The sequence below is a fragment of the Vibrio sp. E150_018 genome (assembly GCF_053544035.1).
In genome coordinates this window covers 1-57,671 of record NZ_JBHGNY010000016.1, presented here as the reverse complement: position 1 = coordinate 57,671, position 57,671 = coordinate 1, and the positions used below count along the sequence as shown (strand labels likewise).

Here is a 57,671-nt window from a genome sequence, read left to right as displayed (position 1 = left end):
CATTAAGCAAAAATTATGCCATTATTAAAAGTAAAGTTAGTTAAGGGAAGCTTGGTTTTATTGGTTAAAAAGTAATAACAATAACAAAATTAAACGCACCAATATTGATCTTTACGATCAATGTTGGTGCGATTGCTTTGTGGTGAGAGGAGTAAAATGGTGCAGAATTATGATAACGTTTTGTTTATGCGTTGGTAGTTGATTCGATCTTTTCTTCAGTATGTTTCGGAAGATCACCTTGTTGAAGCTTAGCCTTTTTCAAGGTTCTATGAAGTAATTGCGTATAGATCGGTTGTCCACCAAGTAGCTGAGCCATTATGGTTGCACCGAGTGTTGTAATGATTAAAGGTAAAATTAGATGGTAGTTATTAGTCATTTCTATTACCAATAAAATACCTGTAATAGGGGCTCGTACGGTTGCCGCAAAAAGTGCTCCCATTCCGGCGATAGCAAACATACCTGGGTCGATGTTTAAGCTTGGATCGAAATAAAGCGCAAATTGCCCAAAGAAAGTACCAAATAAAGTACCAAGAGCAAGCATGGGAGCGAAAATTCCCCCTGGCGCTCCAGAGCCAAAACAGATTAAGGTAGTTGCAACACGGGCAAAAAATAAAATGAGTAGTAAGTTGATGCTGTAATCGCCAGTGGTTGCTCCAGGAATAAGTTGAATACCACCACCAGTTAATTCAGGAAGGTAAAGTAATAGTAGCCCAAATGTTCCGCCGATGATTGTGCCAGTGATTAAGTAACGTTTTCTATCATTACGGTGAATCAGTACAAACATATCTTGTGACCACGTCACCAATCGGTTGAAGGTGACCCCAAAAATACCGAAGATTAACCCTAAGACGAGAAATAGCCACAACGTATTGAGATCGGGTGCAATATACTGCGGCATAATGATAACTGCCGCTTGCCCTCTAATCGAACGGAAAACGATAGTCGATATCACCGAAGAAATAATAACCGCTTTAATTGAGAGCAGGTTGTAGCGGAAGTGTGGGCGCATTTCTTCAACCACAAACATGATACCAGCCAGTGGTGCATTAAATGCCGCTGCCAAACCACCTGCCGCACCACAAGCGAGTAGAGAGTGGCGTCCATCTGGATCTTTTAAGCGAAAAATATCAGAAACCATACGACCAATATTACCACCCATTTGAACAGTAGGACCTTCTCGGCCCAACACCATACCAGAGCCTAAGGCCCCAAGCCCGCCAAAGAATTTAACCGGAAGCACTCTCCACCAACGTACAGGACGAATATCATCCATTGCGCCTTCAATTTCAGGGATCCCAGAACCTGCAGCTTCAGGCGCAAATCGACTGACAAGGTAATAACCGATAAATGCTAATCCAGCACTGACCAAGATGGCTGAAAGCCATAAAGGCAGCAGAGAATTCATTTCTTGCTTTAGCCAATCGGTACGAGTTTCAGAGATCCAATGAACGCCAATTTCAAAGAAAGAGCCAACTAAACCTGCTAACAGTCCCACAATCACAGAAAGTAATAAGATAGATATTGGTGTCTTATCTCTAGTTAGAATAACGCCAACAAATTTTTTAGATTTGTATTGTGATAGAGAGTTTCGAAATGATTTTGAGTTAGCCATTAGGTTTGATTTTTCCGCCATTGCTGAAAAAAGGTCTAGTATCTGTTTAGATGAAGAATAGATACATTGAAAAATAAAGTGCCATATCATTATAAGATGCAATCACAGTATTACATCAAATTGTTACTAAAAGTTATTTTACTCAGATCATTAAAAGTGTACATATCGAAAAATAATAATATTTTTATTCGCTTACGAGAGAGTGTCTTAAGGCTCTATAGAAGATGTTATTTAGTCACTTGTCATCTGGTGTTTTTGTGCCATTCTTATAATTAGATAGAAGAGAGTGACATTTCACCACGGAGGAAATCATCTTCTATCGACGTAGCCAGTTACAAAGGCGATGTATTTAGATAATGGCACAACAATATGGATGTAAAAATTAAGTATCAATTGAAATCCTCGAATATGATCATAGCGTAATAACACTATATGATTCGCATACTCACGATTGAGTCTCGAGGGGAGAAGCGCACTCAAATGGGTGCGCTTTTTGCGTTTATGTGACTAAATATTTATTGTAGCTGAAGTTATCTGTTGTGGTTATCTACTGCATCATTAAAATGAGTTGGCTATTAACACACGGTTCAGTGGAGCATAACATGATACAAAGAGTGCCAACCAACATCATTACAGGTTTTTTAGGCGCAGGGAAAACCACCACCATTTTGCATTTACTCAAAAATAAGCCAAAAGATGAAAATTGGGCGGTTTTAGTTAATGAATTTGGAGAAGTTGGTGTTGATGGTGCGTTGATGACAGATCAAGGTGCGATGATTAAAGAAATCCCTGGTGGATGTATGTGTTGTACTGCGGGCGTTCCTATGTCAGTAGGGATTAATGCACTCCTACGAACAAAACCGGATCGCTTGCTCATTGAGCCAACTGGTCTAGGTCATCCCAAAGAAGTGATTGCTAAGTTACTATCTGAACAATTTATGCCTTACGTTGATTTAAAAGCTACGATAGCATTAGTTGATCCAAGGCATTTGTCATTTGGTAAATATACCGAAAATCAAAATTTTAATGATCAGCTCGACTCCGCTCAAATTATCATGGCCAACAAAGTTGATCTAGTTGCGGAAAGTGATTTAGCGCAATTAGCAATTTGGTTTGAATCATTTAAGAAAAAGCATAGTGCTAACACTGAACAATTGCATTTGGTTACCGCTATCCAAGGAGAATTAGATCTTTCTCTACTCGATATAGAAAGAATAGTCAGTTACCAAGGTGAACCGGTAAATGGACACCATCATCACCATGATGCTCTGGACCTTCAGTTCGGTTTAAAACCTGGTGAAAAATTTGTTCGCAAAGAAAATAAAGGGCAAGGTTATCACAGTTGTGGTTGGTTATTTGGCGCTGAATTTACGTTTAATTTTGATCAACTTTTTTCAATGCTATCTGCACTCACAGCTGAACGAGTCAAAGCAGTAATGAATACCGACCAAGGTTGTTACGCCTTTAATGTTTCGAATAGTGTGGTGTCTGTAAATCAAGTCAGTTTGGATGGTTTTGAATCTCGCATTGAAGTGATTGATAGTCAATTAATGCCGTGGCAACAACTAGAAGATGTATTGCTTTCTATTGCTGAAGAAAAGTAAGAAATACCGGTGTAGGTTGGAACGATGCAAGATGATATTTTACAAGGTGCATTACGCACTGAAATGAAAACTGTGACGGCAATGGTGGAGATCTATTGTCGCGCGCACCATCATGCTGACGGCTCGCTATGCCAGCAATGCAACGATTTGGTGGATTATGCTCGAATGCGCTTAGATCGTTGTCCGTATGGCGAGAGCAAGCCAACATGCAATAAGTGCCCAATACACTGCTATAAACCGGAGCAAAAAGAGCAAATGCGTTTAGTGATGCGTTACTCTGGCCCGAGAATGTTACTACCGCATCCACTCTTGGCGATTCGACATTTATATAAAGAAAGAAAAAAGGCGGTAGGAAAACCTGCCGCCAATCAATCAAACCGCTCTAAGAGACTACAAAAGCAAGATTAACGTTTGTTACGCAGGTAGCGTTTACGACGTTCTTCTTTTTTCTTAATTTGCATTTCTTTTTTACGCTCAGCTTCAATCTCAACTTGAATTAATTCTTCCGTGATCATTTCCGGCAGCTCAAGAGTGATTTTGCCGAGTGTGCCATTACGAAGTTCATGTAGCAGAATTTCAGAGGCTTTATGTAGATCAATTCGTCCACCGGCACGCAAAGCACCACGCTTACGACCAATTGCTTCCATTAATTCAATTTCAGTTTCTGGCAATTCATCAATGTTGTAGCGTTCTTTAAGTAGTTCAGGGTATTGCTTAGCTAAATACTCAACCGTATAAAAAGCCACTTCATCGTATTCCATTGCCGTATCTTTAACCGCGCCGGTAGCCGCTAGACGAAAACCACTATGCGGGTTCTCTACTTTAGGCCACAAAATCCCCGGAGTGTCTGAAAGCACCATACCATTTTGTAAGTTAATGCGTTGCTGACGACGTGTTACCGCCGGTTGGTTACCAGTTTGTGCGATCATTCTACCGGCTAAGGTATTGATGATTGTCGACTTACCGACATTTGGAATGCCCATAATCATAGTGCGAATATCTTTACCAATCGCTTCACGGTTTGGTGCCAGCTTGCGACACAACTCCATGATCTTAAATACTTCTTGTGGGTTTTCTGTGGTAATTGCCATGGCTTTTACGCCTTGTTCTTTCTCAAAATGATCAATCCACATTTGAGTCAGTTCCGGATCAGATAAATCGCGCTTATTCAGTACTTTAACGCAAGGCTTATCACCACGCAGTTGCGAAATCAGAGGGTTTTCACTCGAGAATGGAATGCGCGCATCCAGCACTTCAATAATGACATCAATTTTAGGAATGACCTCTTCGATCTCTTTACGAGCTTTATGCATATGACCTGGAAACCACTGAATTGCGTTGTTAACCATTTGAATTTATTTACCTTGTGTTTTAAATTTTGCGCCTCAAGCCCTTTTGGGGTACTTCTTGGAGTATTAAAAATAAAAGTGAAACCACCAAAAGTGAGTGCAAATAACGAAATGCATTTTAATGGCGCAGAGTATAGCAGGTATGGATATGGGAGAGAAATTAAGTAATAACCATGGTTACCACATTAAGTGACTCCTAACCAATCTTTATCCGCACCGCATCGGGTCGCCAATATTCAAACTCACAATCGATCAACTCGCCATCTTGCTTATAATTGGTTCGTTGAATTTTGAGTACAGGCTGGCCTTCCGCTAGGTTCAACGCATTTGCCACATGGTAAGGAGCTGCAGTGGGGATCACTTCAAATTGAGAATGAGAAGTCTGGTAACCGTACTTGTTTTGATATAACAGTGTTAGCGATGAAGTCAGGCACTCTTCTAAAATCCCTTCAAATAACTTTTCTTTTAAGATGTTTTCAACGAACAAAACGGCACGTCCATCAATTAAACGCAAGCGCTCAATAATGATTATGGGCTCTGGTTGCTTTAAGGCTAATGCTTGTGCGTAATCAGCATTGGCAAGCTCTTTACGAACCTTTATCAAGTGAGTTTTCGCGGTTCGATTTTGTTCATTGACCATTTGATGAAAGTGACAACGGGAGAGAGGGTTATAGGTTAATCGTTCTGGTGAAACGTACCAACCACGACGCTTTTCTCGGTAAATAACCCCTTCAGTTTCTAGTGCAATCAGCGCATCTTTGATTGTAATGCGCGTAGTGTCAAACAAGGTACTCAGCTCCCTTTCTGATGGGATTTTTTGTCCTTGTTGTAACTGTCCAGAGTGAATTTTATTTTTTAGTTCCGATTTAATTTTGCTGAGCTGAGTTGTAAATAGGGGAGCATTGTTCACTTGTATTCTTGACCTAGTCCATGAGTAATTCCCATTAAATTTAATCATCAAAGGTAACAGAAATATGACAAGTTTCGGTGAGGTATCTTGAAATGATTCCGTCATATAAAGTCATTAAAACTGTCAAAAAAGTGGCATGGAACCGTCATTTTTCGTCCCTAGGATAGCTAGTGAACTCACTGACCTAGTCCAGAAGGATGGAAAAACATGAAAACCTTAACAAGTCGTTCAATTCAATTTCCGATAAAGCATGTTGTGACTGCATTGATAGCGGTAGGTGTCTCTTCATCAGTATTTGCAAAGGAAAGCGATATCGATTCATTAGTGACTGCAGCAAAAAAAGAAGGTGCGGTATATAGCGTTGGAATGCCCGATACTTGGGCAAACTGGAAAGACACTTGGCAAGATTTGAACGAAAAGTACGGTCTAAAACACCAAGATACCGATATGAGCTCAGCGCAAGAAATTGCTAAGTTTGAAGCGGAAAAGAAAAATGCCACGGCGGATATTGGTGATGTCGGATTTGCTTTTGCGCGCGTTGCGGTGAAAAAAGGAGTAACTCAACCGTATAAACCGACTACTTGGGATGAGATCCCAGATTGGGCAAAGGATAAAGACGGTCATTGGGCACTTGCTTATACCGGTACGATTTCTTTTATCTCGAATAATAACCTTGTGAAAAATGCACCAAAAACATGGGCTGACCTACTAAAGGGTAACTATAAAGTGACGGTAGGCGATGTGGGGGTAGCGGCGCAAGCTAACAATGCGGTATTGGCGGCAGCATTTGCGAATGGTGGTGATGAAGCGAACTTAAAACCGGCATTGAAGTTCTTTGGTGAACTGGCGAAACAAGGTCGACTTTCTTATACCGACCCAAGCATTGCAAACCTTGAGAAAGGGGAAGTCGAAGTAGCGATTTTATGGGATTTCAATGCATTAAACTATCGTGACAAAATCGACCGTGAGCGCTTCACCGTCAATATTCCACAAGATGGCTCTATCATTTCTGGTTACACTACTTTAATCAACAAATACGCGAAAAACCCAAACGCAGCCAAACTTGCTCGTGAATATATCTTTAGTGATCAAGGGCAAATCAACTTAGCGGAAGGGTATGCGCGTCCTATCCGCACCAACATTACTTTACCTAAATCGGTACAAGATAAGCTACTGCCTAATGAGCAATATAAAAATGTTCATCCAGTGACTGACTTTGCCGCATGGGAAAAATCAGCACGTAAACTGCCGCGTCAATGGCAAGAAAGCGTTTTGATTAACCAGAAGTAGGGCTATGAGTATGAACAATAAGGTTATCCTTGTTGTTTTAGATGGACTGAATAACCAGGTAGCCCGTGATTGTATGGGCTACTTAAATGGTCTACTAGAGCAACAGCGCGCGACGTTTTATACCGTACAAAGTGAGCTACCTTCCATGTCTCGCCCGTTGTATGAATGTATTTTAACTGGGGTTCGTCCGGTCGACAGTGGCATTGTCAGCAATCAAATTGTACGACGTTCACATCATGAATCGATATTTAGCCTAGCAACCTCACAAGGAAAAACCACCGCGGCTGCTGCCTATCATTGGGTGAGCGAGCTGTATAACCGTGCGCCATATGAGGCAGTGCGTGACCGATTTACCCACAATAAGGCTCTTAATATTCAGCATGGTTGTTTTTATCACTGGGATAGTTATCCAGACGAAGCTTTGTTTTTGGATGCCGAACATTTAAGACAAACGCATCAGCCTGATTTTTTGTTGATCCATCCGATGAATATTGACGATACCGGTCATAAGTTTGGTTTAGATTCTCGTCAATATCGAAACGCTGCTCGTCATGCCGATATTATTTTGTCGCACTATATCGATACTTGGTTACAAGAGGGCTATCAACTGATCATCACCAGTGATCACGGTATGAATAATGATCTATCCCATGGCGGTATTTTGCTAGAAGAAAGAGAAGTGCCATTTGTGGTGATTGGCGATGGGTTTTCTCATCAAGACTGCAAGATTAAACAAACAGATATTTGTGGCAACGTATGTCAATTATTGGGCATTCAACACCAAAAAGATGTGACTCAAGGATTATTAGCCGTATGAATTCTCCTATCTCATGTTCCGCTACTTCGACACAACAAAAGGCGACAAAGCAGCCTGTTTGTCTTTGGTTGAAGAAGAGCAAACCTGCCATTTGGCTTGTGCCTTTCGCTGTGGTGTTTTACCTATTTCAACTCGCGCCTATGTTGTGGGTGTTGGTCAATAGCTTTATTTATGATGAAGTGTTTGGTTTGGATAATTACTTAGAAGTGCTGGATTCTGCATTTATGATGCAAGCGTTCGGCAATAGCTTATGGCTGTCGATTTGGTCCAGCTTTATTGGGCTGGCGATTGCCACTTTATTGGTGTCGTCACTGCGAAAAGTCAGTGGCAGATTGCGCGATGCAGTGGTTGCTTTTACCAATATGAGCAGTAATTTTTCCGGTGTTCCGTTGTCATTTGCGTTCATTATTATATTAGGCACTAATGGCGCGGTGACTTTGTTGCTCAAACAATATGACCTGCTGGGAGATTTTGATCTTTATGGACAATGGGGTCTATTGGCGATTTATATCTACTTTCAAATCCCACTTGCGGTGTTGCTGCTTTATCCAGCGTTCGATGCGTTAAGCGATGATTGGCAATCGGCCGCTTCTTTGCTTGGCGCTAATACCTTTCAATACTGGTGTCGCGTGGCGCTTCCTGTGTTATCTCCGGCATTGCTCGGTACTTTTATTATTCTAGTGGCTAATGCGATGGGAGCTTATGCTAGCGTCTATGCATTAACTTCCGGTAACTACAACTTGATCACGATTCGTATTGCGAGTTTGGTGTCTGGCGATCTCTTCCTTGAGCCGAACTTAGCCGCCGCCATTTCCGTTATTTTGATGGGTATTTTAGCTTTCATCACAGTAATTAATCAGTGGCTTATTTCAAAAAGTTACGCAGCGAAAAAGGGAAGTAAATAGTCATGAAAGAACTGAATACTCGATTTCATAAAACGATGCTATTCCATCAAACCGTAGTGTTTAGCATTGTTAGCGTCATGATGATCCCGATTGTCGCCACATTAGTGTATTCCATCTCATCACGTTGGGGGGCGACCATTTTACCGGATGGTTTCACCTTAGATTGGTATGTGCAATTACTGACCGACCCGCGTTTTGTGCAAGCTTTTGGACGTTCGTTATTTATTTGTATCGCGGCGCTGTTACTCAGTGTAGTGTTGATTTTATCGGCAATTTTTGTGGTGTTTTACTACTTTCCAAAGCTGGATAAGGTCATGAATATTATGATCTTGTTACCGTTCGCCGTACCGCCAGTGGTGTCATCTGTGGGGTTGTTGCAATTGTATGCAGACAGCGATTGGTCGTTAGTGGGGACGCCGTGGATTCTAGTTGGAACCTACTTCACTATCGCGGTGCCATTTATGTATCGCGCTATTGCGAACAGTTTTGAATCGATCAATCTGCACGATTTGATGGATGCCGCGCATTTGTTAGGCGCGAGTACCAGCAAAGCGTTTTTACTGATCATCTTACCGAATTTGAAGAAAGGCTTAATGGCATCGTTGTTTTTGTCTTTCTCTTTCTTATTAGGTGAGTTTGTTTTTGCCAATATCCTGGTCGGAACACGTTATGAGACGCTACAAATTTATCTCTTCAACATGCGACAAACCAGTGGTCACTTTACTTCTGCACTGGTTATCACTTATTTCATCTTTATCTTTGTATTGACTTGGTTGGCAAGTCGTTTCAGCCGCGGAGTAACAGCATGAGTTATGTCACTGCAAAACAATTAACCAAATCATTTGGCGATAATACTGTTTTTGAGAATGTGGATTTTAGCATTGAACAAGGCGAATTTATTACGCTTTTAGGGCCAAGTGGCTGTGGTAAATCAACTTTATTGCGTAGCCTTGCAGGATTAAATCCGGTCGATCAAGGTGAGATTTGGGTCAATGATGAAAACATTACGCATCAATCACCACAAGAGCGTGGCATTGGCATGGTGTTTCAGTCGTATGCTTTGTTTCCGAATATGACCGTTGAGGGCAACATTGCTTTTGGGCTGAAAATGAAAAAAGTGGCTTCCGGTGAGGTCGCTAAGCTGGTGAGCCAAGTGATTGAGTTAGTGGATTTAAAAGGCAAAGAGAAACAGTATCCACATCAATTATCAGGTGGTCAGCGTCAGCGTGTGGCTTTAGCGCGTGCTTTGGTTGTAAAACCGAGAATTTTATTGTTGGATGAGCCGTTATCGGCATTGGATGCTAAAATTCGTAAGCATTTACGCCAACAAATTCGCGACATTCAAAAAGAGATGAACCTGACTACAATTTTTGTCACTCACGATCAGGAAGAGGCGATGATCATGTCTGACCGCATCTTCTTGATGAACCAAGGTGAGATAGTACAAGCGGGTTCACCAGAAGCGATTTATACCCAACCTGCCAATGAGTTTGTAGCCGGTTTTATGGGACACTATAACCTGATTGATGGCCGTTGTGCTAAAGCCTTGTTTGACCTTGATACGACAAGCAAAGTGGCGATCCGTCCAGAGTCGATTTATGTCAAAGAAGAAGGGCGTCAGTATGCGCAACATATCTCTTCACCAAGACAAGGGGTGATTAAAAGTCACCAATTATTAGGCAATATTATTCGTTATCAAGTAGCGGTGGATGAGTGTGAGTTAACGGTCGATTTATTAAACCGTTCATCTGAACGCTTGATGCCAGAAGGGAGTTCGCTTGAGCTACTCTTTAATCTCAATGAAATTCAACCTGTGGGTGCTTAACATGACACAACCTTTGTATGTCTTTGATATGGATGAGACGTTAATTGATGCTGATTGTGCGATGTTATGGAATGCTTTTTTAGTGCGTAAAGGCATCATCACTGACGCAAGTTTTCTTGAGCAAGATAAGCGTTTAATGAGCCTGTATGCACAAGGGAAAATGGATATGCAAGATTATCTTGAGTTCTCGATTGCCCCTTTAGTGAGCTTGCCGGTTGAAGAGGTTAATCAACTGGTGGAAGAATGCGTGGTGGAAGAGATCTTAGCTAAGCAATTTGCTCAATCGAAGGGCTTGATTGAGCAGCTTAAACAACAAGAAATAACTATGGTGATCATTTCCGCTAGCGTGTCATTTTTAGTGAGTGTCGTTGGACGTCACCTTGGAATACCCCATGCTTTAGGTATTGACTTGGTGACCAAGCAAGGTTGCTATACGCCAGAGATTTCGGGTATTCCAAGTTATCGCGAGGGCAAAGTATTACGCTTGAAAGAATGGATTAAGCGCCAGCCAGAAGGCTTTTCCGAAATCCATTTCTACACTGATTCAATCAATGATTTACCTTTGTGTGAGTTTGCCGATTATGCGTATTTAGTGAATCCATGCCCAGCTTTAAAAGCCCATTCTGATCAAGAAAACTGGCAAGTGTTGGAATGGAGAGTTTGAGAGTGGCTCGTATGATAATAGATCGCGTGATAGGTCGGTAGTCGCTTATTGCACCTTACTGTTAGCATGGCAGGGCGGCGTAACAAGCAAAGTACTTTACCTTATATATTACAAATAGTGCTTGGATTAATAACAATTTTATTCACTAAGGAATAAAGACTGTCATATCACTTGTAAGGTTAATTTGTATGAAGGTTTTGGACTATTACTCAAAGCAATGCATTTGCAAAATATCGCAATGCAGATCGGCGGATAAATCTTTTTCAATACCGCCAAAGAAGTGTGTGAGCTTGTTTTTATGACCGACGATGACAAGCTTTGCTTCAACTTCTTCAATTAAATCTTCTAAGTGTTTGATGACTTCCCCCGCAGCAAAATGAATATTCTTTACAGGATAAGGGCTTGATTGACTCAACTCATGCAATTGTTGAATGCGATCCAGTTCTTTTCCGGGATGAAAGTTGAATAACCCTTCATCTCGATATAGGTAGTGAGTATTAAAAATGCCTTTTTCGACATAAGCAAGGTGAAGTTCTGCTTGGTTTTGCATCGCAATGGTCGCGGCTTTAATAACAAGCTGTTTGGCATGTATGTCATTAGGATTAATGGCGACCAAAATAGTAGGGTATAGATACATAGGAACTCCGATAAACAAAAATGGTCAGCAACTAACTGACCATTTTAACAAGGTAAAGCCTAGTTCAACAACTCTTAGAGTTTGATAATTGTAGGCTTAAAGTTTCGCTTTAATCATGGCTTCTAGTTTGCCTTGATCGACAGCAAAAGCGCGGATGCCTTCAGCCAGTTTTTCTACCGCCATAGGATCTTGGTTGTGTTCCCACAAGAACTCAGCATGCGTCATTTTTTCTGGTTGAGCTTGAATGCTTTGCGCCGATTTTAGTTTTTGCACCACTTCACCTTGGCTGTCTTCCAGCTCTTGTAACAACTGAGGGCTGATGGTTAAGCGATCACAACCTGCAAGCTCTAAAATTTCACCAGTATTGCGGAAGCTTGCGCCCATGACTACCGTTTCGTAACCATGTTCTTTGTAGTAGTTGTAGATATTGGTAACAGATTTAACACCAGGATCTTCACTTGCTTCAAAATCACGACCTTCTTTCGCTTTGTGCCAGTCCATAATACGGCCAACAAACGGCGAGATTAAGTAAACGCCTGCTTCTGCACAGGCGCGAGCTTGAGCAAAAGAGAAAAGTAGGGTGAGGTTACAGTTGATGCCTTCACTTTCTAAAACTTCCGCTGCGCGAATGCCTTCCCAAGTCGAAGCCAGTTTGATCAAAATACGGTCGTTAGTAATACCAGCATCGTTGTACATTTTGATTAACTGGCGAGCCTTTTTCACACTGCCTTCAGTGTCATATGAAAGACGAGCGTCTACTTCGGTTGAAATGCGACCCGGAATCACTTTTAAGATCTCTTGACCAATCGTTACCGCTAACATGTCACAAGTATCTTGCACTTGTTGGTCTGCATCGTCGCTTTGTGCTTTGGCATAAGCGATAGATTGATCAATCAGGCGTGAATAGTCTTCAATTTGCGCAGCTTTTAAAATCAATGATGGGTTAGTGGTGGCATCTTGAGGTTGGTATTTCGCGATGGCATCAATATCACCAGTGTCTGCAACAACGGTAGTGAGTGCGCGAAGTTGTTCTAATTTACTACTCATGTATAACCCTATCTAATAATTGAAATGAAATAACAGAAGAAAAATAACTCAGCTAAGCGATATTAAGGTAGCAAGCTAAAGTCTGTAAGGTTTAATTAGGTACTCATAATTGAAATATAACGAACTCAAGTCAAACCAAGTGAGTGAAAAAAGATGCCTAGATCTCACTTTATTTTAAGGAAACGATTGCTAATTTTAGATCTTATCTATTTTTAAAATTGCTTCTTTTTAGCCAAACGGTTGCATTTAATGCCTTATGAATTTTGCGTGTTAATTTGAAAAAATATGCAACACACATGATGAAATACATTATTTTTCCTCAAAAAATAACCACAGGTCATAAATTGAACTTTTGGGTTTTACGAACTTCATAATTAAGATTAAGTTTACGCAATAGCATGATGAATTGAGAGAGCATAATCATATGCTTAGTGTGCATTTAGACTGCGTGTACTTTGATTGGTCGTGATTTATTGGGAGATAGAAATGAAAAGATTAATATTACCAACGTTGGTAAGTTCTATTTTGTGTGTAAGTTTCAGTGCTACAACTGTGTTTGCGGCGGAAAAGTCGGTGAACACACCCATCGTTGCTGGTTATTTTGCTGATTGGTTTTATAAAAGCGATATCAATCCATATTCTGTACACGATATTCCTGCGGACAAATTGACACATATTATTTATGCATTTCTATCCATGTGTGGGCCACATACTGGTGCGGGCGAAGCCGTTCAAGCTCAGGTTGCCCAGCAATGTGAAGGAAAAGATCCTTATACCGCCATTATTGTCGATAAAGAGGCGGCGCTTGAGCATGATTTCGGGGCTGTATCTGTTGATGTGGATTACAAAGGTCATTTTTCTCAATTAGCACAATTAAAAGCTAATCACCCAAATTTGAAAATTCTACCATCCTTTGGCGGTTGGACAATGTCTGAACCTTTCCATGAGATGGCTAAGGATAAAAAAGCCATAGATCAATTTGCACGTACAGCCGTAGAGCTTATTGCTCAATATGATTTTTTTGATGGTATTGATTTAGATTGGGAATACCCAGGAGGCGGTGGCTTAACAACTTCTCCATGGAATCCTGACACAAAATTAACCGATGAACAAAAAGCATTGGAAAAAGAAGCCTTTACTTATTTAGTAAAAACTATTCGAGCAGATCTCGATGCGTTAGAAGAGAAAACAAAACGTGAGTATGAATTATCTATGGCGGTTGGGGTTGGTCCTAAAACAACCCAAATAGATTTTCAGAACGCAGAGCAATACCTAACTAATATGTTTGCTATGACCTACGACTTTTTAGGCGGCTGGGGTCAACAAACGGGCCATTTAACTAATCTACATGCAACGGAGCGTAGTTGGTGGGGAATGGGCGCAGATGTGTTCATTAAGCAAATGATCGCTCAAGGTATCCCCCCAGAAAAATTGGTTATTGGCGCGACATTCTTTGGCCGTGGTTGGGAAGGTACGAAAGACTTTGATGGTAAGTTACCTAGCTCAACATTAACTTCAGAGAAAGGGGCAACGTTTGGTACAACGGAGCCTGGCTTCTTCATGTATTGGGATCTGATGAAGAACTACACCAGCAAACAGGGCTACGTACAAGGCTATGATAAAGTGGCCCAAGCGCCATATTTATGGAACCCTGAAAAACAAGTGTTCATTAGCTACGATAATCCTGAATCTATTAAAGCTAAAGCTGCATGGGCCAAAGCTAATAATTTGGCAGGAATATTTTCATGGGATTTATCAGGAGATACGAAAGATCATGCTTTAGTTAATGCGATGGCTGATGGTATGAATAAAGAGTAGCAAAACAGATAGCGCCACTTAGAAGAGATAATCAGGTGGCGCTAATTTTATTTATTCAGTTGCATTAATCGCACTAGGTTCATGTAATAGAACCCAATCGGCGGGTTGGCTTGAGTATAAAGGATTCAAGTTACGTTGAAGAACGAGAAATATTGCAGATGTTGATAAGATTCGCTTCTTAATATTGTGACACTGTCACTGTTGGTTTTACAGTGTAAATAGGTCGATAACATAAAAACGCCGATGTGATTGATACATCGGCGTTGTTCTCTTGCATATTGAAAATATTAGCTAATTTGGTTTAGCATCTCATCAAGTCGATTAAAGATGGTTTCACCGTCGACACCAATACCATTGTGTTCATATTCATTGGTCATCCAAGCGCGACTGTTCGGTATATTTGTTAGGGTTTCACGTGAATAATCGAACTCAACATACATATCTTCAACATAAACCGCGCAAGCAATGGGAACGGTATTCTTTTTTAACTGTTCTACGTCGTAAAGAGCAGACCAATCTTGCTTTTCAGCGAGTTTGTTTGCCGCCTCTTTTAATGGTTTTAAGCATTGCATTTGTTCAAACATCCACGGGTACACCATTTCTCCTGTAAATAAGAAAGGATTTCCAGTTTGGTAGTTGAACTCAGGGTAGGTTTGTCGAACACGGTGCGCCGACCAAGCCGATGCTGTTTGCTCTGAATCATTCTTAGCAAAAGGCTGACAATAAATCGATTCATGCAAAATGGCATAGATAGGATTAGTTTGGTAAGCCTGCTCCGCCAACATGGCATTCAAAAACGCGTAGCTTAATGTTTCTTTGCCATCTACGGTGACAAAAGCGCTTTCAAGCAGGTAGTACATAGGTAGCGCTGCATTACCACGACCTAGGTTAATACCGATCATTTGAAATTGTTCTACGGTAAATAGCTGGCCGTTAGGTAAATAGGTTTGGTGATTGAGCAAGTAGTCTGCAATGCGTTGACACAAGGTTTGCGCCTGTGGAAATTGGCGGAAGAAAGTGTCATTTTTTTGTTTTACCCGTAGGTAAGTTGCTTGGTAAACCTCATCGGCATGGCGAGTTAAAGAAGGAACGCCACCAGTGATATAAGATTTTAATAAACTATTAGGATAACGCGATAGATAGGTTAATGAACAAAAGCCACCAAAGCTTTGACCAAGTATAGCCCACTTTTCCACATTGAAATGTTTACGTATGGCTTCGGCATCTTTGACAATGCTGTCTGCTCTGAAATGGCAGAGATAGTCTGCTTGTTCATCACTACTCATGCCTTCAAGTGTTTGGTGAGTAATTGGTGAACTTAACCCTGTACCTCGTTGATCGAGTAACAATACGCGATATTGCTGGAGCGCTGCTTTTAACCAGCCCGATTGTCCATTTGCTCTAGGGGAAGGAAAGCCTGGGCCACCTTGGAAATAAACCAGCCATGGTAAATCTTGCGTTTGTTTCCCTAGACTGACTAACTCGCGAGCATAGACGGTAATGGTCTGGCTTTGCTTATCATCATGCTTAAGCGGAACTTGAAATTGGTGTGGTTGGTAAAGTATTCCATTATCAACAAATGATGAAGCAAGCTCATGAGAAATGGGCACTAGAATTCTCCTTAATTCAACAAACTACTTTTTATTGATGGAGCTTACCACCAAGCGTGAAATGAGTTAATGGAAAGCTGCTGGAAAAGCAAAATTTTACATCTTGGTTAAGGACAGATGCTTTTCATTCAGGTTAATATCTGGTTATCAATGCATTAACTACTGAGAGTTTTTATGTCATCACTTCGTTTGCTGTTTTCTACTTCAACCAATCCTCTATTTAACTTAGCGGTAGAAGATACCATTTTCCGTTCGATGAGTGCCAACCAAAAGGTGTTGTTTCTGTGGCGTAACGACAATACGGTGGTGATTGGTCGAGCGCAGAATCCTTGGAAAGAGTGTAATACTCAGCGTATGGAAAGAGATGGTATTACTCTCGCTCGTCGACAAAGCGGTGGTGGAGCGGTATTCCATGATCTTGGCAACAGCAACTTTACTTTCATGGCAGGCAAGCCGGGATACGATAAAACCGTGTCTACGCAAATTGTATTAGATGCATTGAAAGCATTAGGTATAGAAGGCAAAGCCACAGGGCGTAATGATCTTGTAGTGGAAACAGAAGAAGGAGAGCGTAAGTTCTCTGGCTCTGCTTATCGAGAAACAATGGACCGTGGCTTTCACCATGGCACGATTCTATTAAATGCGGACATGAGTCGTTTAGCGGACTATCTCAACCCAGATCCGAAAAAGCTACAAGCGAAAGGCATTACCTCGGTACGATCTCGCGTAATTAATCTCAATCAGTTAGATGATACTTTAACCCACGACAGTTTATGTGAAGCGATCAAACAGGCGTTCTTTGACTATTATGGCGAAACAGTCGAGCCAGAGTTTATCTCCGAAGAGGCGATGCCGGATTTACCAAACTTTGAAGCGACCTTTACTAAGCAACAAGATTGGCATTGGAACTTTGGTAACACGCCTGAGTTTAGCCACCACATTGACGAACGTTTCAAATGGGGTGGTGTGGAGCTACATTTTAACGTCAAGAAAGCGCACATCGAAGAAGTACAAGTGTTTACCGATAGCCTAGATCCTGCACCGCTTGAAGCATTGCAAGAGGCTTTGACCGGGCAGCTTTATAATGCTGAAGGGATAATGACCGCTTTAAATGAGGTTGCAATTCGATACCCACAGAATGCTGAAGAGTTAGCTCAAGTAAAGGAATGGTTGTTAGTTCAATTAGCTTAAGCAAAACAAGGCAAAGGGTAGGCTGAATTTTTGAGATAATTTTTACTAACTCAGCCTGCTAAATATGTGACGAAAAACCCAAACAAGATTTATTTTCAATAATATGTACGAAAAAGGTGTACATCTCTCTCAAACCCTGTACTATTTACCTCGCTCTGTTGATAAGAGTGATTAATGAAACAATTTAGTAAAAGTAGAATCCTCAAATACAGCTTCGTTTTTGTCTTTGTTCTTAGATTTTCCCTTCGCTTAATAAACCATTAAATCGTTCAACGCAGCACCCGTCGCATTTGGCGACATCATTTATGAACTGCATTTATTGCACACAAGATAAGGGACATAATATGTCTAAAACAACTGGTATCGTTAAATGGTTTAACGAAGAGAAAGGTTTCGGCTTCATTACTCAAGACAACGGTGGCGCTGACGTATTCGTACACTTCCGTGCGATCGCTTCTGAAGGTTTCAAAACTCTTGCAGAAGGCCAAAAAGTGTCTTTTGAAGTAGAGCAAGGCCAAAAAGGTCTTCAAGCTGCGAACGTTGTTCCTGCTTAATAATTGATTTTTTAGTGTAGAGTTTATCTCTAACACTGGAAGATATAATAAACGCTGGCTTTATTAGTCAGCGTTTGTTTTTATAAGAAGTAACACAAAAATAAAAAACCAGACTAAGCACACTGCTTAACAAGCTGGTAAAGGCAAGCCCAAATAACCCATTTATAAACTTCATTGTTTGAAGTGTGAAAAATTAATACTCGACCCTCTGCTTTAGCATCAAGTCCCGTTGTAATTCTGTTCACCGTACTTTCGATAAAAGAAAGTGTCTTCGAAGAGTCGTTATATCGATATTCCCTAAAAGCGAAACTCGAACTCAGCGTCAAAATAAATAGGTTAATACCGGCTTATATGCTCATTTTTGAGTATTCGATTAGCATCACAGTTTTTATCTAAATAATTGAGTAATTTCAGTGATGTATATCCCCAAGAAATCTAAAGATGAGAATGTTACATCTGAAGGTGACTTGGGATAAATAAGAAGGAAAATAACTATGATTCGTTCAAACGGTAGAAAACGTTTTTGGTTTCAAAACCAACGTGATCAATCTCAGTCTCAAATGAAAGATAAATAAGTTCTCTCAAAGAATTAACAATGATAACGCTGACTCAATAGTCAGCGTTTTGCGTTTTTACTTATCAATAATAAGATTAATTTTATTAATACCAATCGTACTAATTATTTGTTCATCCTTGTTTGTTAAAAAGCTCGATAACTTCGTTGAAAATTTTGGTTGTAGAATAACTACTTATTGAAAATTTTCACCTTGGTCTCAAGCTTTTTTCCTACGCAATTTCTGATCATTTAATGAGTGTGACTGGTATGATTTTGTGACAGAGCTAAGCACTTTTAACAAAAGCTTGTTTAGATTATTTTACTCACCTTCTCTTTTTGTAATACAATAAGATTAATTTAGTAGTTCAGATAAACTTAATCTTAAAATTTATATAAAGAGAGTGACTATGACAGACCAAAAATCTCTTGATGCGATCAGGAAAATCAAACTAGAAAACGACACATCAGCGGGTAACTTAGTTGATTTACTTCCTATTGAAGTCCAAAAGCGTGACTTTGATTTATCATTTTTAGATAACTTGAGTGCTGAGCGTCCACGTCTTTTAGTACAATCAAAAAATCTTGCTGAATTTAAAGCGAAAGTAAAAGCTGACGACTCATACTGCATGTTCAATGATTTTTATAATAATTCTACAGTTAAGTTCTTAGATGTAGAACCTTATGAAGAGCCACAAGCTTACCCTGAAGAAACGGTAGGTAAAGCATCACTATGGCGTCCTTATTGGCGTCAAATGTATGTCGATTGCCAAATGGCGATGAATGCAACTCGTAACCTTGCTATTGCAGGTATTGTGAAAGATGACGGAGATCTGATTGCCAAAGCAAAAGCTTGGACACTTAAGTTATCGACGTACGATCCAGATGGCGTAACCTCTCGTGGTTACAATGATGAAGCCGCTTTCCGTGTTATCGCGGCAATGGCTTGGGGTTATGACTGGCTACATGCATACTTTACCGATGAAGAACGTCAACAAGTTCAAGAAGCACTCGTTGTTCGTCTTGATGAGATCATGCACCACCTTAAAGTAACCGTTGATCTACTTAACAATCCATTGAACAGCCACGGTGTTCGTTCGATTTCTTCTGCGATTATTCCAACGTGTATTGCTTTATATCACGATCATCCTAAAGCGGGCGAGTACATTGCTTATGCTCTTGAGTACTACGCGGTTCACTATCCGCCATGGGGCGGTGAAGATGGCGGTTGGGCGGAAGGTCCTGACTACTGGAATACCCAAACAGCATTCCTAGGTGAAGCATTCGATCTATTGAAAGCTTACTGTGGCGTAGATATGTTTAATAAGACTTTCTACGAAAATACAGGTGATTTCCCACTGTATTGCATGCCAGTACACTCTAAACGTGCAAGCTTTTGTGACCAATCTTCTATTGGTGATTTCCCTGGTTTAAAATTGGCCTATAACATCAAGCATTATGCGGGTGTAAACCAAAAACCTGAGTATGTTTGGTACTACAACCAGCTTAAAGGTCGCGATACTGAAGCGCATACAAAATTCTACAACTTCGGTTGGTGGGATTTTGGTTATGATGATCTTCGTTTCAATATTCTTTGGGATGCACCAGAAGAAAAAGTACCGTCTAATGAGCCATTATTGAAAGTCTTTCCAATTACCGGTTGGGCAGCGTTCCATAACAAGATGACTGAGCGTGATAACCATATTCATATGGTATTCAAATGTTCTCCGTTTGGTTCAATCAGCCACTCACATGGCGACCAAAATGCCTTTACTCTGCATGCGTTCGGGGAAACTTTAGCATCAATTACAGGTTATTATGGTGGTTTTGGCGTTGATATGCATACTAAATGGCGTCGTCAGACATTCTCTAAAAACCTTCCACTGTTTGGTGGTAAAGGTCAATATGGCGAAAACAAAAATACTGGTTATGAAGCGCACCAAGATCGTTACTGTATTGAAGCGGGCGGTAACATTACCGATTACGATACAGAGTCTGATGTTAAGTTCGTGGAAGGTGATGCCACCGCATCTTATAAGTATTTTGTTCCTGAAATTGAATCTTATAAGCGCAAGATCTGGTTTGTGAAAGGTAAAGTATTTGTGATGCAAGACAAAGCAACGCTTTCTGAAGAGAAAGACATGACTTGGTTAATGCACACTACATTCACAAACGACGTTGCAGATAAGAGCTTCACTATTCGTGGCGAAATTGCGCATCTTGATGTGAATTTTATCAATGAAAGCGCTGATAACATTCTTTCTGTGAAAAATGTAGAAGGCTTCGGTGACGTTGACCCAACTGAATATGAAGATTTAGAAATTCACCGTCATGTTGAGGTAGAGTTTAAATCAGCAAAAGAGCACAATATTTTGACGCTTCTTGTTCCAAATAAGAATGAAGGTAAGCAAGTAGAAGTCTCGTATAAACTCAATGGTAATGCTTTAGAACTTACCGTTGATGGCGAAACGGTTGTCATTACGCTGCAAAAATAATCACCAAAGATCAACAGGCCCTATTAACTGAAAACCACCGATATCAAAATCAGATACGGTGGTTTTTTATTTGGCTAGAACAATTTGAACCTCAGTGGCTTCAAAAATGTATAAAATATGTCTTATATGGAAATTAATGATTGAAGTTCTGTTTTTGTAGGGATAAGTTAATTAGAAGGAACAGAAATTAACATATTTTAAGCATTAGAGAATTCGAACTGTTTATCGAATCAAAGCTTGAGATACACACAAAACAAGGACAATGTCGTTATGCAAAAAGTAGATGATGTAAGAATTAAACAAGTTAAAGAACTTTTACCGCCAATCGCTGTTTTAGAAAAGTTTCCTGCCACTGAAACTTCTAGTGATACGACATTTGAATCTCGCCAAAGTATTCACAATATTCTTGAAGATAAAGATGATCGCTTGTTAGTTGTTATTGGCCCATGTTCTATTCATGATACCGATGCGGCTCTTGAATATGCTAAACGACTAAAAGTATTACGTGATGAGTTAAAAGGTGACCTTGAGGTGGTAATGCGGGTCTACTTTGAAAAGCCACGCACAACTGTAGGTTGGAAAGGACTTATAAACGACCCATACTTAAATGATAGCTATCAAATCAATGATGGTGTTCGTATGGGACGTAAGCTGCTTCTTGATTTAACTGATAGCGGCGTGCCAACGGCGAGTGAGTTTTTAGACATGATCACACCTCAATATGTTGGTGATTTAATCAGTTGGGGCGCAATTGGTGCCCGTACAACCGAATCACAAGTTCACCGTGAGCTTGCATCTGGGTTATCTTGTCCTGTTGGTTTTAAAAATGGCACCGATGGCAACATTAAAATTGCAACAGACGCTTGTAGTTCTGCTGGTGCATCTCACCATTTCTTATCGGTCACTAAATACGGGCACTCTGCGATTGTCGAAACTGCAGGTAACCCAGATTGCCACATAATTTTACGTGGTGGTAAAGAACCAAACTATAGTGCTGAACATGTTGCTGCTGTGAAATCAGAATTAGCAGGAAAGGGACTACGTCAAAAAGTGATGATTGATTTCAGTCATGCAAACAGTTCTAAGCAATTTCAACGTCAAATGGTTGTTGCTGAAGATGTTGCCGCTCAAATCGCGAGTGGTGAAGATGCTATCTTTGGTGTAATGATCGAAAGCCACTTAAACGAAGGTCGCCAGGATTTGGTTGATGGCAAAGTTGAAAACTATGGTCAGAGTATTACCGATGCGTGTATTGGTTGGGATGATACAGAAACAGTATTGCGCCAACTTGCAAAAGCGGTAGCGGATCGTCGTAAAGCGAAATAATCCGAATAAGAGATACGATTAAATAGAATGCTCAGTGAATTTGCTGAGCATTTTTATGTGTGAAGTTATTGATTATATACCCAAATTAATTGGAGTTGCAGTTAACAAAGTTTCAACTTCAAGTACAAAGGAGATAGCTTAATTAAAAAATGACTTCTGCTCTAAATTCGTCAAAAAGCTCCATGCGACAAAACGGCTGATTTTTTGGCCTTGTGCCATTTCAACGACGCGAATATTGGTTGCGCCTAATTTCTTTAACTGTTGCTGTAGTAACGGCACATTTTCTTTCTTGGAGACTAGGCTAGTAAACCAACATACCTGCTTGGCAAAATCTTTACTTTCGATGGCCATTTGTTTCAAGAAAGCAATCTCACCACCTTCGTAACACAACTCACTTTCAGTTCCTGCAAAGTTTAAAACCGGTTGGTTATTTTTTGATAGCGGCACCGTTTTGCCTTTATTGAGGTTATTTATTTTACGTAAATTGCCTTCACGTGCTTTTTCTAATGACTCATGAAAGGGAGGATTACACATTGTCAAAATGAAATTGTCGTTCGGTTTGATGATGCCGTAAAAAATGCTGCTTGGTTTAGATTGTTGACGAACTTTCACTTTATTCGTCAGTCTCTTATTCGCCTGAATTAATAACTGTGCAGTTTTGACTGAAATCGGATCAATATCGCTAGCAACAAAATTCCAGTCATATAAGCTTGAGCCCAAAATAGGGTAGATGCAGTTTGCACCTGTGCCGATATCAAGGACCGTATGTTTATGATTGGCTGAACCAGCATTTGGATCTCGCTCATCATTTTCGACGATAAGCGCATCAGTTTTCTCTTTTGTTGCGCTTAATAGGTCGGCGAGATAATGAATGTAATCCGCTCTTCCCGGAATTGGCGGGCATAGATAACCCGGTGGGATTTGCCAAAATTCTAGACCATAATATGCTTTTAACAGTCCTTCGTTGAGTGCTAACACTGCTTTAGGATCGCTAAAGCTAATCGAACGTTCACCGCGAGGATTTAGGATCACGAATTCTGTTAGTGCAGGATTTGCACTTTCTAATTTATCAAAATCATAACGACCATGATGCAGATTACGTGGATGCAATCCGATAGGTTTTTTTTGTATCAATGACTTTGAACGGTATGATGCGGTCTTATTATTGGCTTGGGGTTTATTAGATTTTGGCTTTTGAGTACTGGACTTATTACTTCTATTAGTTGTTTGCGAATGACGATTATTTTTATTGTAAGGTCCAGTGGCCATGAGGGCTCCAAGAAATAGGTAGAATGAAAAACGGCGTGAATAATAACTCACTTCGGTATCATACCCAAGTAACTTCCCAGCTAATATGTTCGGATACTGCTTGATGTATATCTGCTATTTTATTGGGTATTTGGTTACGGAATGACGTTCTATTAATGTTGGCTCTAATTGAATCACTTGTTGAGGGGCATTTGGAGTTTCAAGGCGTGAGAGTAAAGTATCGACCGCGGCTTTGCCTAGTTGATATTTTGGCTGATGGATGGTGGTTAAAGAGGGAGTGATGTACTTAGTTAATTGGATATCATCATAACCAATAATGGAAAGATCTTGAGGGATCTTTACACCATCGTGGTTTGCAGCATTAATTAAACCTAGTGCCATCATGTCATTACAGATGAATAATGCGCTCGGTAAAGATCCATTGAGTTTCAGAGTTTGATAAGCATCATAGCCACCGTCACATTCAAAGTTGCCTGGCACAATCCAATTTTTATTTAAAGTTAGATTATGATCTTGTAAAGCTTGTTTAAAACCATCAAAACGTAATGATGCTTGACTACGATGTAGTGGACCAGTGATACAGCCTATGTCGGTATGACCATGATCGATTAAATACTGAGTTGCCAAGTACCCACCTTTGAAAGAGTTATCTTGAATTTTATCACTTGCATATTTCATTGGGCCCCAATCCATAACGACGACAGGCAGTTCCGGATAGCGTTCAAAAATTTCAATTTCTTCTCCCTCAAGGGTAGAGCACATTAACATTAAACCATCGACACGCTTTTGTAACAGAGTGTCGATAGAGGCTTTCATGCGTTCGCTGTCACCTTCAGTGTTACAAAGTATCAGGTTATAACCTTTTTCATAACAACGTCTTTCAACGCCCTTAAGTACTTCCCCAAAGAAAGGGTTGGTTGAGGTAGTCACTAGCATCCCAACGGTTTTAGTACACTTCATCTTTAAACTACGAGCTAATGCTGATGGCGCGTAGTTAAGATCTTTTGCTGCTTGTTTTACGCGTTTTTCAATATCTTCGCTAACAAATCGTGTCTTATTCAAAACATGGCTAACAGTGGACGTCGACACTTGAGCAAGTCGAGCTATGTCTTTCATTGTTGCCATGTGATGATTCCCTATTGATTGAAAGTAAATAAATTTAAATGCTAAATTAACATGCTTGCAGTGCTAAAAAATCATTCGTTTCTTGCCGTGTCGGGATGGAGGTTTGTGCTCCAAATCGAGTCACTGCAAGGGCTGCGGCAGCATGTGCAAATTGAATCGCAGGTATTGTTGCCATTCCTTCAAGTAGCGCAGTGACAAAAGCACCATTAAAGGTATCGCCGGCTGCGGTAGTATCCAGCGCTTTTACTTTAAAGCCTTGAATAATTTTACCTTTTCGGTTTTCACTTAACCATACACCTTTAGCACCTAGAGTAATAATTACGGTTGAGATACCTTTCTCATGAAGATTATTTGCTGCTTCTTGTGCTGAATTATCATCAGTGATAGTAATACCGGTTAAGACTTCTGCTTCAGTTTCATTTGGGGTAATAATATCAATGCTATTTAGGATAGAGTCCGGCAATGCTTTCGCTGGAGCTGGATTTAAAACGACTTTGATACCAGAATTAGAACTTGATTTAGCCAATTTGATAGCCGACTCAATACCATTTAAAGGGGTTTCAAGTTGCAGAAGTAAATAATCACAGTGCTGGATAGGATCTTTGAAAATAGACACTCGATCTTGGTCTAAAGCATTATTGGCTTCAGGTGAGAGGCAAATACTATTTTCGCCTTCATCTGAGACTTGGATTAACGCTACGCCGGTAGGTGTCGATGGAATGGTAGATATATAGTCAGTATTGATTCCATCTTGCGCAAAACTTTGAATGATATTTTGCCCAAAGGAATCACTTCCTACACAAGCTATAAACCCAATATCTGCACCTAAACGTGCGGCGGCTACCGCTTGATTCGCTCCTTTTCCACCAGAAATAACTTGGTAATTACGTCCCATTAGAGTTTCACCTGGGCGAGGGAAAGAGGGAACTTGAAGTACATGATCGGCATTAACACTACCTAAAACGATCAGCTTGTTCATATATCATCCTTATGGCGATAACGTTTAAATACGAATTGATATGACCTAGATACGTCATAGCAATGAGCATTAAAAATGAGGAAAGTGAGGGCGGTTCAGCCCTCACATTAAGTGATTATTTAGTAATCACTTTAAGTGGAACCGGAATATTTTTTTCTACCGACTCACCTTTTAGAACTTTGTCTGCAGTGGCAACACCCAACTCACCAATTAGAGAGGGTTGTTGTGCAATTGTTGCACCTAACATGCCTCGTTTAACTGCAGCAATACCATCATCGGTACCATCAAAGCCAACAATTAAAATATCTTTTCCTGACGCTTGTACCGCACGTAGAGCGCCAAGTGCCATTTCATCATTTTGCGCGAATACCGCTTGGGTATCACCATTAGCCGCAAGTAGGTTTTCCATTACATTCAAACCTTTGCTTCGGTCAAAATCAGCCGGCTGGCTTGCAAGAAGGTCTAGTTGTGAATTTTGGACGGCATTCATGAAACCTTTGCCACGTTCACGAGCAGCGGAAGTACCAGCTATGCCTTCAAGTTGAATAACTTTGGCTTTTTCACCGACTTTTTCAATAATGAATTTACCTGCCATTTCACCACCAGCAACGTTATCAGAAGCAATATGACTGACAACGTCACCACGGCTTGCGCCACGATCGAGTGTTAATACTGGAATATTTGCACGGTTCGCAATTCGAATCGCGTTAGATACAGCATCAGAATCGGTTGGGTTAATGAGTATTGCTTTTACACCTCTAACTGAAAGGTCTTCGACATTAGATAGTTCTTTACTTGGATCATTTTGAGAATCTAAAACAATTAGATCGTAACCGAGTTCTTTTGCTTTGGCTTCGGCTCCGTCTTTCATACTCACGAAGAATGGATTGTTTAGTGTTGATACCACAATAGCCATTGTATCTTGAGCGTGCGCGGCAACCGACATCGTACTGGTTAACATGGCAGCGGAAAGCAAAGTAGTTAGTTTTTTAAGTTTCATGTTGTTATTCCTTTATAGTAGGGGAGCTTATTGTTAGCTCTTAGTGTCGGTAATGACGGTTATTATCAATCAATTATTTATTTTTATTATCAACTAGTACGGCCAATAAAATAACCACTGCTTTAGCAATCATTTGGTAATAAGAAGAGACATCAAGCAGGTTTAACGCGTTATTTAAGAAACCGATAATCAATGCGCCAATTAAAGTGCCCATAATGCGGCCACGACCACCCATTAAGCTGGTACCACCTACGACAACGGCAGCAATCGCATCGAGTTCATATCCCATGCCAGCGGTTGGCTGAGCAGAAGATAAGCGTGATGTGACGATCAAACCCGCAAGAGCAGAAAGTAAGCCACAAATCGCGTAGACACCAATTTTTACTCGGTCGACATTAATACCAGATAAGCGAGTTGCCGATTCGTTGCCACCTAATGCGTAAACGTAGCGACCAAAACGAGTGTGGTTTAAGACATACCAAGCTGCAGCAAAAACAAATACCATGATCCACACAGGAACAGGAATACCTAGTGTGTAATCAGTACCAAACCAAGCAAAGTTGTCTGCGACATCCGTAAAGCCAGTTGAAATTGGGCGACCATCGGTATAAACCATGGTGACACCGCGCAAAAGCGTCATCGTGACTAAGGTTGCAATAAAGGCTTGAACTTTACCCTTAGCGATAATGACACCACTGATACCACCTAAAATAGCACCTGCTAATAGGGCAGTTGGAACCGCAATTAATACGGGGACTTCCATTGCAATTAAACTGGCGGCAAAAGCACCACATAAAGCCAGAACAGAACCGACACTTAAATCGATACCAGCCGTTAAAATAACCAAAGTCATACCCACTGCAATAATGGCGCTAACGGAGGTTTGGCGCAGAATATTGAGTATGTTGTCGACGGTGAAAAAGTTAGGGTTTAAAAAGGAAACCACCACGATTAAAAAGATTAAGGCAATGAGCGACTTTTGCTCAATCAACCATTCTTTGCTCAATAACGGTTTTTTTGGTTGTTCTGGTGTATTCGGTTTATTGATAGTGTTGCTGCTCATGCGACGTCCTTACTGATGTTTTTACCGACTGCACAAGCCAGTAGTAATTCTTGGTTAGCTTGTTTGGCGTCAAATTCGCCACTGATTTTGCCTTCATGCATAACTAAAATCCGGTCACTCATGCCAAGCACTTCCGGCATTTCTGAAGAAACAAGAATGATGCTCATCCCTTCAGCTTTAAATTTATTAATTAATTGGTAGATCTCTTTTTTGGCACCAACATCGACGCCCCGAGTAGGCTCATCCAAAATTAACACATTAGGTCGAGTCATTAATCCTTTGGCAATCGCTACTTTTTGTTGGTTACCACCGGATAGGTTTCCGATGATTTGTTCTCGGCTTGGGGTTTTTATATTGAAAAGATCAATAAAGTCATCCACTGCCATGACTTCACTTTTATGCTGAATTTGAACTCCAGAGCTAAAGTGTTGTAGGGCGGATAGTGTCATGTTGTCTTTGACAGAAAGCCCTAGTACTAAGCCATCACCTTTACGATCCTCTGAAATATAAGCGATACCACAAGCAAGTCCTTCTTGAGGTGAGGTAGGGTGAATTTTGTTGCCCTCTAATAAAATGTCTCCAGAGTGATAAGGTAGGGCACCGTAGAGCATTTTCATGAGCTCAGTACGACCTGCGCCCATTAAGCCAGAAACGCCTAATATTTCACCTCGTTTGAGATCGAAGCTAATGTTATCAATACCTTTGCCTGTTAATCCTTTGACGGAGAGACGAGTTTCATCAGATTGCACAGCAATACGTGGGTACTGCTCTTCAAGTTTTCGGCCAACCATCATTTCAATCAGTGAATCCTCATCGGTATCTTTTACTTCGCATTCCCCGATAAATTTTCCGTCTCGTAATACGGTAATATCATCACAAATTTCAAAAATCTCTTTTAAACGGTGTGAAATATAGACGATGCCACAGCCTTGAGCGCGTAGCTCATTAATCACTTTAAATAGAAATTCCGTTTCTTTGTCTGTCAATGCATCGGTTGGCTCATCCATGATGATAACTTTTGATTCAAACGATAGGGCTTTGGCGATTTCAACCATTTGCTGTTCACCTAAGCTTAGATCGCCCAATAAGGTTTTTGGGCTACGTTTTACGTTTAATCGTGCAAGAAGCTCTGCCGCTTTTTCATACATTTGGCTCCATAAAATACGACCAAACGCATTGGTCATCTCACGGCCAAGGAAAATATTTTCAGCAATGCTGATCTCAGGTATTAGATTCAACTCTTGGTGAATAATGCTAATTCCGGCTTGTTGTGAATCTCTTGGTCCTTTGAAGGAGACGGGGTGATCTTGATAATGAATACTGCCGTTATCTAAAGAATAGATACCTGTTAACACTTTCATCAGCGTCGATTTACCGGCTCCATTTTCTCCCATTAAAGCCATTACGCGTCCTGGATAAACGTTAAGGCTAGCTTTGTCGAGCGCCTTTACACCAGGGAACGCCTTTTCTATTTGCTTGAGTTCTAAAATAGCTTTTGTCATATTCATAACTCGCTTAAAAAGTGACACCAGATAAAAAGATTACATTTGCATAAGGCGTACACTCACCCGTACGAACGATTGCTTTACTTTGTTGAGTCCTCGATTTAAAAGCTTCATGGTTGATGTAAGTAATGCTGATTTCTTTACCTGTTATTTGTTGCTCTTCTTCAATTCGTGCAAGTAGGGCGTTGTGGTGTTCAGGACTGAATTGTTTAAATTCTTCTGCCAAAATGACCCCTTCAATTTGTGATTCTTTTAAAAATACATCAACAGTTTGAGCAAAAGTTGGGATACCAAGTGTCAGTGCTAAATCAATACGACGAGTTGTGTTTGGGATAGGTAACCCAGCATCGCAGATGGTAATTTCATCGGTATGCCCTAATGTGGCAGTCAGATGTGAAAGTTCAGAATTGATAAGGGCACTTTTTTTCATATTGATACACCTAGTTTGGTTTATATTCGACATCAGCGAAACGTTTCGATAAAGAATAGTGATTGTTTTAAATAATGCATTCTATAGGTCAATATTTTGTGAAATAGATCATCGAAACGTTTCGATGGCTTTGTGCGGAATTGATCACTGTCACAGTTAGCTTGAGTGAAGACTATAAAAATATACCAGCTAATGAGTATTCGATATCTTAATAGTCGCTTATGAAGTTTATGACTAGAGGCACCAAGATGAAGAAGAGCACTCACGCACCAAAACACCGTATTCGTGCTGCAGGTATCATTATTAAAGATGAGCATGTTCTATTGATTAAAGTAAAAGATTTCACTGGTGAATATTGGATCCCGCCAGGTGGTGGTTTAGAAGCCTGTGACATGCACACCAAAGATTGTGTTAAACGGGAATGTTTGGAAGAAGTAGGGCTTGAAGTACAGGTTGGCGAGTTGTTGTGTGTTCGAGAGTTTTTAGAAACCACGGCAAATCGCTATAACGCGGAACTCTTTTATCATATAGAACAATTTGAAGGGCAACCACATACTGATAACCTAGCCGGTTTAAATGATGAAGCATTTATTCAATCGGTGGATTGGGTATCTGTTAAAGATTTAGCGACTATTCGTACATTTCCAACCGATTTAATTTCGGTGGTTGAACTGGTATCAGAAAAAGTTGTGAGTATTCATCTTGGAAGTTATATTCAAGGAAAACATGAAACTCAAAACCAATTGAAATGATCACAGCGACCAACTCATGCTTTTAGCAGCATTGAACTACAAAAGAAATGTAATGCCCATTTCACTGATCTATTAGATGGTAAGCTTGATCTGAGTAAGGTAATAAAAGAAAACCACTATGTATTAAACTCTTTTATTGGCTAACCAATTCTTTATAAGTCAAAAACAATCTCGCGTCGAATTCTAGCTGGTGGTAATCCGGCTCCATGTGACAGCAAAGGGCATAAAAGGCTTTGTTGTGCTCTTTCTCTTTAATATGTGCCAATTCATGAACCACTAACATTCTCAGCAATGGCTCTGGTGCGTCTTTGAAAATAGAGGCAATCCGAATTTCATTTTTCGCTTTTAATTTCCCCCCATGATTACGAGACACAAAGGTGTGTAAACCTAGAGCATGGTTGACAACATGGATTTTAGGATCGTAAATCACTTTGGAAAGGGGCGATGACTTTTTCAAATAACGATTTTTTATCGCCATAGTGTAGTCGTATAACGCCTTCTCAGTTTTCAGGTTGTGCATTTGTGGATATTTGCTTTCAACCCATTTGGCGAGTTTGCCTTGCTCAATCAGTGTTTTTACCTGAGATAACACCGTATCAGGGTAGCCTTGCAAATACTTGAGATTGGTTACAGACGTCATATTGAATTACTTTGAATGTGATGGGGTATGGTGAGTGATATAAGGCTACCTAGAAAGATATCTAGATAGCCTTATATCTTAATTAAGCTTTAAATTGCGCTTTACGTAAACGGTTTAAAACGGCCATTACATCTAAAGTTCTTGGTTTGGCTAAGTCACCATTTTTCGGCATGGATTTATACCAATCTTGATTAAGTGTGTTATCAAAGATCTTCGATGGATCTTGGCTCCAACCCGGCTGTTGAGACAACTGGAACCATAACCAACCAATCGCATTAAGTTCGCTGGTCGATTCAATTTGCTCAAGTGCGGAAACATCAATATGCTCTTTACCAAAACGCAAAGTATGGGTGCCTTTACCTTGAATGCGAAATTTTCCTTCCGCTAAGATTTTAGTCAAACAAGTATTATTAAAGGCGCGAGCAGGGTGCTGAATAAGTTCACTTTCTGATTCGAGTTGTCGCTGGCTAGGATGCTGTTTAACCACTTCTTTCGCCTTAACCGTTACATCCAATGCTTGGTAGTCATGCATTTGAATCACGGTATCGGCAACATCAAAGTAATCGCCTGAGCCGCCCATCACGATAATTGAAGAAACGCCTTGCTCATCACGTAATTGACCAATTCGATCCACTAATGGAGTGATCGGCTCATCACCTTTACTGACTAATGCTTGCATACGCTCATCACGTATCATGAAGTTAGTCGCCGAGGTATCCTCATCAATTAACAGCGTAGTGGCTCCTGCTTCAAGAGATTCTTGTAACCAGGCAGCTTGAGAAGTAGAGCCTGAAGCATCTTGAGTGGAAAAATCAGTCGTGTTTTTACCCATAGGCAAATGGTTGATGTAGTTTGATAAATTCAAATGGTGAACACTACGGCCATCTTCTGCGCGAATCTTCATTGCTTGTGGGTCAGTGACAATGTATTCGCGACCATCTGTTGGAATATGATCGTAGATAGAACGTTCAATCGCTGTCAGTAGGGTAGATTTACCGTGGAAACCGCCACCGACAATGAGTGTGATGCCTTTTGGAATCCCTAAACCGCGAATGTTGCCTTTATGAGGAGTATTTAGTTCAATGGCTAAAGATTCAGGCGCCGAAAAGGTCACAGCTTCTTTCATTGGTAGATCGCAATCTCCAGATACGCGAGGAAGCACGCTACCATCTGCAACAAATGCGACAAGGTTGTTTTCAGCTAGTTGCTTGCGTAGGGCAACTTGATCTTCGACTACTTCACAATGGCGCTTCAACGCATCCATATCAATTTCACGGGCAATCGTCGCACGACGGATAAATTTAGGCAGGTGGAAGGTTAAAATGTTAATCGCTTTCTTACCGAGGATTTGACGACCATCGGCAGGTAGATTGACACGGAAACGTAGCTCAATACCTTCTTGGTCAAACACTACGGCAGTGTGATCAAGCACGCTTTGGCCATTAAAGGCAATGTCTACTGAGGCTTCAGGCTGTGCAAGCTGTGAAAAGTAGCGAGCAATATAGTCACGTGCGGCGCGTTGGTAGTCTTCAGATTGTTCTAATAACCATTGTAAATCCGTTAGAGACCAAGCTCGGCGAGCACGTAAGCGAGAGGCGGTAGCATGTGGATCACCTTGAACGGTATCGATAAAAAGATCGAAATCAGTGAAATCATACTGACCTTTGATTTGTTGGTAAGCACGGTAGTTTTGCTTTTCGATATTTTTTAGTTTGAAGATCAAAGTATCCATAAGGTTCCGGTATCGCTTTTGATAAGAATAAAACTAGTGCGGATTATATACTAATTGAGAGATATGGAGTGAGCTATATATAAAAAAGCCTCCTTTGCACCATGACGAAGTATGTAGTGCGGCAAAGGAGGCGTTGAGCAATAACTCCCCTTACAGAGTATACCCATCGTACTTTAAGCCGCAGCTTTGTTGACAGCATTCATTCGCCCCAATCATTTAGGCAAGCTAAACTCATGGGGTCTCATTCACTTGTCGCCTCATTGCAACTTCAATTACTTCGGGTATATATCAGCTCAGAAATAACTTTAAACTTAAATTACTTGGGTCTATTGCATACCAATTAAGGCTGTAATGCGGTTAATGCTTCTAGGTCGATATCTTGTTGGTAATCAACACCTTTAATATCAAAACCATTGAGTTGCATAAACTCTTGTTTATAGCCTTGATAATCACCAATTTCTTTAAAGTTAGTGGCGTTCATTCGACTCATTAACTCAGCCACACGTTGTTGTATTCTTGGTTTCATTTCCCAATCATCCATACGGATCAAACGCTCCGCATCAACAGGTATTTTCTCTTGGCTATAAAGCTTATCGGTAAACAGACGTTGCATTTGTTCAATACCAGTTTCGTGGCTACCGTCTTCTTTCATTGCCTTATATAGTGCGATGATATAAGGCGTGAAAGTTGGAATAAACACGCTTGCTTTAGTGACGAGTGCTTTACATACCGTGGCATGAGCAGAACCGTTGAAGTTCGCGAGTTTAAGGTTTAACGAGTGACTTGCTTGATGTAAATCTACCTTAGCCCAACCTAGTGTACCGTCACGGTAGATAGGGTAGTTAGCCTCTGAACCAATGTATGAAAAGGCAATAGTTTTACAGCCATCAGCAATCGATTCTGTATTGATAAGTGTATCAACCCACGATTCCCAGTCAGAGCCGCCCATTACTTTAATGGTCGATTCGATTTCTTGCTCAGTAGCCGGTTCAATGGTGGTTTCCGTCCATTCATCATTTTCAAGTAACACTGTTGCACCAGTGACGCTGTCACCAATTGGTTTAATGCTTGATACCCAATTTTCACCGGTTACTGGATTTGGACGAATGCCAGTCGCTAAACTGTAAATAATTAGGTCTACTTCGCCTTCAAAGTAAGTCTCTATTGCTTCAATCACTTGTTCACGAGTTTCTTTTGCAAATGCATCACCAACAATATTGACGGCAATACGACCTGCTTTTTCGGCTTCTTGCTTAAAAAACACATTGTTATACCAACCGGCTGTGCCAACACCTTTTTCAGAAGGGCCACGCTCAAATGAAACGCCGATGGTGTCAGCATCACTACCGCCAAAAGCGAGAGCAATACGAGCCGCTAAACCAAAACCGGATGATGCGCCTAAGATGAGAACACGTTTAGGGCCTGCGTTAATTTGTGTTGCAGTTTTAGCGAATTTAATTTGTTGCTGGATGGATGCTTCACACCCGTAAGGATGGGCACTGCGGGCAACTACGCCCTTAATGATAGGTTCAATGACCATACGTTATCCTATGAATCTTATTAGTGACGAATAAACATTAGAATAAAGGCATCAACAAAGTGAAATATTGAGCTGACAGGGTATAAAGGTGAATTTTTAAGATTAAATAAGAAAAAATTGTTTCAGATCATGAATGCTTGGCTATAAAAACAGCAAAGCCAACCTGTATTTTAGCTGACTTTTTGTTAATTATTCACGAAGGAGAAGAATATTGGGAATTATATTCACAAAATAGATTGGAGTTGAGACGCCATAAACTGGGCGATCCAAGGTTGAGCATCGGCTTTAGGATGTAGCCCATCCTCCATCATCCATTCCGGTTTGATGATGACATTTTCCAGAAAAAACGGCAGTAACGGAATGTCTTGCTGCTTGGCTACTTCAGGGTATAAATTAGCAAAAGCTTGAGTGTAACGTTTACCATAATTCGGCGGCACCATAATTTGCATAAGTGCAACTTGGCTTCCAGCTTGTTTAGTTTGATCGATCAATTGGTTCAAATTTCTTTGTATGGTCGCTGGTGGAAAACCTCGTAGACCATCGTTAGCACCAAGCTCTATCAGTACCCAATCAGGTTGGTGTTGTTTTAATAAAGAAGGAAGGCGTTGCAGGCCATTTCCAGTAGTATCTCCTGAAATACTGCCGTTTATTACTTCTGCTTCAATGCCTTTTTGTTGTAATTCTTTAGGTAGTAGTGATGGCCAACTTTGTTCAATCGGCATTTGATATCCAGCACTTAAACTATCGCCTAAGATTAAAATAGTGGTTTTTACCGCAGCCTGTGTGACGGAAGAAAAGCACAGCACTAATAGTAAGGATAACAATCTCATCATGTCTCAATCACCTATAAAAAATGCACCTATAAAAAATGCACCTATAAAAGATCCATCTATAACAAAAGCAGCAGAGAGCGAAAGCGTAGACTCGAATGCAGATCAAATGTCGTCTACGACCACATCACCTGAATTTGATGATTCGAACAAGATAGTCATCCAAGCCCAATCTTTGTCTAAATCAGTCTCTACTGAGAAAGAACATTTAACCATATTAAAACAGGTTAACCTAGCCATTCGTGCAGGGGAAAGTGTTGCGATTGTCGGAACCTCGGGAGCAGGTAAATCTACTTTGATGACCTTACTCGCTGGGCTAGATATACCAACTCAAGGCGAAGTGAGCTTGCTTGGTAAACCTTTATCGACACTTGATGATGAGCAACGTGCCGCGTTGCGTAGTGATTCTATTGGTTTTGTATTCCAAAGTTTTCTTCTTATTCCAACCTTAACCGCACTAGAAAACGTCACCTTACCTTGTTTGTTAAAAGGTGAAAAAGAAGACATTGAACGAGCAACTCAATTACTGACAGAAGTTGGCTTAAAAGATCGATTAACTCATACCCCAAGTCAGCTTTCCGGTGGTGAGCAACAGCGCGTGGCATTGGCTCGCGCTTTTATGATCAAGCCAAGTATTTTATTTGCTGATGAACCGACAGGAAACTTAGATCAAGTGACGGCTGCGAAAATAATCGAGCAACTTTTTGAGCTCAATAAAGCGCACAAAACAACGTTGGTTTTAGTGACTCACGATAATGATTTAGCCAAACGTTGTGATAGAACTTTTTACATGCAAGCCGGTGAGTTGGAGGAAAGGGAATGAATCAAGCGTCGAAACCATTGCCTAACCGAGAATTGCTAAGGTGGAGTTGGCGTGAAATCAAGCAAGGCCAGCTTTGGCCAATTGCGATTGCGCTGACCTTAATTATTGCTTGTGTGTTTGGTTTAGCCGCATTGGCTGATCGTATGGATCAGGTGATTGAAACCCAAGGCAAGAACGCACTCACGGCTGATACGGTATTTCGCTCATCAAATCCTTTACCAGAAAGCTTATTAGCACAAACTGCTCAGCAGCAAGTTGAAACGGCGACACTGACACGTTTTGCTACCATGGCATTTAGCGATAACAGCATGCAATTGGTGACAGTCAAAGCGGTAGATAGCCAATATCCTTTACGCGGTGAAATGGTGCTATCAAGCCAATCCACACAAAGTAATTCTACACAAAGCCAATCAGCGCAAAGCTCACATGTTCAAGCCAATCAATTGTGGCTTGAGCCTAGAGTCATGCAGCAGCTACAAGTTAAAGTGGGTGACAGTGTCACTATAGGCGATGCGGATTTTGAAGTGACAGGTGAAGTTTTGCAAGAACCGGGGCTTGCTTTTAATCCATTTCAGCAAATGCCGAGCGTGTATATTCACCAATCGGATGTAGCAAAAACCGGTGCCGTTCAACTAGGCAGTCGAGTAAGTTTTCGTCTGTTTATTAACGGTGATGCTCAGCAAATTTCTCAAATTAAACAATCGATTGAGTTAACCCCGAGTGATCGCTGGGTAGATGAAAATTCACAAAGCCGTACTTCAGAAGTATTTAATAAAACCAAGCAGTACTTGTCGTTAACGGTCGCGATTGTAGTTGTAATGGCGGCGATAACACTCGTCTTAACTTGTCAGCATTATGTATCGAGCCGACGTCAAACTATCGCCATGCTAAAAAGCCTAGGAGCGCAACGTCCTTGGCTAATTCGTTGGTTAAGCCTACAAATTGGTAGCTTGTTTGCCATTGGCATCGTTTTAGGTTCACTGATTGGCGTGTTACTTGAAATGGTATTGCGTATTCCGTTAACCGACGTTTTGCCGGATCCTTTACCTAGTTATGGTTTGACGCCGTTTTTGTTATCAGTTGGAACGTGCTTAGCGATTGGTATTCCCGCGTTAGGCATTCCTTTGATTGGATTGCTTAATACTTCTGCTGCGTCAGTCATGCAGCCTAGCCAAGGTAATATTCCTCAAAAAGCATGGTTGTTGATCTTATTGCCATTTGGTTTGTTGATGTCGGTTTACGGTGGCAACATGCTGGTTTGGATAGTGTTAGTCAGTATTCTAGTGCTATTTGTGATCCTTGGCGTAATCAGCCTATTTATGGTTAAAGGTTTACAGCGTCTACCTGCATCACCAGCATTGAAATTAGCGTTAAGCCGCATTAACCGTTCTTCGATTGCTAGTGGCATTCAGTTTGGCGCATTGGCTTTATCATTAATGCTGATTGCGATTATTTGGCTAGTACGTAGCGATTTATTAAGTGATTGGCAGCAAACGTTACCTCAAGATGCGCCGAATGTGTTTGCGCTCAATATTGCCTCATATGAAAAAGATCAATACCTACAAGAAATTGATACTCAAGAACTAAACCGTTCAGAAGCTTACCCAATTATTCGCGGTCGTTTAAGTGAGATAAATGGTGTTGAAGCGAAAGCGTATGCCGAAGGTGAAGACAAAAGTGACTCGCTACGTCGTGAATTGAATTTCACATGGGCGGAAACCTTGCCAGAGCGTAACGATTTATTAGAAGGTGAATGGGGCGAGTCTGGTACTGTTTCTGTGGAATCTGATGTGGCTAATGATCTTGGCTTAAAAATTGGTGATTCCTTAACTTTTGTGATCAGCAGTCAAACCGTTACCGCTAAAGTGAATACCATTCGTAACGTTCATTGGCGAGAAATGAAGCCGAACTTCTACTTCATTTTCTCTCCAGATGTACTTAAAGATATTCCTGGTACTTGGCTCGTAAGTTTTAAAGCGCCAGAAGGCAACAAAGTTCAAACCGATGCTTTCTTAAATAAAATGGCACGTGATTTCCCAACCGTGAGTTTAATGGACATTCGAACTATGGCTGGAAAAATCCAAGTTCTGCTGACGCAAATCGTATGGTCGATAACGGTATTGGCTGGCTTGGCGGTGATTGCCGGTTTACTGTTGATATTCACATTACTTCGTCTGAGCTTGTCACAACGACAAGATGAAATTCGTTTATACCGAACACTAGGAGCGAGCAAAAAACGCATTAATAGAACTGTATGGTATGAATACGGCATTATGGCTTTGATTGCAGGCTTGGTAGCAAGTTTCGGCGCAGAGTCTAGCGTGGCGAGCTTGATGAAGTGGGGCTTTGAGCTAGACCCTACTTGGCATTTTGCTTTGTGGTTAACACTTCCTTTGCTCGCATTTTTAACTTTGGCATTGGTGCTACAGACATTGATTAAGCAATTACTTATACCTGCTAACCAAGCATGTTAATAAACGTACTATGAATAAAAAATGCAGTTATCCACAAAAACGGTGGATAAATATTGGGATAACTCCATTATGAAAAATAACCAATTTGCTTGTAAGCCTCGACAGGGGTTGCTTAGCGGATTTTGGTTATTCACAACATCGATTTTTGGCGAAAGTGAATAGAAACGGTCAAGTAATTTTTTATATTTTTTTGCGCAGAAAATTAGCAGAATTAGAACCAAACTGATGTAGGAAAAATCACCCAGAAATTCACCGAATGGTAGGTAGGTTTAAAATTTAATTCGAAATATCCGACTAAAGTGATAGGGTATTAATAGAGCCTGTTTACCTTTGGTGATTAAATTTTGTTCGAGATAAAAGTGTTTTAGGCAAGGCAAACAGGCCCTAACCGAAACTCAACTCAAATATATTCAGTTCTTTCGCTGACTTAGTTTGGCATAAAGGCGTTTGTTGTAGGAATAATTGATTAGCTATGGATTCTCCACATATTGGAATTATTGGTGGTGGTATTGCAGGGGCTACTGCCGCGCTGCACTTTTCTGACCTTGGACTTCAAGTATCTATTTTTGAACAAGGACCAAGCCTTGTCGATGGTCCACCTATTTGTCACTTACATGCTGGTGGTAACTTGTATCGTGAGATCTCTCAGCAACAATGTGTACAACTTCTCAAAGAGTCGATTGAAACGGTTAAGTTGTATCAACATACGATGAATGTTCGTCCAACCGTTATCGCGGTTCCTACCCAAGATCAAGGCGAACCAGAAGAATTACTTCCTCGATTGCAAGTGATCAAACAGGCTTATCAATCACTGGTTGAACAAGACAGTAGCAATCAAGTACTGGGCGATCCGCAGCACTACTATAAATTGTATTCACAGTCAGAATTACAAGCGCTGGCTCAATGTAACGTGCCAGAAGTCGATTCCCTTACCGAACAAAGCCTAGATGAATGGATGATCCCATTTGCGAAAAGTGTTGATCTTAACACCTTAAAATTCCCTGTGGTGTTAGTGCAAGAATATGGGCTTAGTGTGTTTCGTTTATCGGCCACCGTGAACCTTGCATTAAACCAACTACCAAACTGTCAAATTTTCACCAGTACTCAAGTGACCGGCGTTGAGTCGCAAGGTAAGCAATGGAATATCAATTACAAATCCAATAATAAAAGCTCAATGGAAGCTGCTGAATCTATTACGGTAGATTACTTGATTAATGCGTCTGGCTATCAAACTGGCGTGGTGGATGATTGGGTTAAAGCGCCACGTTCACGCTTAGTGGAATTTAAAGCCGCTTATGTGACCCATTGGCCAGAAGGTAGTGCACTATGGCCCGAAGTGATTTTTCATGGTGAACGAGGTACACCGCAGGGCATGGCACAGTTAACGCCGTATCCAGATGGTTATTTCCAATTACATGGCATGACGGAAGATATCACGTTGTTTGAAGATGGGGTGGCGCATTCTACCGATGAAAGCTCTCAGCCTAAATTACCGGAATATCTTGTTAATAAGATCATTCATGGTTGGAGTGAAGAACAGCAAATCATTCGAACCAATAGAGCAATAAAACATATGGCGCAATTTATCCCTAGTTTCGCCAGTGCTACTTTAGGTGGTAAACCGTTATTTGGTGCACAACAAATCCCTGGAACCGATATTACGTTACGCGCAGCCAGTGTTTCTTTTGTTGGTGATAACTATGCTCGTATGGAAATCGTCAAGGCTTCGTCAGCACTCGAGGCGGCACAACAAATCGAACAGCAAATGCGTGAATGTGGGTTGTATGATGAACGTCATCTCACCAAACAAAACATTTCCTCACAACTCACCATTGAGCAAGTTATAGATAAAGCCTGTACATTAGCTGCACAAAGAAGCTATCCGGCGGCGTTAGCTAAAGTGGGTGGCGTTAAATAGCGCTAATCTATGATTCTTGAGAAAGCTAAGCGACATCGAGGATCTATATTCAGCGCGCTGTGAGTAGATCCTCGCTCTCGCTTAGGCTCGGCAGGGATGACGGAATAAGGTAACTCGGCAAGGGTGATGGAATGCTGTAACTTGGCTGTGATGATGAAATAATACGGCTCAGTAGAAATAACAGCTTATTTGAATATTTCGTGCAAAACCCAAAACACAAATCGAGTCACAAGAAACGAAGTGCTCTAGACTCGAACAGCCTAGACAACGAAAGGCAAAGGCATTGTCATCCTGAATAGTGAGGCACGAACGTAGTTCAGGATCTCCTACCGCGAAATGAAACTCACTGCATTTCCAGCTTACTCACCACCGGGCAATGATCACTTAAACGATAATTCAAGGCTTCTTGTTTCGTAAACACTGCCTGCTGTGTATCTTGCGTATGGTTTGCTTGGCTAACAATAATGTGGTCAATCAAACTAGGATAACGATACAACTTACTTGGATTACGGTTTGATTTCACTTGGCATATTGCAGGTGTCGTTTTCGTTGCCAGTTTCGCTTGGTTATTCAATCCATTGGTTAATAACTGCCACATCCAATCGCCTTTATAAGCTAGGTTGTGGTTAAAATCGCCCATCACAATGAAACTTTCCTGATTGCTTACTCGAGTTGCTAACCATTGATTAAGTTGGTTTGCTTGCTCAGATAGTTGTCGGCATGAGCGTGAATGCTTTTTCTTAGTAGGGCAACCACTTTTTAAATGTACCGACAATAAATGCACATCAGCTTGATTAGCTTGTTTTAATACAATGTAGGTGGCAAAGCGTAGTTTGGAATAGGGAAGTAGTGAAATATCGTTTGGATCGATAATCGTTGCTTGGTTTTTTGCGAGCCATTTTTTAGCCACCGCAATGCCAGTGTATTGGTTGAGATCATCAAACTGTAGGTTGGCATATTGCGGTTTGGCGCGATCGGATAAATAAACTTGATATTCACCCCCAACCAATTTTTGAATGGCCTTGATGGAGTCTACTTCTTGAAAGGCAAGAATATCTGGCGAGAGTTGTCGAAATTTGTCACTGAGTACAGCAAAATCTTGCGAGTCTCTTTTACTTTTTTTGATTGAAGAACTTGGGTTGGTAGTGAACCATTCTATATTCCATGTTGCGATGTTAAGAGTGTTGTTTTTTAATGAGGTCGCTGAAATAGGTGGAGAGACGAGGCTCAAAAGGCAAAGATAAGCAAACCATTTCCATTGTATTTTCATTTCTAGATCGTCTCTTACAAGTTGATAATAACTGTTGTACGGCAGGCCTAAAATTTAACATAGCAAAGCAAATAGGTAGGTTTATTACACAGATTATTTTTTATTTTGTGAGCAAAAAGACTTGCAAAAAATATCTTTAATACTCCTCTAAGATTATTTGATTAAGATCAAGATCGAGTGGTCGATAAAATCGATAATGGCACAACATATTGTGTTTTCAATTTAGTTTTTGTCTATATAGTGCGAATTTTTTAGGAGGCAAGGTTAGGATGAGTCAGTTAATTGTTATAAAAAGGGATGGCTCACAAGCCTTGTTTCAGCAAGATAGAATCGTCGCTGCAGTACTGAGTGCGGCAGATAAAACTGACGCTCAATTAAAGGAATATGCGGAGCAATTAGCGGGCTGTGTAGAGCAGCGTTTAACTGAGGCTCAAGCTGATTTTCCTGATGGAATTCATATTCAAGATATCCAAACTATGGTGGAAAACTATTTGATGCAAGGTGAATACAAATCACTCGCGCGTCATTATATTGAGTATCGTCATGACAGAGATATTGCTCGTGAAAAAACCAGTTCATTGAATAAAGAAATTGAAGGACTCATTGAGCAGAACAACACAGACTTGCTCAATGAGAATGCCAATAAAGATGGAAAAGTCATTCCAACTCAGCGTGATTTACTTGCTGGTATAGTGGCTAAACATTATGCGAAGCAACATATTTTGCCACGTGATATCGTCCATGCTCACGAATCTGGTGACATTCATTATCACGATCTAGATTACGCACCATTTTTCCCAATGTTTAACTGCATGTTGATTGACCTAGAAGGTATGTTAACGGCTGGTTTTAAAATGGGGAATGCGGAGATTGATACTCCGAAATCAATTTTGACTGCCACAGCGGTTACCGCACAAATTATCGCGCAAGTTGCTAGCCACATTTATGGCGGCACCACGATTAACCGTATCGATGAGATCCTTGAACCTTATGTGCTTGCTAGTTATCAAAAGCAGTTAAAGTTAGCACAAGAATGGGATATTCCTAATCCACAAGAATTTGCTCTTACTCAAACTGAAAAAGAATGTTATGACGCATTCCAGTCTTTGGAATATGAAGTGAATACTCTGCATACCGCAAACGGACAAACGCCCTTTGTGACCTTTGGTTTTGGTTTGGGACAGTCGTGGGCGAGTAAACTGATTCAGCAATCAATTTTGCGTAACCGTATTGCTGGCCTTGGTAAAAATCGTAAAACAGCGGTGTTCCCGAAATTGGTATTTGCCATTCGTGATGGTTTGAACCATAAACCAAGCGATCCAAACTACGATATTAAACAGCTAGCACTTGAGTGTGCGACTAAGCGTATGTACCCAGATATTCTTAACTACGACAAAGTAGTGGAAGCGACGGGTTCATTTAAAACGCCAATGGGTTGTCGTAGTTTCTTAAATACATATGAAGAAAATGGCAAGTTGATCCACGATGGTCGTAATAACCTTGGTGTTGTTAGTTTGAACTTGCCACGTGTTGCAATTGAAGCACAAGGTGATGAAACGCGTTTTTATGAAATATTGAAAACTAAACTGAAATTAGCTCGACGTGCATTAGACACTCGTATTCATCGTTTAGAAAATGTTAAAGCACGTGTTGCCCCAATCCTTTACATGGAAGGGGCATGTGGTGTGCGTTTAAATGCGGACGACAATATCGCTGAAATTTTTAAAAATGGTCGTGCATCAATTTCATTGGGTTATATCGGTGTACATGAAACGGTTGCTGCATTATTTGGTAGCGAAAACCATGTTTACGATGATGAGAAGCTACGCCTAAAAGCCCTTAAGATCATCGATTTTATGAAGCAACATGTTGAATCATGGACAAACGAAACAGGCTACGCATTTAGCATATATGGAACGCCAAGTGAAAACTTATGTAATCGTTTCTGTCGCTTAGATGCCAAACAATTTGGTGTTATTGAAGGCGTAACTGATAAAGGTTATTACACCAACAGTTTTCACCTAGATGTACAGAAGAAGGCAACACCTTACGATAAAATCGATTTTGAGATGCCATATCCTGACATTTCAAGTGGTGGTTTTATTTGTTACGGTGAGTTCCCTAATATGCAGCATAACATTGAAGCGTTAGAGAATGTTTGGGATTACAGCTATAGCCGCGTGCCTTACTATGGCACCAATACTCCAATCGATGAGTGTTATGAATGTGGTTATACTGGTGAATTTGAATGTACTAGTAAAGGCTTTACTTGTCCTAAATGTGGCAATCACGATTCAAGCAAAGTGTCAGTAACACGTCGCGTATGTGGTTATTTAGGTAGCCCAGATGCAAGACCGTTTAATGACGGTAAGCAGGAAGAAGTGAAGCGCCGTGTTAAACATCTTTGATGACATGCAGTGATAAGTTAACAATGAATATTTCTCAATATTACCCAGTTGATGTGATTAATGGCCCAGGGACACGTTGTACCTTGTTTGTGTCTGGTTGCGTTCATCAATGCAAAGGGTGCTATAACCAAAGTACTTGGTCGTTAAGCTCTGGAGTGCCGTTTACCCAAGAAAATGAAGATGCGATTATTCGTGACTTGCAAGATACTCGAATATTTCGCAGAGGATTGTCGTTATCTGGTGGCGATCCTCTGCATCCACAGAATTTATCGGCGGTATTAACGCTCGTTAAGCGAGTGAAGCTTGAATGCCCTGAGAAAGATATTTGGATGTGGACAGGGTATACCTTGGCAGATTTAACAGAGTCACAAAAAGAAGTCGTGAACTATGTTGATGTACTAGTGGATGGTAAGTTTGAAAAAGAACTGGCTGATCCTAGCTTGCAGTGGCGAGGCAGTAGTAATCAGGTTGTGCATTATTTGACGGAAAAATAAGCAATTATTAATATTTAAGTGATACCACGTTTAGAATATCGACGAGAACTTTAAAATCTCGTCGATTTTTTTTTGTACGGGTGGTAATTTAAATTTTTAATTAACAGATTAACACAGGATTGTGTATTCATGCTTTCTCATCTAACCGCTCCGCAGCAAGATCCTATATTGTCATTATCTGTGGCATACCGTAACGATCCTCGTCCAGAAAAAGTCGACCTAGGTATTGGTGTTTATAAAAATAGCCAAGGACAAACCCCAATTATGGCGGCTATCAAACAAGCTCAAACTCAACAAGCTCAAGAACAAACGACCAAAGCATATGTTGGCTTAGCTGGTTGTGAAGAATTCAATCAATGTATGATTGATCTACTGCTTAAGGATACTTCGGCTTATTCTCGTGTTTCAGCAGTTCAAACTCCAGGTGCGAGTGGTGCATTAAGAATGCTGGGCGATTTATTGAAAATTGCAGAGCCAGAAACCACGGTATGGATCAGTAACCCAAGTTATGTTAATCACCGTCCGGTTATGGAAGCGGCGGGTTTGAAAGTGCGCTTCTATCATTATTTCAACCCGGAAACGCGTCAGGTTGATTCAGCTAAAATGCTTGAAGAACTAGCTCAAGCGGGCCCTAAAGATGTGGTTCTACTTCATGGTTGTTGTCATAACCCAACGGGTGCAGACATCAGCACTGATGATTGGAAAGCAATTACAGAATTGTCCCAGAAAAATGGTTTTACGCCGTTTGTGGATATTGCCTATCAAGGTTTTGGTGACGGTTTAGAGCAAGACATTGTTGGCTTACAACACATGGCTAATAATGTAGAAGAAATGTTGATTAGCACATCTTGTTCGAAAAACTTTGGTTTATATCGTGAACGAACTGGCGCAGCGATTGTTATTGGTAAAAACTTACAAGAAGCTAATAATGCAAAAGGTAAACTTCTGACGCTAGCCCGTTCTACTTATACCATGCCACCAGATCATGGTGCAGCCTTAGTGAAAACTGTATTGCAAAGTGAGCACTTAACGCAACAATGGAAAGCTGAATTAGTTAAAATGCAACAACGTTTAGTTGGTTTAAGGCAAGCGCTGTGTCAAGAATTGCTGAATACACATAAAAATGACGAATTTGAGTTTATAAAGTCACACAAAGGTATGTTCACTGTGCTAGGCTTTTCGCCGGAAAAAATGACGCAATTACGTGAAGAGTATGGAATTTATGGTGTCGGTGATGGCCGTATTAATATTGCTGGTTTGCAAGAAAAAGACATACAATATGTAGCAAATGCGATAAATACGTTGGCTCGCTAAGGGCGGTTGATCTTTGGTGGTTAAATTTCGTTCGAGATAAAGGGTTATTGAACATGAAAAAATGGGATTTTTTTCTTCCCGCGTTAATGTCTATTGCTATGGTTGGTTGTTCTATAACGCCTGAACAACCAGCAGAGAAATCAGAGACTAGCAAAGCTGAAACGACTCAAACGGAGAAGGTGATAACGACTAAGCCAGTAGAAAAACCAAAGCCAGATTTTTCGCCAGTAGAAAAACGCCCAAGTGTGAAACCTAAGCCAATACCGAAGGATAAACCACAGCAACCGAAAGCACCGGTAACGGTTTCTGTCGGTGAAAAAAGCGCAGATGGTAAATTAATCTTGGGTCAAAAAGAGTGGGTTCACGTTGAAGGTTTAGGTATCAATGTGGTTGCACGTGTCGATACTGGTGCAACAACGTCTTCAGTAAGTGCTATTGATATCGTTGCTTTTGAACGTGATGGAAAAAAATGGGTGAAGTTCAAACTTGCTCATGACGGTAAAGAATCAAAAGAATTAGAGTTACCTGTGATATCAACAAAATCTATTCGTCAATCGAGTTCAGATGAAACGTTTGAACGTTATGTGGTTGAAGGTTGGATCAAGGTTGGTGACTTAAAAGTGAAAACGCCATTTACGCTAGCGGATCGTACTCACATGGATTTCGGTCTGTTACTTGGGCGCAGCTTCTTCCGTGACGTTGCGATTGTCGATGTTAGTCGTGAGTTTGTTCAACCCAAAGTGTCATTAGACGCGAGCAAGTAATCACTGTATTGCATGATGGGTTGTAATGATGAATTTTAAAGCCTCCAAACTTTGGAGGCTTTTTTCTATCAGTGTTATTTATACCCAAGTGACTTCTGCGTCTTGATGTTACTTGGATATATAAGGAAATGAAATGTTTAATCAAATTGATCATGTTGCGATTATCTGCTCTGATTATGAAAAATCGAAACACTTCTATATGGATATTTTGCAATTTAAAGTGGTGAATGAAACTTATCGTGAAGCGCGTAATTCTTATAAGTTGGATCTGCAAGTTTCTCCTACAACTCAAATAGAACTGTTTTCTTTTCCTAATCCACCTGCACGTGTCGACCGCCCTGAAGCTTGTGGTTTGCGTCATTTGGCTTTTGCTGTGGATGATATTGAGCAATGTATAGCCTACCTTGAATCTCAAAGTGTGTTGTGTGAACCCATTCGAATGGATGAACTAACCGGTAAACAATTTACCTTCTTTAAAGATCCAGATGGTTTGCCTCTCGAACTTTATCAATCTTAATCATTGGCGAATAGACTATGTTAAAACCAATTCAAGCGTTAATGGTGCAAGGCACAACTTCCGATGCAGGAAAAAGTATGCTGGTGGCGGGGTTATGTCGTGTGTTAATGCGTAAAGGGATTTCGGTTGCGCCATTTAAATCACAGAATATGGCACTCAATAGCGCGGTCACCAAAGATGGTGGTGAGATTGGTCGAGCGCAAGCATTGCAAGCTTTTGCCTGTGGCGTTGAGCCTAGTGTTCACATGAACCCCATTCTCTTAAAACCGAATACCGATATGAAAGCACAGATTGTCGTACAAGGTAAAGCCCTGCCGACAGAAGCCACTTTGGGTAATATTTCTTATAAAAACTACACCATGCCTTATGTGTTGGATTCTTTCTCTCAACTTAATCAGAAATTTGATTGTGTGTTAATTGAAGGTGCGGGTAGTCCTGCTGAAATTAACCTGCGAGAAAATGATATCGCTAATATGGGGTTTGCAGAAGAAGCCGATGTGCCGGTGATCATTGTGGCGGATATTGATCGTGGTGGGGTATTTGCGCATTTATATGGCACGCTTGCTTTATTATCTCAATCGGAACAAGACCGAGTGATTGGCTTTGTTATCAATCGTTTTCGTGGCGATATTGAGCTATTAAATCCCGGATTAGACTGGCTTGAACAAAAAACAGGTAAGCCAGTGATCGGCGTATTGCCGTATTTGCATGGTTTAGAGTTAGATGCTGAAGACGCGGTTGATAGTCAACAAAACAAAAATGAGCAGACCAAATTCACTGTAGTTGTGCCGGTTCTACCTCGCATGAGTAACCACACCGATTTCGATATGTTTAAATATCACCCGGAGATTGATTTTCAATTTCGATATCAAGGACAAAGCCTGACAGGGGCTGATTTGGTTGTTTTACCGGGTAGTAAATCTGTACGTGCTGATTTGGCCTTTCTGCAGCAGCAAGGTTGGCATAAAGATATTGAAAAGCACTTACGCTATGGCGGCAAATTGATTGGTATTTGTGGTGGCTATCAAATGTTGGGTAAAACCATCGCTGATCCTGATGGTATTGAAGGACAGGCTGGGATTGCTGATGGATTAGGCTATTTAGAGTTAATAACAGAACTAAAACCGCAAAAATTATTAACTCAAGTAACTGGCACACTATCTTTAATTACAGGAAAAGTGGTCAGCTTCATTGGGTATGAAATACATGCAGGTGAGACACTTGTTGATTTACAACAACCTATATCAATAAATACGGACTCACATGACAAAAAATATGAGGGGGCCTTATCGGATGATGGTATGATCTTTGGTACATATTGCCACGGTATCTTTGACTCTCCACAAGCCTTCGAACATATACTTGAATGGGCTGGGGTGAGTGATTTGCAACAAAGTAATAGCCGTGAGCAACAGCAAATCAAATCGCTGGATCGTTTAGCCGATAGCATCGAGCAAGATTTAAATCTAGCCTTACTTTGGCCAGAACTATTTTCTAGATAAAGTGATGTTGATATTTTAAGCCATAAACACCAACGTAGAGACTGCTATGAAAAAATTATTCACTAAAAAGCCATTAATTAAAAAGTTAGGACTTTACACGTTAGGCTTATCTGCTTTGTGCTCATCACTTCAAGCGTTTGCAACTGACATTAACGTTTATGCAGCATCATCAATGACAGATGTCATGAAAGAATTAGGGCAAAAGTATCAAGCCGAAACTGGTGATACTTTAGTGCCAGTATTTGCTGGTTCGTCTACCTTGGCACGTCAAATTGAACAAGGGGCTCCGGCAGATGTGTTTATTTCAGCAAACCCTAAATGGATGACTTATCTTGTAGATAAAGGGATGACGACCAAAGATCAGGTTATGGATCTGGTAGGCAATAGCCTAGTTTTGATTGGTTCTGATGAGGTGAACAATGTACTTATCGATGCTGGCACATTTAAAGAATTACCTAAATTATTGGGTGAGAATCGTTTAGCGGTAGGTGAGCCCCAAAGCGTTCCTGCTGGCATGTATGCGAAAGAAAGCCTTGAAAGTATGGGGTTGTGGTCGGAACTATCTTCTAAAACAGCACCAAGCAGTAATGTTCGTTTAACCATGTCACTGGTAGAGCGTGGCGAAGCACCATTTGGTGTGGTTTATAAAACCGATGCTTTGATGAGTAAAAAAGTTTCGATTATTCAAACTTTCCCAGACAGTACCCATTCGCCGATAATTTACCCAGCGGTCGCGTTGAATGACAAAGCGACGAGCCAAGCTTTCTTCAATTTTTTGAAAAGCCAGCAAGCGAGCGATACCTTTATCAAATACGGGTTTACACCGCTTGTGGCTCACTAAGTCCTAACTTAATAAGTTCTCTAGCAGTAAACTAACCACTTCAGAATCATTAAAAGGATAACCAGTGATCTTGTCTGATTACGAAATTAGCGCCTTATTACTTAGCTTAAAAGTTTCCTCAATCGCAGTCCTTTGGTTACTGCCGGTTGGGGTTTTCTTTTCTTGGCTGCTTGTGACTAAAGAGTTTTGGGGTAAAAAGCTACTAGACAGTTTAATCCATCTTCCTTTAGTGCTTCCTCCGGTGGTGATTGGCTATATGCTCCTCTTAACTATGGGGAGAAAGGGCGTTGTTGGTGAATGGTTGTTCGATACTTTTGGTTTAGTGTTTAGCTTTAATTGGAAAGGTGCAGTATTAGCGTCGGCAGTTGTGGCTTTACCCTTAATGGTGCGCTCGATTCGATTAAGCCTTATGAATGTCGATCCCAAGCTAGAGCAAGCGGCGAGAACGCTTGGCGCATCACCATTTCGAGTCTTTATGACAATCACCTTGCCGTTGGTATTACCTGGCGTGATCACTGGTGCCATGCTGTCATTTGCCCGTAGCCTAGGGGAGTTTGGTGCGACGATTAGTTTTGTGGCAAACATTCCCAATCAAACGCAAACTCTGCCATTGGCAATGTATAACTTCATCCAAACGCCCGGTGCGGAATTTGAAGCCGCGCGCCTTTGTGTGATGTCGATAGTCATTGCACTGTTATCTTTGCTTTGTTCTGAATGGTTAACACAGAAAACACAGAAAAGACTCGGCGTTTCTAACGCTTCCAAGACTAGCGTTTTCAAGAGCAGTGCTTCCAAGAATGGAGGCCAAGCATGATTGATTTAAATTTTAAGCAACGTTTCACGGATTTTGATTTAGATATTCAAGCTCAGATACCGAGTTCAGGAATCACCGCGATTTTTGGCCGTTCAGGCGCAGGAAAAACCAGTATCATCAATGCCGTGAGTGGTTTAAAAAATCCAGATTCTGGCTCGATAAGTATCAATCAACGAGTGCTGTTTGACTCCCAACAAGGTATTAATCTTGCGGTTGAAAAGCGAGATATAGGTTATGTATTTCAAGAGTCTCGATTATTCCCACACTATAAAGTGAAAGGCAACTTACTCTATGGTGTGAAAAATAAAGCTTTATTCAGTAAAAACCAGTTTATTGGTAAAAACGAGTTACCGGGTAACTTTAATCAAGTGGTTGATCTACTAGGATTATCTGAATTATTAGATCGTTATCCGGCCGATTTGTCTGGTGGTGAGAAACAACGCTGTGCGATCGCGAGGGCCTTGTTGTCAGAGCCAAAAGTATTGCTGATGGATGAACCATTAGCGTCTTTAGATCTGCCGAGAAAAAAAGAAGTCATGCCGTTTTTAGAATCGTTAGCGCAAAAGATTCAAATTCCAATTTTGTATGTTACCCATAGTTTAGACGAAATTCTTCACCTAGCGGATTACATGCTATTAATGGATTCAGGAAGAGTAGCAGGCTCTGGTGATATTGAGACAATGTGGGCATCAAGTGCCTTCAAACCTTGGCATGATGAAGCGGATTTAAGCACGATATTTAAAGGTGTTATCAAGCAACGTCACCAACGTTACGCGCTGACCTATGTAGAAATTGCGCCGAGTTGCGGGGTTTGGATGTCTGCTATTGAGGCCAATGTCGATGAATCCGTTAGAATTCGTATTCATGCCAGCGACGTATCGTTAACCTTATCCGAATCGACAGACACATCGATTCGAAATATTTTGCCTGCAAAAGTCGTAGAACTCGCGCCAGTGACGGATCCTGCGCAGCCGGTTTCAGTGTGTTTAGCGATAGGTGAAGGTGAGGTAGAGCATTACCTTTGGGCCAATATCACTGCTTGGGCCTATGAAGATTTACAGCTTGAGATTGGACAAAAGGTATTTGCACAAATCAAGGGCGTGAAAATGACCAACAAAGACATGGCAATTCGAAAATAAACATCGCTGCACAAAAACCTTAATGGCCTGAATGGAAACGTTCGGGCCATTTTTGTATCTGGAAAGCCAAAAGCCCAGTGGCACGCTTCTTGAATTACTTTTATTAAGTGTTTAACACAAGGAGCAGTAACTATGTGGTTATCATTATATTTTCCATCATTGAACGCGACAATGGACGAACATAAGGTCATTTATAGTGCAAGCCCTTATGGTATGCCGCTTGTTGTGCACCATGTTGATGCAACTAGTCAGGCCGGGGCTAAAGCTGACTCACTAGCAAAGTCAGAGATCTTTAATGCTTAAACTCAGTCAGCGGCCAATCATCTTCAGCGACTTAGACGGCACTTTACTTGATCATAATGATTACAGTATTGATGCCGTTGAGCCGGTACTCAAAAAGTTAGCGCTTCTTAGTGTGGATGTTATTCCAACGACGAGTAAAACCTTTGCTGAGCTCCAATTTCTCATGCCGCAGTTAGGTTTAACGACGCCTTTCATTGTTGAGAATGGCGCCGCGGTATTTATCCCTAAACCAAATCCTAAAACAAACACAGCATTAATGAATCAGCCAGAAGGTACAGAGTCGATTCAAGACTATTGGTACAAATCCTTTACCCAACCACGTAGTCATTGGCAAACCTCTATTGAACAAGCTAAACGCCAATTTGAAGGATGCTTTAGTTTGATGACCGAGATGTCAGCAACACAAGTCGCGGAACTCACTGGCTTAACCGAGGAAGAAGCACAACGTGCATTGCAACGTGACTATAGCGAACCGGTTAGCTGGCATGGCAGCGTTGAACAAGAACAGAGCTTTATCGAGTTTATGCAGCAGTGTGGTGCAACGGTACTAAAAGGTGGCCGCTTTCTACACATCGGCGGCTGCGCTCAAAAGGGCATCGCAATGGAGTGGCTTATGAATGTTTATCAGAGAGATCTTTTACAGCAAGGAGATCTTTTACAAAAAGCAGAACAACAGAAAGATTGGTTCAGTATCGCGCTAGGAGACAGCGGTAATGATATCAGCATGCTCGAGTTAGCGGATATCGCCGTTCGTATTCGTTCAGAGCATCATGATTTTCCGATTCTTTCTCGTGAACAAGGCGTCATCGATAGTGACAATTATGGCCCAACGGGCTGGGCAGAGTGTGTGAATCACATCTTAGATTTGAAGCAGTAATTATTAATAAATAAATAGACTTTAATTTAACATGGAATGCAGGAGGCATCATGGCTGACTTTTATCAAAACGGTATCGTGACAACATTACATAACTTGTCTGAACGGCCAGTGGAGGAATTGGAAGCAGAGCTAATGTCGTTTGCTGACCAGCGTTCCATGGGGTTGATTCTACCTTCTTTATTTTCGGAACTCGAAGGCGAAGCACTGCCTAAAATTGTCGAAGAATTAAAGAGTGTGCCTTACTTATCTCAGATTGTCATTGGCCTAGATAGAGCCGATGAAGCGCAATATAAACATGCTTTATCTTTCTTTAAAGACTTACCTCAACATCATCGGGTTTTGTGGAATGATGGTCCTCGCTTGCAAGCCCTCGATAAAGAATTAGCAGCGTTAGGTTTAGCCCCTAAAGAGCTCGGAAAAGGCCGTAATGTCTGGTATTGCATGGGTTATGTACTGGCCACTGGTAAAGCTGAATCGGTTGCTCTACATGACTGTGACATTGTCACTTATGAGCGTGATTTATTGGCGCGTTTGATCTATCCAGTTGCTAATCCGCGTTTTAATTATGAATTCTGCAAGGGCTACTACGCACGAGTCGCCAATGGCAAAATGAATGGCCGAGTGGCACGTTTATTGGTCACGCCATTATTAAAAGCCCTTAAACGAGTGACCGACCAAAATGCCTACCTGGATTATATGGATAGCTTCAAATATTCATTAGCTGGCGAGTTTTCATTCCGCCGCGATGTATTGAGTGATATTCGGATTCCAAGCGATTGGGGATTAGAAATCGGTGTGCTATCGGAAATGCATCGTAACTATGCCAGCAATCGTCTATGCCAAGTTGATATTGCTAAAACTTATGATCATAAACATCAAGATTTATCGTTAGATTGCACCGATGGTGGGTTGTCTAAAATGTCGATCGATATTACCAAGTCTCTGTTTCGTAAACTGGCCACTCAAGGTGAAACCTTTAATACGGAAGGCTTTCGTTCGCTTAAAGCCACTTACTACCGCATTGCGCTCGATTTTGTTGAAGCCTACCACAATGATGCCTTAATGAATGGCCTAACCTTGGATGTTCACTTAGAAGAGAAAGCGGTCGAAATGTTTGCTCAAAATATAATGACCGCAGGACAAAGCTTCCTCGATAACCCGATGGAAACGCCATTTATTCCAAGTTGGAACCGCGTCGTCAGTGCCATGCCTGATGTGATGGAACGATTAAAAGAGGCGGTGGAATTAGATCAACAAGAATTCGGGGGCTAAGTATGACGTCATCAAATCTATTAGTGGATAAAATTTGTCATCATTTGGATGTGATCTACGAAGGTATTGAATTATCAATTGAGCATAAAGAATTAGCCCATCAACTGATCAGTACGATGCGTCTATCGCCCAATTTAGAGACTTCGATGCCGATGTCAGTATCGCAGTCGCCGGTACCAAAATCTCAATGGAGCGAGAAAGATACCATCATGATCACTTACGGCGATAGCTTGCTGCAAAGCGGTGAAACGCCTCTGAAAACTTTAAAGTCCTTTCTCAATCAATATTGTCAGCCTCATATTAATGGTGTGCATATTTTGCCTTTTTTCCCGTATAGTTCGGATGATGGTTTCTCGGTGATTGATTATTCGAGCGTTAATGAAAGCTTAGGTGACTGGACAGATATTGAAGCAATTTCCAGTGAGTTTAATTTGATGTCGGATCTGGTGATCAATCACTGCTCAGCAAGGAGCGCTTGGTTTCAAAACTTCATTAAGAGCGAAGGTGTAGGGCATGATTACTTCTATACCGCTGCGCCAGATATTGATACCAAACAAGTGGTGCGACCTAGAACCTCTGATTTACTCAAAGAAGTTGAAACCACACAGGGCACTCAATATGTTTGGTGTACCTTTAGTCACGATCAGGTCGATTTTGATTTCCGTAACCCAGAAGTATTAAAAGCTTTTGTCGAGATCATTCGTCAATATATCGATCATGGCATTCGTACCTTTAGGCTCGATGCGGTGGCTTTTTTATGGAAAGAACTCGGCACCAGTTGTATCAATCTCGATCAAACCCATGAAGTGATTCGCCTATTACGTAGTTTGATTGAACAAGCCTGCCCACAAGCCATCATCATTACCGAAACCAACATCCCCAACCATGAAAACCTGACCTATTTTGGTAATGCCAATGAAGCGCACGCTATTTATAATTTCTCTTTACCACCGCTATTAGTGAATACATTGATTACCGGCAATGGTGATCATCTTAAACGCTGGATGATGGGGATGCCTCCGGCGCAACAGGGCACGACATACTTTAACTTTATTGCCTCACACGATGGCATTGGTTTGCGGCCAGCAGAAGGTTTACTCCAAGAAAATGAAATCAATGTATTGGTGAATACCATGCAATCGTTCGGTGGTTTAGTGTCATGGCGCGCAACCGAAAATGGTGACCGTAAGCCCTATGAAATCAATATCGCTTTGTTTGATGCTCTACAAGGCACGCAAGCAGGGCCTGATAAGTACGGTATCGACCGCTTTATTTGTGCCCATGCGATCATGTTAGCAATGGAGGGCATTCCGGGGATTTATATTCACAGTTTGCTTGGTACGGGCAATGATTACGATAAAGTTGAAAACACCAATCAAAATCGCTCGATTAACCGTCATCGTTGGGAGTTCTCACAACTGCAAGAATTACTGTCTCAACCGCATACTCAACATCATCAGGTATTAAAACGTTTGATGCATTTAATCGAGCTGAGAACAGGGCAAGTCGCTTTTCATCCTAATGCAGTACAGTTTACGTTGCATCTAGGTGGACAGTTATTTGGTTTTTGGCGCCAAAGCATGGATAGGCGACAAAGCATTTTCTGTGTCAGTAATATCAGCCTTGAAGAACAAACCTTAAACCTAGCCGATATGAACTTGATCCAAACCGATCATTGGAAAGATCTGATCAGCGATACTGAACTGACAGGCTCAACAGAAAGCATTCAATTAAAGCCGTATCAAACTGTCTGGATCACGAATAGGTTCAACGAACAGTAAAAAGCTCGAATAAAATAGAGTTTCAAAGCAATAGGCTATGTTCATTTCTACCTTGAAACGGTATCTTAGCGAGGTTAAAAATTTTGAAATACCTCGCTTATGGTCGAGGTAAAACTTTGGTAGAGGAACAAGCAATGAGCAAAGCAAAAATCGGTATTGTGACGGTAAGTGATCGTGCTAGCCAAGGTGTGTATGAAGATTTATCTGGCCAAGCCATCATTGATACGCTCAACGAGTACTTAACCTCAGAGTGGGAGCCGGTTTACCAAATCATCCCAGATGAACAAGACCAAATCGAAGCCATGCTTGCAAAAATGGTGGATGAAGATGGTTGTAGCCTAGTCGTTACCACTGGCGGTACTGGCCCAGCAAAACGCGACGTAACGCCAGAAGCAACAGAAGCGGTGTGCGATCGTATGATGCCAGGTTTCGGTGAGTTGATGCGCGCGGAGTCATTAAAGTTTGTTCCAACGGCAATTTTGTCTCGTCAAACGGCTGGCTTACGTGGCAGCAGCCTGATTGTAAATTTACCGGGTAAACCTAAATCGATCCGCGAATGTTTAGACGCCGTCTTCCCAGCCATTCCTTACTGCATTGACTTAATGGAAGGTCCATTCCTAGAGTGTGATGAAACTGTGATTAAGCCGTTTAGACCGAAGGCGAAGTAATATCACATAATAACATTACCCTTTGGATTAATAGTGGAAAATCGATTAATCCAAAGGGCTTTTAGTAAAACCAAACTTGCTACCTATCACATGCGTATATAACTCTGTTGTTCTGACATCGCTATGGCCCAATAATTCTTGTACCGTTCTGATATCTGAACCAGACTGCAAAAGCTGCGTAGCAAATGAATGACGAAAAGTATGAGCGGTCACACGTTTAAGTACACCACTCTTTTTTACCGCACCTCTTAATTGCTTCCTAAACGCACTTTCATGTAAATGATGTCGACAAGTGTATCCATCAAGAGGGTGCACTTGTCGTTGAGTTGACGGAAATAAGTATTGCCAATAAGGATCTTTTGCAGCATTGCCGTATTTTTTTATTAAACTACTTGGTAAAGAAGTTAAGCCAAACCCTGCTTCACAATCCCTCTTGTGCAAATCTAAACAGACTTTAATTTGATTTTTTAATTGGGTTATTAACACTGCCGGCAATAGCGTATATCTATCTTTTGCTCCCTTACCACGGAAGATATAAATGGTTTGATTTTCAAAATTAAGATCTTTTATCCGTAAACCGAGCGCTTCATTAATTCTGAGTCCGCAACCGTATAAAAGGGCGCATAGTAACCAATATTGTCCATTCAAGTTATCTAAAATCAGATTAACTTCTTCGTGGGTTAATACTGTTGGCATACGTTTTGGCTTTTTGGTAAATGAATACCTTAAGTCTTGAATCTCAACTTTTAGAATGTGTCGATACATAAAAATGATGGCGCATAATGCTTGGTTTTGTGTGGCACTGGATACTTTCCTCTCGTTTGCTAAGTAAGAAAGAAACGTTTCAATGTGAGAATTCGACATGTCTTTTGGGTGTTTCATATTGTGATAACGAATGAATTGCCGTATCCAAAAAAGATAGGATTTTTCTGTTTTTAAGCTGTAATGACGTACTCTAATTTCTTGGCGAATAGACTCAATAAATGGTGAAGGCATAAACAATCTCTTAACTGTGTTTATATACAGTTATAATGGTCTTTTGACTAAACTGCCATCAAAATGGAGAAAGCGAGAACTAAAAAGAGCTATTTAGTATTGTAATTTTAATCTAACTCACTGATTCAAAATTAAAGTATGTAATAATCTCAAGTTTGGGGTTGTCACAATTGGCTCGCTAAACCCAGTTCTCGCTTTCTACATTGCATAAAATTAGCTAAATGCTTTTAAAAATCCATCATTAGAGTATCTTATGGTGATAAATGAATTGATTAGCAGTGAACGTGTTGAAATAACCTGTGGGTTTATCCGAGTTTCTTGCTAATACACTTATGTAGACTCCCTCATGTCAACACCCCATTATTTGATACTTGCGAACTTATGTACGAGTTCAATCTTAAATGATCGACTCAATGATAATT

50 protein-coding genes are annotated in these 57,671 nt (G+C 40.9%); 31 read left to right on the top strand and 19 right to left on the bottom strand.

Annotated features, from left to right (window positions below; all coding sequences use genetic code 11):
• Positions 1-184: 184 nt before the first annotated feature.
• Positions 185-1,612, bottom strand: coding sequence for a H(+)/Cl(-) exchange transporter ClcA (clcA, locus tag ACE3G9_RS13965; protein WP_417880863.1), 1,428 nt, complete (start codon positions 1,610-1,612; stop codon positions 185-187).
• 602 nt (positions 1,613-2,214) lie between these two features.
• On the opposite strand from clcA, the gene ACE3G9_RS13960 reads away from it, so the two are divergent.
• Positions 2,215-3,216 (top strand): CobW family GTP-binding protein, encoded by a 1,002-nt coding sequence (locus ACE3G9_RS13960; protein ID WP_417880862.1) that lies wholly within the window; start codon positions 2,215-2,217, stop codon positions 3,214-3,216.
• Between the two features lie 24 nt (positions 3,217-3,240).
• Positions 3,241-3,624 (top strand): nitrous oxide-stimulated promoter family protein, encoded by a 384-nt coding sequence (locus ACE3G9_RS13955; protein ID WP_417880861.1) that lies wholly within the window; start codon positions 3,241-3,243, stop codon positions 3,622-3,624.
• Here ACE3G9_RS13955 and ylqF read toward each other — a convergent pair.
• Positions 3,621-4,565 carry a ribosome biogenesis GTPase YlqF gene (ylqF, locus tag ACE3G9_RS13950; RefSeq protein ID WP_417880860.1) on the bottom strand — a complete coding sequence of 315 codons (945 nt, stop codon included), beginning with the start codon at positions 4,563-4,565 and terminating at the stop codon, positions 3,621-3,623. The two genes, ACE3G9_RS13955 and ylqF, sit on opposite strands and share 4 nt — an antisense overlap.
• A 196-nt stretch (positions 4,566-4,761) precedes the next feature.
• On the bottom strand, positions 4,762-5,481 hold the full coding sequence (locus ACE3G9_RS13945) for a UTRA domain-containing protein (protein WP_449219467.1): 720 nt from the start codon (positions 5,479-5,481) through the stop codon (positions 4,762-4,764).
• A 201-nt stretch (positions 5,482-5,682) separates the two neighbouring features.
• Here ACE3G9_RS13945 and ACE3G9_RS13940 point away from each other — a divergent pair, with 201 nt between their 5' ends.
• From ACE3G9_RS13940 to ACE3G9_RS13915, 6 genes are read left to right on the top strand one after another with little or no spacing between them, the layout of a single operon-like run.
• Positions 5,683-6,765: an ABC transporter substrate-binding protein gene (locus ACE3G9_RS13940; protein WP_417880859.1), complete on the top strand. Its 1,083-nt coding sequence runs from the start codon at positions 5,683-5,685 to the stop codon at positions 6,763-6,765.
• A 10-nt stretch (positions 6,766-6,775) separates the two neighbouring features.
• The gene (locus tag ACE3G9_RS13935; RefSeq protein WP_417880907.1) at positions 6,776-7,582 is read left to right on the top strand and encodes an alkaline phosphatase family protein; all 807 of its coding nucleotides are present in this window, start codon (positions 6,776-6,778) and stop codon (positions 7,580-7,582) included.
• Positions 7,579-8,487 carry an ABC transporter permease gene (locus ACE3G9_RS13930; RefSeq protein WP_449219457.1) on the top strand — a complete coding sequence of 303 codons (909 nt, stop codon included), beginning with the start codon at positions 7,579-7,581 and terminating at the stop codon, positions 8,485-8,487. The genes ACE3G9_RS13935 and ACE3G9_RS13930 overlap by 4 nt, the downstream gene beginning before the upstream one ends.
• A gap of 2 nt (positions 8,488-8,489) precedes the next feature.
• Positions 8,490-9,296 (top strand): ABC transporter permease, encoded by an 807-nt coding sequence (locus ACE3G9_RS13925; protein WP_449219456.1) that lies wholly within the window; start codon positions 8,490-8,492, stop codon positions 9,294-9,296.
• Positions 9,293-10,312 carry an ABC transporter ATP-binding protein gene (locus ACE3G9_RS13920; RefSeq protein WP_449219455.1) on the top strand — a complete coding sequence of 340 codons (1,020 nt, stop codon included), beginning with the start codon at positions 9,293-9,295 and terminating at the stop codon, positions 10,310-10,312. The genes ACE3G9_RS13925 and ACE3G9_RS13920 overlap by 4 nt, the downstream gene beginning before the upstream one ends.
• A gap of 1 nt (position 10,313) precedes the next feature.
• Entirely contained in the window at positions 10,314-10,976 is a 663-nt protein-coding gene (locus ACE3G9_RS13915) for an HAD family hydrolase (protein ID WP_449219454.1), read from the top strand.
• Positions 10,977-11,181: 205 nt separating this feature from the next.
• Here ACE3G9_RS13915 and ACE3G9_RS13910 read toward each other — a convergent pair whose 3' ends face one another.
• Positions 11,182-11,613, bottom strand: a complete 432-nt coding sequence (locus ACE3G9_RS13910) for a universal stress protein (RefSeq protein WP_417880854.1) — start codon at positions 11,611-11,613, stop codon at positions 11,182-11,184.
• 96 nt (positions 11,614-11,709) lie between these two features.
• A complete protein-coding gene (tal, locus tag ACE3G9_RS13905) occupies positions 11,710-12,660 on the bottom strand; it encodes a transaldolase (RefSeq protein ID WP_449219453.1) in 951 nt (316 codons plus the stop codon).
• A 486-nt stretch (positions 12,661-13,146) separates the two neighbouring features.
• Here tal and ACE3G9_RS13900 point away from each other — a divergent pair, with 486 nt between their 5' ends.
• A complete protein-coding gene (locus tag ACE3G9_RS13900; RefSeq protein WP_417880852.1) occupies positions 13,147-14,478 on the top strand; it encodes a glycoside hydrolase family 18 protein in 1,332 nt (443 codons plus the stop codon).
• A 287-nt stretch (positions 14,479-14,765) separates the two neighbouring features.
• Here ACE3G9_RS13900 and ACE3G9_RS13895 read toward each other — a convergent pair whose 3' ends face one another.
• Positions 14,766-16,082: an alpha/beta fold hydrolase gene (locus tag ACE3G9_RS13895; RefSeq protein ID WP_417880906.1), complete on the bottom strand. Its 1,317-nt coding sequence runs from the start codon at positions 16,080-16,082 to the stop codon at positions 14,766-14,768.
• Between the two features lie 180 nt (positions 16,083-16,262).
• Between ACE3G9_RS13895 and ACE3G9_RS13890 the strand changes: the two genes are divergently transcribed.
• From ACE3G9_RS13890 to aroG, 4 genes are all read left to right on the top strand, one after another.
• Positions 16,263-17,279 carry a lipoate--protein ligase gene (locus tag ACE3G9_RS13890; RefSeq protein ID WP_449219452.1) on the top strand — a complete coding sequence of 339 codons (1,017 nt, stop codon included), beginning with the start codon at positions 16,263-16,265 and terminating at the stop codon, positions 17,277-17,279.
• A gap of 344 nt (positions 17,280-17,623) precedes the next feature.
• Positions 17,624-17,833 carry a transcription antiterminator/RNA stability regulator CspE gene (gene cspE, locus ACE3G9_RS13885; RefSeq protein WP_017025742.1) on the top strand — a complete coding sequence of 70 codons (210 nt, stop codon included), beginning with the start codon at positions 17,624-17,626 and terminating at the stop codon, positions 17,831-17,833.
• Between the two features lie 963 nt (positions 17,834-18,796).
• Positions 18,797-20,881, top strand: a complete 2,085-nt coding sequence (locus ACE3G9_RS13880) for a DUF4962 domain-containing protein (RefSeq protein WP_449219451.1) — start codon at positions 18,797-18,799, stop codon at positions 20,879-20,881.
• A gap of 270 nt (positions 20,882-21,151) precedes the next feature.
• Positions 21,152-22,207 (top strand): 3-deoxy-7-phosphoheptulonate synthase AroG, encoded by a 1,056-nt coding sequence (aroG, locus tag ACE3G9_RS13875; RefSeq protein ID WP_417880849.1) that lies wholly within the window; start codon positions 21,152-21,154, stop codon positions 22,205-22,207.
• A 138-nt stretch (positions 22,208-22,345) separates the two neighbouring features.
• Here aroG and rlmF read toward each other — a convergent pair whose 3' ends face one another.
• The 7 genes from rlmF to rbsD form a co-directional block, all read right to left on the bottom strand.
• Positions 22,346-23,476, bottom strand: a complete 1,131-nt coding sequence (gene rlmF / locus ACE3G9_RS13870; protein WP_449219450.1) for a 23S rRNA (adenine(1618)-N(6))-methyltransferase RlmF — start codon at positions 23,474-23,476, stop codon at positions 22,346-22,348.
• Between the two features lie 114 nt (positions 23,477-23,590).
• Positions 23,591-24,601 (bottom strand): substrate-binding domain-containing protein, encoded by a 1,011-nt coding sequence (locus ACE3G9_RS13865; protein ID WP_417880847.1) that lies wholly within the window; start codon positions 24,599-24,601, stop codon positions 23,591-23,593.
• Positions 24,602-24,647: 46 nt separating this feature from the next.
• Entirely contained in the window at positions 24,648-25,580 is a 933-nt protein-coding gene (gene rbsK / locus ACE3G9_RS13860; protein ID WP_417880846.1) for a ribokinase, read from the bottom strand.
• Positions 25,581-25,695: 115 nt separating this feature from the next.
• A complete protein-coding gene (gene rbsB, locus ACE3G9_RS13855) occupies positions 25,696-26,580 on the bottom strand; it encodes a ribose ABC transporter substrate-binding protein RbsB (RefSeq protein WP_417880845.1) in 885 nt (294 codons plus the stop codon).
• A 73-nt stretch (positions 26,581-26,653) separates the two neighbouring features.
• Positions 26,654-27,643 (bottom strand): ribose ABC transporter permease, encoded by a 990-nt coding sequence (gene rbsC / locus ACE3G9_RS13850; RefSeq protein ID WP_449219449.1) that lies wholly within the window; start codon positions 27,641-27,643, stop codon positions 26,654-26,656.
• Positions 27,640-29,145: a ribose ABC transporter ATP-binding protein RbsA gene (rbsA, locus tag ACE3G9_RS13845; RefSeq protein WP_417880844.1), complete on the bottom strand. Its 1,506-nt coding sequence runs from the start codon at positions 29,143-29,145 to the stop codon at positions 27,640-27,642. The genes rbsC and rbsA overlap by 4 nt, the downstream gene beginning before the upstream one ends.
• A 13-nt stretch (positions 29,146-29,158) precedes the next feature.
• Positions 29,159-29,578 (bottom strand): D-ribose pyranase, encoded by a 420-nt coding sequence (rbsD, locus tag ACE3G9_RS13840; protein WP_449219448.1) that lies wholly within the window; start codon positions 29,576-29,578, stop codon positions 29,159-29,161.
• A 248-nt stretch (positions 29,579-29,826) separates the two neighbouring features.
• On the opposite strand from rbsD, the gene ACE3G9_RS13835 reads away from it, so the two are divergent.
• Positions 29,827-30,330 carry an NUDIX domain-containing protein gene (locus ACE3G9_RS13835; protein ID WP_449219447.1) on the top strand — a complete coding sequence of 168 codons (504 nt, stop codon included), beginning with the start codon at positions 29,827-29,829 and terminating at the stop codon, positions 30,328-30,330.
• Between the two features lie 133 nt (positions 30,331-30,463).
• Here ACE3G9_RS13835 and ACE3G9_RS13830 read toward each other — a convergent pair whose 3' ends face one another.
• From ACE3G9_RS13830 to tesA, 4 genes are all read right to left on the bottom strand, one after another.
• Complete coding sequence (locus ACE3G9_RS13830; RefSeq protein ID WP_417880840.1) at positions 30,464-30,970, bottom strand: M48 metallopeptidase family protein; 507 nt, start codon at positions 30,968-30,970, stop codon at positions 30,464-30,466.
• A gap of 82 nt (positions 30,971-31,052) precedes the next feature.
• The gene (locus ACE3G9_RS13825; protein WP_449219446.1) at positions 31,053-32,702 is read right to left on the bottom strand and encodes a P-loop domain-containing protein; all 1,650 of its coding nucleotides are present in this window, start codon (positions 32,700-32,702) and stop codon (positions 31,053-31,055) included.
• Between the two features lie 340 nt (positions 32,703-33,042).
• Positions 33,043-34,242 carry an enoyl-ACP reductase FabV gene (gene fabV, locus ACE3G9_RS13820; RefSeq protein ID WP_449219445.1) on the bottom strand — a complete coding sequence of 400 codons (1,200 nt, stop codon included), beginning with the start codon at positions 34,240-34,242 and terminating at the stop codon, positions 33,043-33,045.
• Positions 34,243-34,466: 224 nt separating this feature from the next.
• On the bottom strand, positions 34,467-35,075 hold the full coding sequence (tesA, locus tag ACE3G9_RS13815) for a multifunctional acyl-CoA thioesterase I/protease I/lysophospholipase L1 (RefSeq protein WP_417880837.1): 609 nt from the start codon (positions 35,073-35,075) through the stop codon (positions 34,467-34,469).
• Positions 35,076-35,181: 106 nt separating this feature from the next.
• Between tesA and ACE3G9_RS13810 the strand changes: the two genes are divergently transcribed.
• The 3 genes from ACE3G9_RS13810 to ACE3G9_RS13800 all read left to right on the top strand — a co-directional run bounded on the left by ACE3G9_RS13810 (position 35,182) and on the right by ACE3G9_RS13800 (position 40,287).
• Entirely contained in the window at positions 35,182-35,895 is a 714-nt protein-coding gene (locus ACE3G9_RS13810) for an ABC transporter ATP-binding protein (RefSeq protein ID WP_449219444.1), read from the top strand.
• Entirely contained in the window at positions 35,892-38,369 is a 2,478-nt protein-coding gene (locus ACE3G9_RS13805) for an ABC transporter permease (RefSeq protein ID WP_449219443.1), read from the top strand. The genes ACE3G9_RS13810 and ACE3G9_RS13805 overlap by 4 nt, the downstream gene beginning before the upstream one ends.
• Before the next feature lie 472 nt (positions 38,370-38,841).
• The gene (locus tag ACE3G9_RS13800; protein WP_417880834.1) at positions 38,842-40,287 is read left to right on the top strand and encodes an FAD-dependent oxidoreductase; all 1,446 of its coding nucleotides are present in this window, start codon (positions 38,842-38,844) and stop codon (positions 40,285-40,287) included.
• A gap of 343 nt (positions 40,288-40,630) precedes the next feature.
• On the opposite strand, the gene ACE3G9_RS13795 is transcribed toward ACE3G9_RS13800, so the two are convergent.
• Positions 40,631-41,557: an endonuclease/exonuclease/phosphatase family protein gene (locus ACE3G9_RS13795; RefSeq protein ID WP_417880833.1), complete on the bottom strand. Its 927-nt coding sequence runs from the start codon at positions 41,555-41,557 to the stop codon at positions 40,631-40,633.
• 269 nt (positions 41,558-41,826) lie between these two features.
• On the opposite strand from ACE3G9_RS13795, the gene nrdD reads away from it, so the two are divergent.
• The 14 genes from nrdD to mog all read left to right on the top strand — a co-directional run bounded on the left by nrdD (position 41,827) and on the right by mog (position 56,253).
• Positions 41,827-43,965 carry an anaerobic ribonucleoside-triphosphate reductase gene (gene nrdD / locus ACE3G9_RS13790; RefSeq protein WP_449219442.1) on the top strand — a complete coding sequence of 713 codons (2,139 nt, stop codon included), beginning with the start codon at positions 41,827-41,829 and terminating at the stop codon, positions 43,963-43,965.
• A 23-nt stretch (positions 43,966-43,988) separates the two neighbouring features.
• Entirely contained in the window at positions 43,989-44,459 is a 471-nt protein-coding gene (gene nrdG / locus ACE3G9_RS13785) for an anaerobic ribonucleoside-triphosphate reductase-activating protein (RefSeq protein ID WP_449219441.1), read from the top strand.
• A 129-nt stretch (positions 44,460-44,588) separates the two neighbouring features.
• Positions 44,589-45,773, top strand: a complete 1,185-nt coding sequence (locus tag ACE3G9_RS13780; protein WP_449219440.1) for an amino acid aminotransferase — start codon at positions 44,589-44,591, stop codon at positions 45,771-45,773.
• Between the two features lie 53 nt (positions 45,774-45,826).
• Entirely contained in the window at positions 45,827-46,537 is a 711-nt protein-coding gene (locus tag ACE3G9_RS13775; RefSeq protein ID WP_449219439.1) for an ATP-dependent zinc protease family protein, read from the top strand.
• A gap of 133 nt (positions 46,538-46,670) precedes the next feature.
• Positions 46,671-47,054 (top strand): SMU1112c/YaeR family gloxylase I-like metalloprotein, encoded by a 384-nt coding sequence (gene gloA2, locus ACE3G9_RS13770; RefSeq protein WP_449219438.1) that lies wholly within the window; start codon positions 46,671-46,673, stop codon positions 47,052-47,054.
• A 17-nt stretch (positions 47,055-47,071) separates the two neighbouring features.
• Entirely contained in the window at positions 47,072-48,556 is a 1,485-nt protein-coding gene (locus ACE3G9_RS13765) for a cobyric acid synthase (protein ID WP_449219437.1), read from the top strand.
• A gap of 46 nt (positions 48,557-48,602) precedes the next feature.
• Positions 48,603-49,397, top strand: coding sequence for a molybdate ABC transporter substrate-binding protein (gene modA / locus ACE3G9_RS13760; RefSeq protein WP_417880825.1), 795 nt, complete (start codon positions 48,603-48,605; stop codon positions 49,395-49,397).
• A gap of 67 nt (positions 49,398-49,464) precedes the next feature.
• On the top strand, positions 49,465-50,211 hold the full coding sequence (gene modB / locus ACE3G9_RS13755; RefSeq protein WP_449219466.1) for a molybdate ABC transporter permease subunit: 747 nt from the start codon (positions 49,465-49,467) through the stop codon (positions 50,209-50,211).
• Positions 50,208-51,350, top strand: a complete 1,143-nt coding sequence (gene modC / locus ACE3G9_RS13750; RefSeq protein ID WP_449219436.1) for a molybdenum ABC transporter ATP-binding protein ModC — start codon at positions 50,208-50,210, stop codon at positions 51,348-51,350. Before modB ends, modC begins: the two co-directional genes overlap by 4 nt.
• A gap of 132 nt (positions 51,351-51,482) precedes the next feature.
• On the top strand, positions 51,483-51,653 hold the full coding sequence (locus ACE3G9_RS13745; RefSeq protein WP_449219435.1) for a hypothetical protein: 171 nt from the start codon (positions 51,483-51,485) through the stop codon (positions 51,651-51,653).
• The gene (locus ACE3G9_RS13740; RefSeq protein WP_449219434.1) at positions 51,646-52,530 is read left to right on the top strand and encodes an HAD-IIB family hydrolase; all 885 of its coding nucleotides are present in this window, start codon (positions 51,646-51,648) and stop codon (positions 52,528-52,530) included. The genes ACE3G9_RS13745 and ACE3G9_RS13740 overlap by 8 nt, the downstream gene beginning before the upstream one ends.
• A gap of 50 nt (positions 52,531-52,580) precedes the next feature.
• Entirely contained in the window at positions 52,581-53,804 is a 1,224-nt protein-coding gene (locus ACE3G9_RS13735; RefSeq protein WP_027695866.1) for a glycosyl transferase, read from the top strand.
• A gap of 2 nt (positions 53,805-53,806) precedes the next feature.
• Positions 53,807-55,585: an alpha-amylase family glycosyl hydrolase gene (locus tag ACE3G9_RS13730; protein ID WP_449219433.1), complete on the top strand. Its 1,779-nt coding sequence runs from the start codon at positions 53,807-53,809 to the stop codon at positions 55,583-55,585.
• 134 nt (positions 55,586-55,719) lie between these two features.
• Positions 55,720-56,253 carry a molybdopterin adenylyltransferase gene (gene mog, locus ACE3G9_RS13725; protein WP_449219432.1) on the top strand — a complete coding sequence of 178 codons (534 nt, stop codon included), beginning with the start codon at positions 55,720-55,722 and terminating at the stop codon, positions 56,251-56,253.
• A gap of 45 nt (positions 56,254-56,298) precedes the next feature.
• On the opposite strand, the gene ACE3G9_RS13720 is transcribed toward mog, so the two are convergent.
• Entirely contained in the window at positions 56,299-57,249 is a 951-nt protein-coding gene (locus ACE3G9_RS13720) for an integron integrase (protein ID WP_449219431.1), read from the bottom strand.
• Positions 57,250-57,671: the final 422 nt, after the last annotated feature.

What these genes read in the sequence shown, in the direction of transcription:
- clcA (WP_417880863.1), bottom strand. Translation starts at nt 1,612, where the DNA reads ATGGCTAACTCAAAATCATTTCGAAACTCTCTATCACAATACAAATCT.
- ACE3G9_RS13960 (WP_417880862.1), top strand. Translation starts at nt 2,215, where the DNA reads ATGATACAAAGAGTGCCAACCAACATCATTACAGGTTTTTTAGGCGCA.
- ACE3G9_RS13955 (WP_417880861.1), top strand. Translation starts at nt 3,241, where the DNA reads ATGCAAGATGATATTTTACAAGGTGCATTACGCACTGAAATGAAAACT.
- ylqF (WP_417880860.1), bottom strand. Translation starts at nt 4,565, where the DNA reads ATGGTTAACAACGCAATTCAGTGGTTTCCAGGTCATATGCATAAAGCT.
- ACE3G9_RS13940 (WP_417880859.1), top strand. Translation starts at nt 5,683, where the DNA reads ATGAAAACCTTAACAAGTCGTTCAATTCAATTTCCGATAAAGCATGTT.
- ACE3G9_RS13935 (WP_417880907.1), top strand. Translation starts at nt 6,776, where the DNA reads ATGAACAATAAGGTTATCCTTGTTGTTTTAGATGGACTGAATAACCAG.
- ACE3G9_RS13930 (WP_449219457.1), top strand. Translation starts at nt 7,579, where the DNA reads ATGAATTCTCCTATCTCATGTTCCGCTACTTCGACACAACAAAAGGCG.
- ACE3G9_RS13925 (WP_449219456.1), top strand. Translation starts at nt 8,490, where the DNA reads ATGAAAGAACTGAATACTCGATTTCATAAAACGATGCTATTCCATCAA.
- ACE3G9_RS13920 (WP_449219455.1), top strand. Translation starts at nt 9,293, where the DNA reads ATGAGTTATGTCACTGCAAAACAATTAACCAAATCATTTGGCGATAAT.
- ACE3G9_RS13915 (WP_449219454.1), top strand. Translation starts at nt 10,314, where the DNA reads ATGACACAACCTTTGTATGTCTTTGATATGGATGAGACGTTAATTGAT.
- ACE3G9_RS13910 (WP_417880854.1), bottom strand. Translation starts at nt 11,613, where the DNA reads ATGTATCTATACCCTACTATTTTGGTCGCCATTAATCCTAATGACATA.
- tal (WP_449219453.1), bottom strand. Translation starts at nt 12,660, where the DNA reads ATGAGTAGTAAATTAGAACAACTTCGCGCACTCACTACCGTTGTTGCA.
- ACE3G9_RS13900 (WP_417880852.1), top strand. Translation starts at nt 13,147, where the DNA reads ATGAAAAGATTAATATTACCAACGTTGGTAAGTTCTATTTTGTGTGTA.
- ACE3G9_RS13890 (WP_449219452.1), top strand. Translation starts at nt 16,263, where the DNA reads ATGTCATCACTTCGTTTGCTGTTTTCTACTTCAACCAATCCTCTATTT.
- cspE (WP_017025742.1), top strand. Translation starts at nt 17,624, where the DNA reads ATGTCTAAAACAACTGGTATCGTTAAATGGTTTAACGAAGAGAAAGGT.
- ACE3G9_RS13880 (WP_449219451.1), top strand. Translation starts at nt 18,797, where the DNA reads ATGACAGACCAAAAATCTCTTGATGCGATCAGGAAAATCAAACTAGAA.
- aroG (WP_417880849.1), top strand. Translation starts at nt 21,152, where the DNA reads ATGCAAAAAGTAGATGATGTAAGAATTAAACAAGTTAAAGAACTTTTA.
- rlmF (WP_449219450.1), bottom strand. Translation starts at nt 23,476, where the DNA reads ATGGCCACTGGACCTTACAATAAAAATAATCGTCATTCGCAAACAACT.
- ACE3G9_RS13865 (WP_417880847.1), bottom strand. Translation starts at nt 24,601, where the DNA reads ATGGCAACAATGAAAGACATAGCTCGACTTGCTCAAGTGTCGACGTCC.
- rbsK (WP_417880846.1), bottom strand. Translation starts at nt 25,580, where the DNA reads ATGAACAAGCTGATCGTTTTAGGTAGTGTTAATGCCGATCATGTACTT.
- rbsB (WP_417880845.1), bottom strand. Translation starts at nt 26,580, where the DNA reads ATGAAACTTAAAAAACTAACTACTTTGCTTTCCGCTGCCATGTTAACC.
- rbsC (WP_449219449.1), bottom strand. Translation starts at nt 27,643, where the DNA reads ATGAGCAGCAACACTATCAATAAACCGAATACACCAGAACAACCAAAA.
- rbsA (WP_417880844.1), bottom strand. Translation starts at nt 29,145, where the DNA reads ATGACAAAAGCTATTTTAGAACTCAAGCAAATAGAAAAGGCGTTCCCT.
- rbsD (WP_449219448.1), bottom strand. Translation starts at nt 29,578, where the DNA reads ATGAAAAAAAGTGCCCTTATCAATTCTGAACTTTCACATCTGACTGCC.
- ACE3G9_RS13835 (WP_449219447.1), top strand. Translation starts at nt 29,827, where the DNA reads ATGAAGAAGAGCACTCACGCACCAAAACACCGTATTCGTGCTGCAGGT.
- ACE3G9_RS13830 (WP_417880840.1), bottom strand. Translation starts at nt 30,970, where the DNA reads ATGACGTCTGTAACCAATCTCAAGTATTTGCAAGGCTACCCTGATACG.
- ACE3G9_RS13825 (WP_449219446.1), bottom strand. Translation starts at nt 32,702, where the DNA reads ATGGATACTTTGATCTTCAAACTAAAAAATATCGAAAAGCAAAACTAC.
- fabV (WP_449219445.1), bottom strand. Translation starts at nt 34,242, where the DNA reads ATGGTCATTGAACCTATCATTAAGGGCGTAGTTGCCCGCAGTGCCCAT.
- tesA (WP_417880837.1), bottom strand. Translation starts at nt 35,075, where the DNA reads ATGATGAGATTGTTATCCTTACTATTAGTGCTGTGCTTTTCTTCCGTC.
- ACE3G9_RS13810 (WP_449219444.1), top strand. Translation starts at nt 35,182, where the DNA reads ATGTCGTCTACGACCACATCACCTGAATTTGATGATTCGAACAAGATA.
- ACE3G9_RS13805 (WP_449219443.1), top strand. Translation starts at nt 35,892, where the DNA reads ATGAATCAAGCGTCGAAACCATTGCCTAACCGAGAATTGCTAAGGTGG.
- ACE3G9_RS13800 (WP_417880834.1), top strand. Translation starts at nt 38,842, where the DNA reads ATGGATTCTCCACATATTGGAATTATTGGTGGTGGTATTGCAGGGGCT.
- ACE3G9_RS13795 (WP_417880833.1), bottom strand. Translation starts at nt 41,557, where the DNA reads ATGAAAATACAATGGAAATGGTTTGCTTATCTTTGCCTTTTGAGCCTC.
- nrdD (WP_449219442.1), top strand. Translation starts at nt 41,827, where the DNA reads ATGAGTCAGTTAATTGTTATAAAAAGGGATGGCTCACAAGCCTTGTTT.
- nrdG (WP_449219441.1), top strand. Translation starts at nt 43,989, where the DNA reads ATGAATATTTCTCAATATTACCCAGTTGATGTGATTAATGGCCCAGGG.
- ACE3G9_RS13780 (WP_449219440.1), top strand. Translation starts at nt 44,589, where the DNA reads ATGCTTTCTCATCTAACCGCTCCGCAGCAAGATCCTATATTGTCATTA.
- ACE3G9_RS13775 (WP_449219439.1), top strand. Translation starts at nt 45,827, where the DNA reads ATGAAAAAATGGGATTTTTTTCTTCCCGCGTTAATGTCTATTGCTATG.
- gloA2 (WP_449219438.1), top strand. Translation starts at nt 46,671, where the DNA reads ATGTTTAATCAAATTGATCATGTTGCGATTATCTGCTCTGATTATGAA.
- ACE3G9_RS13765 (WP_449219437.1), top strand. Translation starts at nt 47,072, where the DNA reads ATGTTAAAACCAATTCAAGCGTTAATGGTGCAAGGCACAACTTCCGAT.
- modA (WP_417880825.1), top strand. Translation starts at nt 48,603, where the DNA reads ATGAAAAAATTATTCACTAAAAAGCCATTAATTAAAAAGTTAGGACTT.
- modC (WP_449219436.1), top strand. Translation starts at nt 50,208, where the DNA reads ATGATTGATTTAAATTTTAAGCAACGTTTCACGGATTTTGATTTAGAT.
- ACE3G9_RS13745 (WP_449219435.1), top strand. Translation starts at nt 51,483, where the DNA reads ATGTGGTTATCATTATATTTTCCATCATTGAACGCGACAATGGACGAA.
- ACE3G9_RS13740 (WP_449219434.1), top strand. Translation starts at nt 51,646, where the DNA reads ATGCTTAAACTCAGTCAGCGGCCAATCATCTTCAGCGACTTAGACGGC.
- ACE3G9_RS13735 (WP_027695866.1), top strand. Translation starts at nt 52,581, where the DNA reads ATGGCTGACTTTTATCAAAACGGTATCGTGACAACATTACATAACTTG.
- ACE3G9_RS13730 (WP_449219433.1), top strand. Translation starts at nt 53,807, where the DNA reads ATGACGTCATCAAATCTATTAGTGGATAAAATTTGTCATCATTTGGAT.
- mog (WP_449219432.1), top strand. Translation starts at nt 55,720, where the DNA reads ATGAGCAAAGCAAAAATCGGTATTGTGACGGTAAGTGATCGTGCTAGC.
- ACE3G9_RS13720 (WP_449219431.1), bottom strand. Translation starts at nt 57,249, where the DNA reads ATGCCTTCACCATTTATTGAGTCTATTCGCCAAGAAATTAGAGTACGT.